We start from the raw sequence: 56,178 nt of genomic DNA, 5'->3' as shown, positions 1-56,178 counted from the left end.
CCACAACCTTTGTTGGCCTGATGGCGGAGCACTCCGGGCTGAACGGCTTCCTGGTTGCCCTGCGCAACGTGGTGGCTTCTACGCACGTAGAGCTGGCGGTGCATCTGTTTGCGGATCTGGCGCTGGCTACCTCCTTCCTCGGGGTGGCGCTCGGCCTGTTTGACTACATGGCGGACCTGCTCCAGCGCCGCAATACTGCTGCCGGCCGTTTACAGACGGGAGCAATGACCTTCCTGCCGCCGCTGGCCTTCGCGCTTTTTTACCCGCGCGGCTTTGTGATGGCGCTGGGATATGCCGGCGTGGCGTTATCGGTTCTGGCCCTGCTCCTGCCTTCCCTGCTGGCCTGGAAAAGCCGCCAGCAGCATCCGCAGCAAGGGTATCGCGTGGCGGGAGGTAAGCCGCTGCTGTGCCTGGTGTTTAGCTGCGGAGTAGCGATTATTCTGGTGCAGATATTGATTGCAGCGGGGATGCTGCCGGAAGTGGGATAAGAATAAGGGGCTATTATTAGCCCCTTTTTATCAGTGCAGACAGCAGCTTTTGAACTTCTTCCCGCTGCCGCACGGGCACGGATCGTTACGACCCACCTTTGCCCCGTTCACGATCGGTTGCTTCGCTTCCGGCTGCTGCGGGTTAGCCACCCAGTAGTTATACAAACGCAGCGCCGCAGGCTGGATACTCTCAATGCTGGCCATGTACTCCTCTTCGGTCAGCGCATCCAGCTTCTCGCTGTTCTCTTCCGTACCGTGCAGCGCAATCACGGCCAGATCGGCCTGTAGCGATTCCGGCAGGGATGACCAGTCCGTCAGCGCCACGCCGCGCATATAGCCATAGCACCACTCTTCCACCACGGTATAACTCTGGCCGTCAACGTCGTTATAGCCAAACAGCGGCTCAAACTGGTCCGGGTATTCGCTCAGACGCTCGGCAATATCGTTCATATGCTTAAAGCAAAGATCGATAAAGCGGTTCATCTCACGGTCGTTTTTCCAGCGCGGAATAAACTTCTCACCGCCCCAGACCGCCACCAGCCAGGTGTCGGGCTCCACCACAACGGGACCGGAAAGTACTGCGGTAAGCATGCCGTCCAGTTCGGACACGTCAATCACGGATGCATCGTCGTGACCGTAAGACATTAATGTCTCTTCCAGCCACGCCATCTCGCTTTCATTTAATGGGCCTTCAGCCATTGCTGATACTCCTGATAAAAAAAACGATCCTGACATATATCGCCGCGCGTGCCTATCTGAAGTTTAGGTCTTTATTGCTGCATAAACGTGCAATTCGTGACCCTTGCACAACTTATGGGCTTTGTTGTTAAGGAGATGTGATCTCCGCTGTAATTTCACGTCATCCCGCAAAGGCGCATAAAACGGCACTCTATACTCAACATGCTGTGACCCGGTCAAGGGATTAACCATTCTGGCAACCTTTTTGCTTAATGTTCTGCGCGCTTCGCGGTGCGTAGGATCCTCGCCGTATTAAGCAGGAGATTGCTTCTAACGTGCATTTTGTTCTCGCTCTTGTTTTTGGATTAACGATGCCATCAGGCGTTCGGGTTTATACCTGGTGCAAAAACCTCTTTGCTAAGGAACATAATAATGTCGCTGAAATTTACCAAAACGTCCCTTTCCCTTCTGCTGGCTGGCTGCCTGGTGACGGCCTTTTCCGCGCGGGCTGATATTGTGATTGGCGTGGCCGGGCCATTCACCGGCCCGAACGCAACCTATGGCGATCAGTACTGGCACGGCGCCACGCAGGCGGCGGAAGACATTAACGCCGCAGGCGGGATCAACGGTGAGAAAATCAGGCTGGTTCAGGGCGATGACGCCTGCGAGCCTAAACAGGCGGTCGCCGTTGCCAACCGCCTGGTCGATCAGGACAAGGTCAACGCGGTGGTCGGCCACTTCTGCTCCTCGTCGACCATGCCCGCCTCCGAGGTGTATAGCGATGCAGGAATATTATCCATCACCCCCGGCTCGACTAACCCTCTGATTACCGAGCGCGGCATGAGCGATATGTTCCGCATGTGCGGCCGCGACGATCAGCAGGGCCAGGTCGCCAGCGATTTTATTATTGATAAGCTGAACGCTAAACGGGTGGTCATTATCCACGATAAAGACACCTATGGTCAGGGGCTGGCGGACGCAACCAAAGCGGCGCTGGCGAAACGCGGCGTCAAGGATGTGATGTACGAAGGGCTATCGCGCGGGGAAAAAGACTTTAACGCGCTGGTGACCAAAATTGGCGCGCAGAAACCGGACGTGGTGTTCTTCGGCGGCTGCCACCCGGAAGCGGGCCCGCTGGTTCGCCAGATGCGTGAACAGGGCGTACAGGCGAAGTTCTTCTCCGGTGACTGCATCGTCAACGAGGAGATGGTGACCGCCGCCGGCGGTGCGCAATATACCAACGGCATCTATATGACCTTCGGCAAAGATCCCCGCCAGATCCCGGACGGGAAGGCCGTTATCGAGAAATTCCGCGCCGGTAAATTTGAACCTGAAGGCTATACGCTCTACGCCTACGCTTCGGTGCAGGCTATCGCGGCGGCGTTTAAGGCCACCAAAGGTACGGATTCTGCGAAAGCCAGCGAGTGGCTGAAGGCCAATTCCGTCGACACGGTTATGGGTAAAAAAGCCTGGGACAGCAAAGGCGATCTCAGGGTGTCTAACTATGTGGTGTACCAGTGGGACGACAAAGGCAAATATAAAGAAGTGCCGTAACGGGACGGAATCTGCTCGACGCCGGCGGGGTTGCCCGCCGGCGTAACCCCTCATTCAGGTGCGCAACGATGAGTACTTTCTTCCTTCAGCAGTTAATTAACGGCCTGACGCTGGGTTCGGTCTATGGCCTTATCGCTATCGGCTACACCATGGTGTACGGCATTATCGGCATGATCAATTTCGCCCACGGCGAAGTGTATATGATTTCCGCCTATCTCTCGGCCATTGGCCTTGCCCTGCTGGCGTTTTTTGGACTTCAGTCATTTCCGCTGCTGATCCTCGGGACGCTGGTATTCACCATCGTGGTCACCGGGGTTTACGGCTGGACTATTGAGCGCATCGCCTATAGGCCCCTGCGCAACTCGACCCGCCTGGCTCCGCTGATCTCGGCCATCGGGATGTCGCTGATACTGCAAAACTACGTCCAGCTCAGCCAGGGTCCGCGGCAGCAGGGCGTACCTACCATGCTGGACGGCGTGCTGCGCTTCCACCTGGGCGAAGGGTTTGTCCAGATAACCTATACCAAGGTCTTTATCCTCATTGCCTCTTTCGCGGGCATGCTGGTCCTGACCTGGATTATCAGCCGTACCCGCCTGGGGCGGATGTGCCGCGCGGTGCAGCAGGATCGCAAAATGGCCTCTATCCTGGGCATCAACACCGACAGGATTATTTCGCTGGTGTTTGTTATTGGCGCCGCCATGGCCGGGCTGGCGGGCGTGCTGATCACCATGAATTACGGCACCTTCGATTTTTACGTCGGGTTCGTCATCGGCATTAAGGCATTCACGGCGGCGGTGCTTGGCGGCATCGGCTCGTTGCCTGGCGCGATGCTCGGCGGGCTGATCCTGGGGATCGCCGAAGCACAATTCTCCGGGCTGGTGAACTCGGACTACAAGGACGTGTTCTCGTTTGGCCTGCTGGTCCTGATTCTGATCTTCCGTCCTCAGGGGCTGCTGGGCCGCCCCGTCGTGGCTAAAGTGTAAGGAACAACGCGATGACCTCTGACGGATTTTCCCTGAAGCGCTGCCTTCTGGACGCGATTTTTTCCGGAACGATCGCGCTGATTATTTTCGGCCCGATTGCGGGCGTGATACTGGATGGCTATAGCTTTACCTTTGACGGCCAACGTCTGGCGTGGATGACGGGCACCGTGATGCTGGGACGCTTTTTGCTCAGCGCTTTTTCCGGTACGGCTGCCGGAAGACGACTACAGGCACGGTTTGAATCTGACAGCGCGGGGGTGTACGTCCGGCCGCCGGGGTACAAGAGCCGCATGCGCTGGATCCTGCCGCTGATCGTCACGCTGGCGATTTGCTTCCCGTTTGTTGCCACCAAGTACGTCCTGACGGTCGCCATTCTCGGGCTGATCTACGTCCTGCTCGGCCTTGGGCTGAACATTGTTGTCGGGCTGGCGGGGCTGCTGGATCTGGGCTACGTCGCCTTTTACGCCATTGGGGCCTACGGCCTGGCGCTTGGGTATCAGTATCTTGGCTTAGGGTTCTGGAGCATGCTGCCGCTGGCGGCGCTGATGGCCGCGGGCGCGGGCGCCCTGCTCGGCTTTCCGGTGCTGCGCATGCACGGGGATTACCTGGCCATCGTCACGCTCGGGTTTGGCGAGATTATCCGCCTGGTGCTGAACAACTGGCTGACCTTCACCGGCGGGCCTAACGGCGTTTCAGCCCCCGCCCCGACCTTTTTGGGCCTGGAGTTTGGTCGACGCGCTAAGGAAGGCGGCGTGCCCTTCCACGAGTTCTTCGGCCTGACCTATAACCCCAACATGAAGTTTATCTTCATCTATGCGGTGCTGTTTCTGGTGGTCGTGCTGGTGCTGTACATTAAGCACCGGCTGACGCGTATGCCGGTTGGCCGGGCGTGGGAGGCGCTCCGTGAAGATGAAATTGCCTGCCGCTCAATGGGGCTTAATCACGTCCTGGTGAAGCTTTCGGCGTTTACCCTCGGCGCATCGACGGCGGGTATCGCCGGCGTATTTTTTGCCACCTACCAGGGTTTTGTGAACCCCACCTCCTTCACCTTTTTCGAATCGGCTCTGATTCTCGCAATCGTGGTTCTGGGCGGAATGGGCTCTACCGTGGGCGTCGTTCTGGCAGCCTTCGTGCTTACCGTCACGCCGGAGCTGCTGCGCAGCTTTGCGGAATACCGCGTGCTGCTGTTCGGCATGCTGATGGTGGTCATGATGATCTGGCGTCCTCGCGGCCTGATCCGCATCAACCGCAGCGGATTTGCCGTGCGTAAAGGAGTCGCACCATGAACGCAACAATTTTGCGCGTAGAGCATCTGATGATGCATTTCGGTGGCATCAGGGCCCTAAACGACGTCAACCTTGAGGTGCAGCGCGGGTCGATTACCGCCCTGATTGGACCTAACGGCGCGGGAAAAACGACCGTCTTTAACTGCCTGACCGGTTTCTACCGCGCTTCCGGTGGCAACATAATATTCAATGCGCGTGATAAAACCACCAACGTCATCCAGGTGCTTGGCCAGAAGTTCCAGCCCGGCGACTGGCTCAACCCGACGCAGCTCGGCCAGCGACTGTTCTATAAAATGTTCGGCGGCACGCATCTGGTGAACCGCGCGGGTCTTGCCCGCACCTTTCAGAACATCCGCCTGTTTCGCGAGATGTCGGTAGTGGAAAACCTGCTGGTGGCGCAGCATATGCGCGTCAACCGCAGCCTGCTTGCGGGGGTGCTGAATACTCCGGCATATCGTCGGGCGGAAAGCGATGCGCTGGACCGGGCGTTTTACTGGCTGGAGGCGGTGGATCTGGTGGACTGCGCGAACCGGCTTGCCGGTGAAATGTCCTACGGCCAGCAGCGGCGCCTCGAAATCGCCCGCGCCATGTGTACCGGCCCGGAGATGATTTGTCTCGATGAACCCGCCGCCGGGCTGAACCCGGTTGAGACGCACAAGCTGAGCGAAATCGTTCGCTTCCTGCGCGACCACCACGGCATTACGGTGCTGCTGATTGAGCATGACATGGGGATGGTGATGGAGATTTCGGATGACATCATCGTGCTCGATCACGGCGACGTTATTGCCAGAGGTACGCCAGACGCGATCCAGCACAATGACAGCGTCATTGCCGCCTATTTGGGTACCGACGAAAGCGAGGTCAGCCCGTGAGCGAACCGATGCTTCAGTTTCACAGTGTGGACGTTTTTTATGGCGCGATCCAGGCGCTCAGGCAGGTCTCGCTTGAGGTTAACGAAGGAGAGACCGTGGCCTTGATTGGCGCTAACGGTGCGGGTAAATCGACCCTGCTGATGTCTGTCTTTGGCCAGCCCCGCATTCGCAGCGGGCAGATCGTCTTCTGCGGCGAGGATATCAGCCACAAATCCACCCACTACGTCGCTACCGGCGGCATTGCTCAGGCGCCTGAGGGGCGACGCGTTTTCCCCGATATGTCTGTGGAAGAGAATTTGCTGATGGGGACGATTCCCATCGGCAGCCAGCACGCAGCGGCAGATATGCAGAGCATGTTTGACCTGTTTCCCCGCCTCAAAGAGCGGCGCAACCAGCGGGCGATGACGCTCTCCGGGGGAGAACAGCAGATGCTGGCTATCGCCCGCGCGCTGATGAGCCGCCCCAAACTTCTGCTGCTGGATGAACCCAGCCTCGGCCTCGCGCCCATCGTGGTTAAACAGATTTTCCAGACGCTGCGCGAGCTGGCCCGTAACGGGATGACGATTTTTCTCGTGGAGCAGAACGCGCACCATGCCCTGAAGTTGTCCGACCGCGGCTATGTGATGGTTAACGGGCAGATCCGCTTAAGCGGCAGCGGCGAGGCGCTGCTGAACGACCCGGAGGTAAGGAAAGCCTATCTTGGAGGGGCGTGAAGCGCAGCGGCCAGCGTGAGTAAAACTCACAGTGATTTCCATTATTAATCGTTTTTCTGAAGCGACCGCATTCAAATATCATCATCACGACCCGCCGTTGCGCGGGTCGATAAACGTTCAGCCGCACGCTGAATAATAATGATAAGAGGATCCGGGGCAAACATGACACTTGATGCGTTATATCAGTTAATGAAGTTCGACTTACCGCCTGACGCCCGTTCAGCCGGTGATTTACAGGATTTTATGGCCATGCTTATGGCGACGAAACCTCACTCAGAGGCCCTGTCACCGTTTTCGCAGCGCGTGTATATGCTTTGTGCCGCCCATCGTGACCCTAAACAGGCGGCTGCGCTGCTTTCGGCCTCTCTGCCTGAAGCGGGAAAGCCTCTTCCCCTGCTCGACTTCTCTGGCTGGCCACAGGTGCGTTACGCCGCTTCCGGCGAACTACAGACGCCCGAGTCCGAAGACTATTTTCACAGGGTTTCGTCTGCCGCCACGATTTTACGCGCGGCAATCCTCGACGCCGGGCAGCAGGAAAACACCCCTGCTTTTGATATTCTGGATAAGGTGCTCAGCCTGAACGGCGCTTTGCCGGAACGTTATAAAAAGATGGTGAACATTACTTACTCATAACGGCCTTATTAAACCCGGCCTTCATCGTATTCCAGACAAACGATATCCAGAGCCGGGACGACCGGGGCGTGGTTTTGCAGCCAGGCCAGAAGATGCTGGATGCTGTCTCTTTTGAGCGAATTTTTTGGCCAGACGAGGTAGTAGCCATCTCCCGTCGCGATAGCTTCCCTGAAGGGCAGGCCGAGCAGGCCGCTTTTCAGGGCGTCGAGCGTAAGGCGCAGGTCGGCAATCGCGATACCGTGACCGTTCATGGCGGCAATACTTCCCTGTTCAAGGGTATCAAACACCATGCCGCTGCTCATATCGAGCCCCGGGTATAGCCCCGTTCTTCGCAGCCAGCGCCTCCAGTCCCTTCTGTCCGGTGAGGGATGGATCAAATCGCATTGCGCAAGCCGCTGCCGGGCCGGTTCGATAAGCGAGGGGGTGCAAACCGGGATAAGCCATTCACTAAAAAGCAGCTGGCTTTCCGCCGTCTCACCGAAATGGCCGTTACCGAGCAGGATGGCGCAGTCGTATGGCTCAAGGTTGAAATCAACGGTATCAATGTCCATCCAGACGCTGGCAATCTCAACCTGTGGCTTTGCATGGCTGTTCCGAAAGGATCGCAACACGTCGAGAAGCCATCTCATGGTCAGGGTGCTGGGCGCTTTTAGCCGCAGCAGATGATTTTCACTGCGAAATGCCCGGCAGGCCCACTCAATGCTCGTGAAGCTCTCGTTCAGCTGCCCGGCCAGCACTCGCCCGGCCTCGGTGACCTCCACCCGGGGGCCCTGTCTTTTAAAAAGCTCGCAGTCGAACCACAGTTCAAGGGTGCGGACGTGTCTGCTGACCGCGCCCGGCGTAATATTGAGCGTTTCAGCGGCTTTGCTGAAGGAGTTCAGTCGCGCAGCAACTTCAAACGCACGCAGCGCATACAGTGGCGGTAAAGACATAGCGGCCCTTAAAATGAGGTGATGGCATCGGGAATCGGGTCGCAGGCCTGAACATCTACAGACCGTAAAAGGCGCCCGTCTTAAGATAGCATAATGCGTATCTGTTTAATTACGCTGCAAAAGGATCGCTAAAGCCAGAGAGGGAGGATGCTGAGAAGCGGAATGACAGGCACAAAAAAACCACCTTTCGGTGGTTTCACGACACTGCTTATTGCTTTGATTATTCTTTGTTTCCCATGGTAGCCGGAGTGGGACTTGAACCCACACAGCGCGAACGCCGAGGGATTTTAAATCCCTTGTGTCTACCGATTCCACCATCCGGCCAGGGAAGAAAGTGGAGGCGCGTTCCGGAGTCGAACCGGACTAGACGGATTTGCAATCCGCTACATAACCGCTTTGCTAACGCGCCTTAAATCTGCTGTCTTTCGACCTACACCCGCAAATGCCGATGTATTTAAACTGGAGCGGGAAACGAGACTCGAACTCGCGACCCCGACCTTGGCAAGGTCGTGCTCTACCAACTGAGCTATTCCCGCATGTCATCAAGCGTTATCTAACTTCTTGATTTCATTATCGTCCGGCTGACTGTGCCGCCGTTCGATGCGTTGCATTCTACTGATATGTCGTTTTGAGTCAACGATATTTTTTGCATCTCAGGATCGTTTGCTGAAAATTAAGGCGAAACGATCACTGTTCAAGCAAATCTCCGCGCGCGGCGTTCAAATATTGCAGCATTGACCACAGCGTCAGCACCGCCGCGACCCACAGCAGGCCGATACCTGCCCACTCAACCCAGGCATTCGGACGCCACAGCATCCACACCAGCGCCGCCATCTGTGCGGTGGTTTTGACTTTGCCGATCCAGGACACCGCCACGCTGCTGCGTTTACCCAGCTCCGCCATCCACTCGCGCAGGGCAGAGATAATAATCTCACGGCCAATCATGGTCGCCGCAGGCAGCGTAACCCACCAGGTATGATAATGTTCCGCCACCAGCACCATCGCGATTGCCACCATCACCTTATCCGCAACCGGATCGAGGAACGCGCCGAATCGGGTACTCTGATTCCAGCGACGCGCCAGATAGCCGTCGAACCAGTCCGTCACGGCGGCGATCAGGAAAATCAGCGCACAGGCAAACGGTGCCCACACCACCGGCAGATAAAATGCCAGTACAAAGAACGGAATGAGCACAACGCGAAAAAGAGTGAGCAACGTAGGGATATTAAATCGCATGATGACGGTAACTGTCTGTTGTCAGTAAAATTTAGCTCTATGTTGCTACAGAGCCCTCAATGTTTCAACGAGTAGTAGATCTTTTCTGCCAGCCCTTGCGAAATACCCGGCACTTTTGCAATTTCCTCCATGCTGGCATTGAGTAATCCTTGCAATCCGCCCATGTACTTCAACAGCATCTGGCGACGTTTTGGCCCGACGCCTTCGATAGTCTCAAGGGTACTGGTATTTTTCACTTTCGCCCGTTTTTTCCGGTGCCCGCTGATGGCGTGATCGTGCGACTCATCGCGGATATGCTGGATCACGTGCAGCGCAGGAGAATCAGGCGGCAGGCTGAAGCCCTCCCCTTCCGGCTCGAAGAACAACGTCTCCAGACCCGCTTTACGATCCGCCCCTTTCGCCACCCCTAACAGCAGCGGATGGTTTTTATCCCACTCCACGTCGAGCGATTCAAATACCGCCTTCGCCTGTCCAAGCTGCCCTTTCCCGCCGTCGATAAGAATAACGTCAGGAATTTTGCTCGCTTCGATCGCTTTACCATAGCGGCGGCGCAGCACCTGGTTCATGGCGGCGTAATCGTCGCCCGGGGTAATGCCGGTGATGTTATACCGACGATACTCTGCCCGCAGCGGTCCGTTGGCATCAAAGACCACGCACGACGCCACGGTCTGCTCGCCCATGGTATGGCTGATGTCGAAGCATTCCATACGCTTCACTTCAGGCAGCTTGAGCAGCGTAGCGAGCGCGGTTAAGCGCTGGCTGACGGTGGACTGCTGAGAAAGTTTGGTGGTCAGCGCCGTGGCGGCATTGGTTCGCGCCAGCTTCAGATAGCGGGCGCGATCGCCGCGCGGTTTCGTCTGCACGTTCACCCGGCGGCCGGCCAGCTCCGAAAGCGAATCCGCCAGCAGCGTTTTGTCGTCGAGGGTGAAGTCGAGCAGGATCTCAGACGGCAGCGTACGCATCTGGCTGCCCTGCAAATAGAACTGGCCGACGAAGGTTTCCACCACTTCCCCCAGTTCGGTGCCGCCCGGCACCTTCGGGAAGTAGCTGCGGCTGCCGAGCACCTTGCCCTGACGAATAAACAGCACGTGAACACAGGCCAGACCGGCGTCAAAGGCAACGCCGATAACGTCGAGGTCGTCGCCCGTGTTGGAAACAAACTGCTTCTCGGTAACTCTGCGCACCGCCTGGATCTGATCGCGGATGCGCGCGGCTTCCTCAAACTCCAGCCCCGCGCTGGCTTTCTCCATGCGGGCAATCAGCTGCGTCAGCACCTGATCGTCTTTACCGGCTAAAAACAGGCGCACGTACTCAACCTGCTGCGCATACTCTTCTTCACTTACCAGCCCTTCGACGCACGGCCCCAGGCAGCGGCCAATCTGATATTGCAGGCACGGCCGGGAACGGTTGCGGTAGACGCTGTTTTCACACTGGCGAACGGGGAAGATTTTTTGCAACAGCGCCAGCGTTTCGCGTACGGCATAACCGTTCGGGAAAGGGCCAAAGTATTCACCCTTCGCATGCTTAGCGCCACGATGCATCGCCAGGCGAGGATGGGTATCACCGCTCAGGAAGATAAACGGGTAGGACTTATCATCGCGCAGCAGAACGTTGTAGCGCGGCTGATACAGCTTGATATAGTTGTGCTCAAGCAGCAGCGCTTCCGTTTCCGTATGCGTCACGGTGACATCAATGTTGTTGATGAGTGCGACCAGTGCTTCGGTTTTACGAGAGGCAAGATTGCTGCGGAAATAGCTGGAAAGGCGTTTTTTCAGATCTTTTGCCTTACCGACATAGATAACCGTACCGCCAGCGTCGTACATTCGGTAGACGCCCGGCTGGCTGGTGACGGTTTTCAGAAATGCTTTTGAATCGAACGCTTCACTCACTGACTTATTAATGACTCCGCATTGCACAAACCATGGCGAATGGCCAGATGAGTCAGTTCGACATCACCGTGTATGTTCAGTTTACTGAACATCCGATAGCGATAGCTGTTGACCGTTTTCGGGCTGAGATTCAGCTGCTCTGAAATCTCATTCACCTTCTGACCTTTAGTGATCATCAGCATAATCTGCAATTCACGCTCAGACAAACTGGCGAACGGAGATTCCGTTTTTTCCGGTTCAATCTGACTCAGCGCCATCTGTTGAGCAATGTCTGAAGCAATGTACCGCTGACCTGCATAGACGGAACGGATCGCATTAACGACTTCCTGCGGCGCGGCACCTTTGCTGAGATATCCGGCAGCCCCTGCCTGCATAACCCTGGCCGGGAGCGGATTTTCGGTATGGACGGTCAGCATGATGACTTTTGTGTCAACGAACATGCGGGCGATTTTACGCGTGGCTTCAAGCCCGCCGATTCCGGGCATGTTCATATCCATCAGCACCACGTCTGCTGAGTTAGCGCGACACCATTTTACGGCATCTTCGCCACAGCATGCCTCGCCGGCAACTTTAATACCCTTTATATCTTCAAGAATGCGACGTATCCCTGCGCGCACCAGTTCGTGGTCATCAACAAGAAGGACGTTGATCAAAGGAAATGTCTCCAGAATAGGGATAACGCTACTGACTGCTAATTCCGCTTATATTAGCGGTTTTCCATCCAAGTTTAAAACGCTAAAAAATCGGCTATACGATTGTGGTCTCGTTTTTGGAAATTAGGCTGTACAGCAACTGGAAAGAAAACCCGCGCACGCTGGGCTTTTGCCGCTATTTTTAAGCACCAGCATTCAAAAAGTTACCAAAACATTTGTTAACGCAAACTAAAAAATGCTCTCATTTTTTTGTAACAACAATTAACGAATGGCGAACCGGTGATAAACATTTAATTGTCGCTAACATATTGGACAGATTACCTTCATAATCCGCGTGAACCAATAATCAATACCTGGAAAAGTATAAAAAACAACCACTGCATTTTTTGCCGCGGCTTGTGGTATACTCCGCCGCCTTAACTTTCATCGTCGCGCTCAAGCGCTGTTTTATAATGAGGAAAATAAATGAGCACACCTGAATTTGCCACTGCCGAGAATAACCAGGAACTGGCACAGGAAGTAAACTGCCTTAAGTCGCTGCTGACGCTTATGTTACAGGCGATGGGCCAGGCTGATGCTGGACGTGTGATCATTAAAATGGAAAAACAGATCGCGCAGATGGAAGATCGGGCGGAATCCGCTGTTTTTGCCAATACGGTTAAGCAAATTAAACAAGCCTACCGCCAGTAACAAAAACGGCTGGATGCAGAGCATTCAGCCGTTTTCTCGTCTGACACGCAGAACGTGATATCAGTCAGATAAGCCCCGTCGCTGCGGCATAACACGCTATCTGGGTTTTATTCGGCGCGTTGAATTTCTTCTGCATATTCTTCTGATGGAAATTCACCGTATTTTCCGAGATAGAGAGAATAATAGCGATCTCTGCCGACGTTTTCCCTTCCGCTGTCCACTTCAGAATTTCCCGCTCACGCTTGCTGAATTTCATTTCCGGCGGCATCACCATCTCATCCTCAAAACGAAGCAGTGAGGTTAACGCCATCTGAACCAGCATTTGCAGACGCAGCTCCACTTCTTCGCTGGATATTGCGCTTGCCTGCAGGCTGGTACGCGACACGGAGAGGAACCCAAGCGCATGATTTGGCAACATCATGCACTGCGTTATTCCTTTACGTAAACCGTGATCCCGCGCCCCGTCCCATAATTTCTGGGCATCCGTGAATAATTCATCCGTCCAGGGCAAATGGCCCTGTATGAAATTCTCGGGCTTAAGCACCGGATCGATGGAGAAATAATTCTCGGACTGATATTGCGCCATCCACTGCTGCGGATAAGTGGAGTGGACGGACGTACGCGGGCGGGTAAATGGCACAGGGTGTCGAACGCAAAGCGCATAATAATCGAAGTCTAGCGCCTGCGTTTGTCGCTGAAGTTCCTGATATACCTCGTCGGCACAGGTCATTTCCTGAAACCGGAGAAAGCATTCCCGTCGCCAGGTGAAAAAGTCTATATCCCTCATACCTTCTGAATGAAGCCTCTGATAAAAGATAATCATAATTATGGTGAATATAACCTAACACATAAATCACGATTATTTATATAAAATGTCGGCGCCGAGCAGATTATCTTTAATTTGGCGAGGGCTTATCCAAATTCGGTGGAATAAAAAAGCACCGGAACAGGCTTTAAGGGAAGATAATTTGCTCCAGAAGGAGCATCTGGAGCAAATTGCGTGTGAAAATGCTACTGCATTAAGAATTTTTCAAGGAACTGGCGCGTGCGCGGCTGCTGCGGATTGGCGAACAGATCCTTAGCGGGCCCCTGCTCTACAATTCGCCCCTGATCCATGAAGATAGCCCGATCGGCAACGTCGCGGGCAAAGCTCATTTCATGGGTCACAATCACCATCGTGCGTTTTTCCTGCGCCAGCTGTCGGATGGTGTTCAGCACTTCCCCCACCAGCTCGGGATCGAGCGCCGATGTAGGTTCATCGAAGAGGATTACGTCCGGGCGCATCGCCAGCGCGCGGGCTATGGCGACACGCTGCTGCTGACCACCGGAAAGACGACGCGGATAGCTTGTCTCTTTACCGGCCAGCCCAACTTTCGCCAGCAGTTCACGGGCGCGGGCGGTCGCTTCTTCCCGGGGTTCACCCTTAACGATGACCGGGCCTTCAATGATGTTTTCCAGCACCGTGCGGTGAGGGAAAAGATTAAAGCTCTGGAATACGAAGCCAACGTGCTGACGCAGGCGACGAATCAACCCTTTTTGCTGACTGATGGATTTGCCGGTATCAATGGTGATATCGCCCACGCGGATCGTCCCGCCCTCCGGCTGCTCCAGAAGATTGATGCTGCGCAGCAGCGTGGTTTTCCCTGACCCGCTTGGGCCGATAATCGCCACCACTTCGCCCTGCGCGACCTCAAGGTCGATTCCATGCAGCACCGTTTGCCCGTGGAACTTTTTCACCAGGTTTTTAACGTCAATTGCACTCATTTTGGATCACGCTCCTGGCGGTTAAGCTGGTTTTCAAAATAGTTTTGCAGGGCGGAGAGCACCGTCGCCATCACCCAGTAAATCAGCGAGGCCGCCAGATACATGGTAAACACTTCAAGAGTACGCGAGGTGATCAGCTGCGCCTGACGGAACAGTTCCGGCACCTGGATGGTGGCCGCAAGCGAGGTGTCTTTCACCAGGCTAATAAAGCTGTTGCTCAGCGGAGGAAGCGCCACGCGCGCCGCCTGCGGCAGGATCGCCCGGCGCAACGTCTGCCACGGGGTCATCCCGATGCTGGCCGCCGCTTCCCACTGCCCCTTATCTATAGAGGAGATTGCCGCACGCAGCGTTTCAGACGTATACGCCGCCGTATTCAGCGACAAACCTATCATCGCCGCCGGAACAGGATCCAGCTCGATGCCGAACTGCGGCAGCCCGTAGTAAATCATGAACAGCTGGGCGATAAGCGGCGTTCCGCGGAATACGGAGATGTAAAACCGCGCCAGCCACCGCACCGGCAAGATGTTCGACATGCGCATCAGCGCCAGAATAAACCCGAGTACCAGCCCGAAGAACATTCCGCCGATACTCAGCTGCAGGGTAAACACGGCCCCTTTAAGCAGAAACGGCAGGGAATCAATAACCAGTTGAATACTTTCTTGCATTATTATTTTTCTACCTGATTTTTAGACGTGAGGATGATAGGCAAACAGCGCAGGCGCCCCGCCAGTATGAACAAACAAAATCGGTCCTTCATCCTTAAAGCGCTTGCGGGCAATGCCGTCAATCAGGCCAGCCATTGCCTTACCGGTATAGACCGGATCCAGCAGAATACCCTCAAGGCGAGCCAGCAGCTTAACGGCCTCCATCCCTTCATCGTTTGGGGTGCCATAGCCAGGGGCAAAATAGTCATCCCACAGCGTAACTTCCGCCTTCGCCTCCAGTTCAAGCTGTTCTGCCACCGCCTGCTGCAGGGTGACGACTTTTGGCTTTTGATCCGCCACGCTTCTGGAAACCGTGACGCCAATCAGCTCAACGTCCGGCATCAGCTGCTCAAGCCCGACCGCTAATCCCGCATGGGTTCCTGCACTGCCGGAGGCCACCACCACCGAGGATAGGCTCACCGCGCCTTCACACTGCTGAGCGATCTCCAGCGCGCTCTCGACATAGCCGAGGGCGCCCAGCGCGTTCGAGCCGCCCACGGGAATAACGTAGGGGCGGAATCCCTGCGCTTCCAGCCGCGTTGCGAGCTCGTCAAGCTGCGCGGACGGGTCGGTCAACGCGTCGACCATTTCGACCTGCACATTAAACAGATCCAGAAGCAGCCGGTTACCGTTAGTCAGGTAATTCTCTGCCCGCGTGCCGATCGGGTTCTCCAGCAGGGCGACGCAGTGCAGGCCCAGCTTTGCCGCCACGGCGGCGGTCTGGCGAACGTGGTTGGACTGGATGGCCCCTGCGGTGACCAGCGTGTCCGCGCCCTCGCGCAGGGCATCGGCGGCGAGAAACTCCAGCTTGCGCAGCTTATTTCCGCCCATCGCCACTGGCGTCACATCGTCACGCTTAATGAAAATATCGCGCCCAAGATAGTCAGAAAATCGCGGCAGGTACTCCAGCGGCGTGGGGGCGCCAATAAATTCCAGACGGGGAAAGCGCGTTAAATTCTGTAGTGACATGGTTCCTCCGGTCACGCAAACAATTGTTATTTCATTATGCACGCAGACGCGCGAGAAATAAAAAAGGCGCTTTTAAAAGCGCCTTTTTTTATCGGTCAGGGACTTATTTGGTCACGTCTGCGCCGAACCACTTCTCGGAAAGCGCCTTCAGGCTGCCGTCTTTCTGCATTTCAGCAAGCGCGCCGTCGATGGCCTTCAGCAGGTCGTCGTTGCCTTTACGCACCGCCACGCCGGACTCCTGACGGGAGAACGGCTCGCCCGCAACGGCCAGGGTGTTATTGGTTTTCTTCACCAGGTCCAGCGCGGCCAGGCGGTCGACCAGAATGGCGTCAATACGGCCTACGCGCAGATCCTGGTATTTAGTCGGGTCATCATCATACGTGCGGATGTCCACGCCCTGCACGTTCTGGCGCAGCCACTCTTCATAGTTAGTGCCCAGACCCACGCCGACTTTCTTACCTTTCAGATCCGCCGCGGTTTTAATGCTGCCTTCGTTACCTTTCTTCACCAGCGCCTGGATACCGGACACGGTGTACGGCGTGGAGAAGTCGTACTTCTTCTTGCGCTCGTCAGAAATGGTCACCTGGTTAATCACTACGTCAATGCGTTTGGAGTCCAGCGACGCCAGCATACCGTCCCATTTGGTCGGTTTCAGGGAGGCTTTCACGCCGAGATGTTTTGCCAGCTCCTGCGCAAACTCCACTTCAAAACCGGTCAGCTTGCCGTCGTCACCCTGGAAGCTAAACGGAGGATAGGTTCCTTCCAGCCCCACCAGCAGCGTGCCGCGCTCTTTGACTTTGTTGAGCAGATTTTCTGCTGCGAACGTTTTCACGCTCATACCCGCGACCAGCGCAACGGCCATCATCCCCATCAGCGCCTGACGACCCAGAAGTGCTAATTTCATAAGTACCCCGATACAGTGGAATTTTTGAGTAGTGTAGAGAAATCGCCTGCAACGTCAAAGGCGGCTGCGCTACATCTTATTCTTTTTTAATATATATCAGAAGTTGTTCCGGCGCGGACTTTCTGCTTCATGACGCCCGGCATCTGGACTTTATACTGGGCGTACTTGCGCAGCGCGATGCGGTAGTTGTTGGTGCTGGTGGCAGGCAGCCACGGCTCGAGATTTTCATCCAGATAGCCGGTTGTCAGCAGATCCCTGGAGATATTTTGCAGGGTCAGGTGCTGACCAAGGCGACGCAGGCGAACGACGTATTCCCGCACGGTGCCGTGGCTCATCTCGGTTTGTTCAAACAGGAATTGCTTAAAGCCGATAATATCAAAGAAGTCGCTTTGCTCTTTGCAGTGGAGATCGCCACAGAAACGGCAAAGCGCCACCCACTCTTTTTGCTCTTCAAGCCAGGCGGCTTCATCCATCAGCGTGTCGAGGCGGGAAATCGCTATCTTATTCACAATTTCGCCGCGACGAACCAGCGTGATGCGGTCGAGTAGTTTTTTACAGTGGGCGCAATGCGTCTGGCTGTGTTTAAAGTCTTTCAGGTAGCGGCTTAAAGGCCGTCTTTTTGATTGCTGCACCGTCATGATAACTCCTGGTTGTCAATACGTTGTGCGGCATTTTTCAGGTGAATCAATCACCTATAACTTACCCAGTTTTGTGCGCAGACGTTTAATGGCCTGGCTGTGCAGCTGGCTCACCCGTGACTCACCCACCTCCAGCACGGCGCCAATCTCTTTGAGATTGAGCTCCTCCTGGTAATAGAGCGTCAACACCAGTTGTTCACGTTCCGGTAACGCTTCAATCGCTTCCATCACGCGCTGGCGTAAATTACCTTCCAGTAAATGGTGTAACGGGTTTTCTTGCTGATGCTCATCCGTCACCAGCTCGATGCTATCGCCATGCTCTTCGCGCCACTCGTCGTAAGAAAAGAGTTGGCTGTTGTTGGTATCGAGCAACATCTGGCGATACTCTTCAACAGGTATGCCCAGGCGTTCCGCCACTTCCGTTTCCGTCGCGTTGCGCCCAAGCTCCTGTTCCAGCTGCCCCATTGCATGCGCTACTTCACGGGCGTTGCGGCGAACGCTGCGCGGCACCCAGTCGCGGCTGCGCAGCTCGTCCAGCATCGCACCACGAATACGCTGCACTGCGTAAGTCGTAAATGCCGTTCCTTGCAGAGCGTCGTACCGGTCAACTGCATTCAATAACCCGATACCGCCCGCCTGCAGCAGATCGTCCAGTTCCACGCTCGCCGGCAAACGCACCTGGAGGCGCAATGCTTCGTGACGCACCAGCGGAACATAACGCTGCCACAGCGAGTGTTTATCCATTACACCTTCAGCGGTATAGAGTGAATTCACGATAAACAGCCCTGCGTTAGTTGAGTTATCGGCATGATTATCCGATTCTGGAGGGTAATCAATTGGATGAATAATGGGTGAAATGGGGGGTTATTTGCCTATTACTTTATAATCCTCGACGCTGGCACAGCATATAAAACCAGTTCAAAAGCCAGTTCCGGATGATGGCCGCGAAGATAAAAGGCGTAATCTGCGCTGAGTGACTGAATATATTGCGGAATAGTCAGCAAATCTTCCGGTTTATGATAAAGGCTGATTGCCAGCAGCGGCTGCCAGGTCCGAATAGTCTCAGCGGCGCCCTCCAGTGCTTTAAGCTCCGCCCCTTCGACATCCATTTTTATAAATGTGGCTTTACCGCCCTGGAGGATATTATCGATGCTGTCCAGCTCAATGGTGACGGTATTGCTGCTTTGCTCCACAAGGCGTGAAGAGAGGGCATTTCCCGACTGAAAAGAGAGAACGGTTTTATTATCCCATACCCCTTTTTGCACCGGCTGGCAGAATGGCCACCGACGCGTATTGTCACAAAGCTGAGCATAATTACCGGCATCCGGTTCGAAACCGACAATTTTTTCCGGCATCGCGACCTGCTGGCGCTCCACTTCCTGCATAAACGCGCCGATGCTGTCGCCATTGTAGGCACCGCAATCGATGAAGACTTCGTTATCCTGTAGACGGAGAACATCGGCAGGGAAATAGTGCGCTGGCTCGTAGACCGTCTGGTAATAGCCACGCGTTGCGCTCAGACGTTGCTTCAGGAATGCGACCAGCGTTTCTCTTGAGCGTTCGTCTGCCAGGCCTGCATAGACCTTTTCGAGGACGTCGCTATGCCCGGCGCAAAACGACGGGGTATACCATAGACGGGTGCTTACGCCGATAAACGCGGGATCGTATACCAGCACGTTGGCACCACCGCGACGTAATTCGTCCTGCAACGCTTCGCTTACGTACTGTAGCGCCACGATACAGTTAAATTCACCGGGCTGTTCAATGAGATCTTCAATCGCCACCACCGGCAGGCCGTGGAAGGTCATGCCCTCGGTCAGGTACTGTCGGTTTAATGCCACCTTATCGAGAGGCATATTTTCCCGGAACATAAATTCCGCGGTCATCTGCCCGAGGCAGCCTGCGCCGTACAGCACCAGCGGAAGACCGCTGGCATGCATAGCGCGGATGCTTTCAACGAAGTGATTATCGTAGCCCTGTATTTGTTCCAGTAATGTCATGTGGTCCTCAGCTAAACCTTTGTTAACGATGCAAATCGACTTTCGCAGACGTCACCGCGCTCTGCTGCGCTTTTTCGAGAAACTCCAGGCCGCGAACGGCGGTATCGCAGCTGAGGCTGTATCCTGTAGGCTCACCGCGTAAGCTGGCGGCGATGTCGGCGTAATAGTTAGCAAACGCCTCAATAAAGCCGGCGGGATGCCCTGCCTTAAAACGACAATAGCGCGGCTGATTAGCCACCCAGTTATCTCCCGCCGTGCGGTCGATAAGCCGCACGTTGCCGTGTTCATCGGCAAGACGGAGATATTCGGGTTCCATCTGCAGCCACTCTGCGCTGCCCAGCGCTCCATAGATGCGGATGCGCAGGCCGTTGCGGTAACCGAGCGCCGCTTTGCCATACCAGTAGTTGCAAACCATATCGTCGCCATAGCGGGACACCAGGTTCACCGTATCGACAACGTCCGATACGCGCGCAAAGGTGCTGTTGATCGCATAGACATCTTCGGCTTGCCTGTCCGTCAGAAACTCCACCAGCTGGTGGACATGGACACCAAGGTCGAGCGAAACGGTGGGAATGTCCCCGTCAACGCGTCGCCATTCCTGAGGCTGCGGCACGCTGCCATCCTCACGACTGCGAATAAACCCTTCCTGCGGCATTTCAACCATGACGTGCTGAATTTTGCCCAGCTCGCCGTTGAGCAGGCGCTCGCGCAGTTCGCGAACCATGGGATAACCGGTGTAGTTATAGGTGACGTACAGTTGCCCTTTCATGTCCGCCACGCGCCGGGCGATATCCCGCGCGTCGCCCGCGCTGGCAACCAACGCTTTTTCACTGATAACCGGCAGCCCGTACTCCAGAGCGGCCATGATAATTTCACGGTGGGCCGGCGTAGGCGTCAGGATAACCACGGCATCCAGCCGCGCGTGCTGTTCTTCCAGCAGGGTAACCGCGCTGGTGTAGATGGACTCGTCGTTAAGCCCCCAGGCCCGTCCCGTCTGCTGGTTCAGGGACGCATCGCGGCTAAAGCAGCCCGCCGTGAGCTGGAAATGTCCATCCATTTGGCTGGCGATTTTGTGGGTCAAGCCGATGGCGGAATTGATCCCACCGCCGATAAATCCGAGTGACAGCGGCCTGTTCATAATCCGGTCCTTACAACGTAGTAAAAGAGAAATAGTTTTTTAGCTGCGGCGTGTGGCGCGCCATGGCAGTAAGTTCGGTAAACTCCGCAAATACCAGCCCGGCGCGATCCCCGGGGGCAGGCCCGAGTTCATCGCCCGGCTGTTTAAGCGGGACAGCCTGCATGACCGTGGCCGGCAGCGAGGCGTAGCTAAAGCCGAAGAAACGGCTTTGCCGTTCGCTGGAGACCGTATGGCGCGCAATGTAGCGCTGGCGCGCCGGTCGCCGGTGCGCGAACGCGCTCTGCTCACCGATAAAGGGGGCGACAAATTCGCGGCAATAATCTATGCCCGTTGAGAACTCAATCAGCTTCGAGTAGAGATCGCCGGGGCAGCGGCGGGTAACCTCAATCAGCCAAAACGCCTCTTCGTCAGCGATAAGCTGGGTATGCAACAAACCGTCTACCAGATTCAAATCACTGACGATGGCCTGCATGCACTCGCTGATGCGATCGCGCATCGGCTCGCTGAGGTTGACGCTCAGGCAGCTGCTATTCACCTGCCACGGGTAGACCGTGCAGTACTCATCGACAAAAAATTCGCAGACGATTTGCCCACCCCGGATAAAGGCGGAGTGGCTGTACAGGGCACCCTGGCAGAACGTCTCAATGACGCACTCCCCTCCTGCCGATGCCGCACGGGCGATATTTACCGCCTCATCAAGCTCTGACGGCTGATGAATCAGTGAAATCCCCTTTCCGCTGTAGGCATCAACGGGTTTAACCAGCAGCGGAAACGCCATAGCGCGCGCCTCCTGAAGGCTGCTGGCGGCCTGCGGGATAGGGTATCCCCGGGCGCTGGCCCATTTCCTGAAACGGTCCTTAAGAAAGAGAAGATCGCTGACGTCGGGCTCGTCGAAGCCTGGAAGGCCCAGCGCCTGCGCGACCCGACAGCCAGACAGGTAAGAGACGTCGGTTACGCCCGGGGAAAGCGCGGTAATGTTTTCAGCACGGGCAATCGCCAGCACGGCGTCGCTGTCGGCATAATTTTGCACGCAGGTCGCGTCGGCATATTTCATCCCCGCATCCTGCGCTTTTCCGCTACAGGCGAGCGTGCGAAAACCCGCCGCCTTAATGGCCTGCTGCAAGGGCAGTGAGGCAAAGCCCGCGTCAAGGATCATGGCAGTACGCGTCATCGTCATACCGCCAGCGCCGTGAGTATTGTTGACTCGTCAGACGGTAACCGCCCGGGCAGCGCGGCGCGCTTCAGGGCATTCACCACCCGATCCTGATCCTGTGACGTTAATCCCGGATAAACAGGCAGGCACAGCACCTTGTCGGCGATAGCGTTCGCCACAGGCAGATGCTCTTCCGCGGACGTTGGGAAACCTCTGTACATGGCAAAGGAGCTGATCAGCGGATAGAAATAGCGGCGCGTCAGAATGTTATCTGCCTTGAATAGCGCATAGACTTCATCGCGGCTTCTGCCAAATTCCGGCTCAATGAGCACCGGAAAATAGGCGTGATTCCAGCTCACATCGTCTGGCACGTCGACGAACGTTAATCCTTCCAGCCCCTCCAGGAGGTCGCAATAGCGTTGATGGAGCGCCTTGCGCTCCTCCAGGGCTTTATCGATATGCTTAAGCTGAAGCAGGCCAAACGCGGCTTCCACTTCATTCATTTTGGCGTTAATGCCCGGGGCCACGATGCGGGTTTCACCAGCGAAGCCAAAATTCTTGAGATAGTCGATGCGCTGCTTGGTTTTTAGATCCTGGGATATAATCGCCCCGCCCTCAAAGGTATTAAAGACTTTGGTGGCATGGAAGCTGAGTATCGATAAATCGCCGTGGTTTAAAATACTGACATCATTTTTACGCACGTTAAAGGCGTGTGCGGCATCATAAATAACCCGCAAACCGTAAACGTCCGCAATTTTCTGGATTTTATCGATGTCGCAAGGAATACCGTAACAGTGGACAGGTAAAATTGCCGTGGTATGCGGCGTAATTAATTCTTCGATACGATCCGGATTAATATTATAGGTTCGCGGATCGATATCAGCGAAGACGGGCGTTAAGCCATTCCACAGCAGGCTATGCGAGGTTGCTACAAAGGAATAAGGCGTGGTGATCACCTCGCCGCTCAGACGCAGTGCCTGAAACGCCGTCAGCAAGGCCAGCGTACCGTTAGCAAACAGCGACAGGTGCTTTACGCCAAGATATTCCGCCAGCGCTTCTTCAAGCTGCTGGTGAAAAGGCCCGCCGTTCGTCAGGGTCTTGTTTTGCCATATTTGCTCCAGATAGGGGATAAACTCTTCCAGAGGAGGCAAAAAAGGACTGGTTACGTAAATTTCACTCATAGCGTACCTCGGTATTGATACCGGCAAATTTTTTCCAGACGGCCTGCGTTATTAGCGATGTTCATTTATGCGCGCTCTTCAGCAATGAGGAAGGCATGCGGTTTTTCTCCACGGCAATAGATCCCCCACGCTTCGCGCAGCGCCCGTTCAAAGTTTTCAGCAACGTTAAAATCGGGTACATGGTCGACCGGGATCCGCTCCCGCATCCCCTGACGTATTTCAGCCAGCTCGGGAATACGTTTACTCCAGCCGGTGGCCCTGGAAATATAATCGGCTTCATCTGCCGCAATAAACTGCTCCAGCCCGTAAGAACGCATAATATCGACGCCCTGCTGGCAGGGTATGGTTGGGCCATTCATCGTCAATGTCGGCACGCCCATCCACGCCCCGTGATGCGTGGTCGTTCCGCCGCTGTAGGGGAATGCATCGAGCAAAATATCGATTTCATGATGCAGAGCCAGGTACTCGTCCAGTTCGACCAGTCCTCTGAAAAGCAGCCGGTCCTGAGAAATACCACGCTGCCTGAGACGTTTTGTCATGGCCGCGATCATTTCGGCGTCGGTCATGTTACCGATTAACAAGCGACCCTCAGGATAGCCCTGTAAAATAGCGGCCCACGCGTCCAGAACCTGGTCGTTTATTTTTTTAGAACGGTTAAAGCTGGCAAACGTAATATAGCCGTTGCGAAGCGCGGGCAATGGGTTAATGTCCGGGCTTCGCGGATGGGGCTGGAAGCTCTTACGCGTTGCGACGAACATCGCGTTTTCCACCAGCTGTTCTTCAAGCGCCGGCGACTGCGCCAGGCTCGATGAAAGCAGAATATAATCCATCTCTTTCATACCGGTCGTACCGGGATAACCTATCCAGGTTATCTGGATCGGGGCCGGACGCAGGGCGAATACCGGTAGCCGGTTGTAGGCGGTATGGCCCGATAAATCGAACAGAATATCGATTTTGTCTTCCGCTATCAGCTTCGCCAGCTCGATATCGCTGATGGCATCCACCTGGCGCCACAGGGTAGCGCTCTCGCGAAGGTGGCAGTAAACGTCATCCTCCTCGAGGAAAAGGGTGTTATAGGCAATCAAATCATATTGTTCACGATTGATGGCGTCCCAGTAAGGCAGCAGGAAATTGGCCACGGGGTGCTTGCGCAAATCACCGGAAACAAAGCCGAGCCGGAGCCTGCGCTGAGGCTCCCGGGAATTGCCGAGCGCAAGCTTAACCCCGCTCTCCTTAGCCCAGGCTGAAGCGCGACGACCAAATTCCAGATGCCTTTCCAGCAGTTCATCCGCCTTCACGCTGGCGTCGTGACTCATCACGAAGAGTAAATTGCTGAAGTAACCAAAATTGTAGTTACTGAGCTCGACGGCCTTTTCCATGAAATAGCGCGCCTCGGCCATTTTATGATTGTCACTCAGGACGATGCCGGTAAGACCAAGCGAGCTGGGGCCAGGGTGCTGGAAGCGCATAATTTCCCTGCAGCATTTTTCTGCCAGCGACATATCGCCATACGCATGATGCAGCGACGCCAGGCTGAGCCAGTAGTCAATATTCTTATTGTTGAGGCGAAGTAAGGTACGGACGATCTGCCGGGATCCGTAAAATTCACGCTTACGCTGGAGCACCGTGGCAAGATCGTAATAGATATCAAGGCTGGAGAAATAATATCCCATCAGCCTGCAGAGCGAGGCCAGAGCCTCGTCCCAGGCCGAGGTCAATACGCACGTTTTTGAGTAGCAGCGAAGCACGTGAATATTGTCGGGGTTTTTCTCCATTAATTCGCGGGCGTATTCCCGCGCCTCTTTAGAGCGTCCTTTTTGAATAAGGCCGTTCGCCCGCTCGTAAATCGCATCGACGGCCGGATCGGCTAATTCGGGTTCGGCATTGCCTTTCAGCAGCACTCCGCCCTGCGCCCTCTCGACGCTCAATAACAACAGCAGAGAAAGTTGCGATTTCAGCACGTCGAGCATGCCCGCTCGCAGGAAACGCTGGAGCTGTTTTTTCCAGGCCTCCGGCGAGCCCGTAAGCAACCCTTTAATCTTCAGCGCCGAGTAGTGTTCCCAGTTCGCCTGCCCTGCCCTGTTCATATCAAACCGCAGGTAATGCCACTCGTCGGGAGTCAATGAGACCCACTCTCCCCACAGGTTCATGAGGGGGATATTCTCTGCAGGACGCCCGGAGGGGAGTCGCCCTACCGGCACCAGCTCATCATGCGGCGCGGCGTTATATGCGCCAGGAGCGGCGCTCCAGAAGAAGCCATCAGCGCAGGTCATGAACAGCGTTTTCAGGGCTTCCCATACCGTCTGCTGGTAATCCTCCTGAGTTTCAGGGGCACGGCAGTTGAGCACCAGCTGTTCGAAGCTTAAGGACATTGGCCAGGCGTTACCCAGCAGTTCCATGATGCGGATAATAATGGCGTTGTCGGTACGAATGATTCGGCCGTTATTATTTCTGAATTCGTGCGGCGCTTTTGCGGGATCCACGTCCACCGGCACAAAGCTGCCGGCCCAGTGCAGGTTTTTGAGCTGGTCAAGATCCGGTTCGGCAGGAGGCGAGAGCGCGTTCAGATGACACAGCAGGGTGAAGCGTTCTTCTCGCTGCACGGCGTAGTCAAGATACTGCTGTGCCATCGTTCTGCTGGCACCGTCGCTGACGGCCTCCAGCAGCCGTGCCGTTTTCGGGTTATAGTAGCCTCCCAGCTCCGACTGCGGCAGTACGTCACCCAGATACTGCAAGCCCATCTGTTCGGCCTGCGCGCTGAAGTCAGCAAGCGTACAGGCTCCGTCGGTCGGGCTTAAGTAGGCCAGAACCAGCGCGTTGTCGTCCATTTTTTCAGCAAGCCGGACTTCATTCCTGAGCGGGCCCTCCTCCAGCGTTAACAGCATAAAGCTGAGCATGGCGCGGGCGGAGGCCAGCAGGTCGCTTCCCTCTTCCGCTCGTTCAAGATGAAACCGTAACGCTTCTCCCAGCGTCAGGCGCGCAGAACTGCCGGGCAGTACGGACCATTTTATGGCGATAACGCCGCTGGGCGATAAATGCGCGTGACACCACTTCAGCAAGGCTTCCCGCTCGCTTTTCCCCAGAAAGGCAAAGGTCTGGTGAATAATGATGTAATCAAATTCGCCGGGATCGGCAGCCAGTAAATCCCCTAACCCCGCGGCAAAGAGCTCAACGTTCTGACATCCTAATTCTGCGGCATGCTGCTGCCCTTTCTGGATAGCCTCTTCATCAATATCCACGCCAATGGCGATACTCTCGGGGTACGCCCAGGCATGCATAATCAGGCGCGTTGCCGATCCGCAGCCCATCTCCAGGACGCGGGCAAACGCGGGCAGCGGCGCAGCCAGGTGATTAAGCAGCGCAGAGGCATGGAGGGTCTCAGGGCTAACCCGATAGTAGGGATACAGTGTCGTCACGTTTATTCCAGATTCTCGTTATTACAGGCCAGGTTCAGCGCTGGTACTGGCGGATGAGCGCCGATTTATAGGCCTGACATGGCCCTTCTTCCTTTATCGTCACCCAGCTGAACGCCTCTTCACCCGCCTCGCTGTCCAGCATTACGCGACGCTCGGCTCGCATGATGGCGCGATGGTCTTCTGGCGACATGCAGTCCAGACAGGAAAAGAGTGCGACCTGCTCCAGGCCCGGCGCGTAGTTGCCGCTGGCGAGGTTATCGTCGATAAAGTGCGCCACCCGGTCGAGATAGCGCTGCGCGACGCCGCCGGGTCTGGCGTAGATGAAACCGGCAAAGACCTCCTCCCAGAAAGGAGCCGCTTCGGTCTGCAACAGCAGCAGCGGCGCGTCGGGCTCCGTCCAGGGCTTGCGCACCAGCACATTCGTGTTTATGGCAATAACGGGCGTATTGAAGGTCGCCAGGGCATGGCGCAGGAAAACGATACGACGGGCAGCGCTGACTACCGACGCGTCCGCGTTACTGGCTATTTTTTCATGGCTGGCAGAGAGGTTAAGTTCCGGAAGCTGTTCCCGAAGCGCCGTCAGGCTTGCTTTAACCGCGTCGCTACCGTTAAAAAGATGCAGGTGAACATCCAGCACGTCGCGGTTGGTGTCATACAGGGAGTACAGCATCGGTACGGCGTGTTCGAAATACTCCTCGCTATCGCAGGTTAACAACACCGTCGTTTTACCGGCTGAGGTTTTTTCAATCCAGTTTTCAAAGGCTCCCGCCTTCACCACGCCTTCACTCGCGTTCAGCGATCGGAAATCGATGTAAGAATCCGGAATGCCCCCGAGCCTGTAGATCCCACAGGCGATCATCAGCAGGGCCATGGGATCTTCGCCAATCAACGACGCATCCGCGGTCAGCGCCTGGATCACCACCATCGCCTGGTTGAAGTCGTTTTCCATTAAGCAGATCAGCAGCAGGATTTTCAGTACCGGGGCCGAGCTGCTTACCAGCGAAAGGTTATTGTTTATCAAAAATAGCGCTGAACTGATTTCATTCACCCGGAATAACAGCTGAATGGCGGCGACAAGATAATTAATATTGCTGTCGGCTTTTAGGGCCGAGACGATATATTCGGTAAGCCGGGCGCGCTGGTCTGCGGATAATGCCTCTCCTTCGCCAGTGCGGGCGTCATTCAGCGCGCCGTTGGCCAGCACGATCGCGCACAGCATATTTTTTAAGGCCGCATCTTTTTCCGCCTCCAGCCCCGTTTCTGCCGCACGGATCGTCGGCTCGAGGGCGGTAATATTGGCGCTCTTAAAACTGAAGATTTCCGCCGCGATGTTTGCGGGCATAACGTCGGCTTCCGGGAGATCGATAAACCGGGTAAAGACATCCCGATAAAACTGACGCATAGCCCGGCTACGTGCGAATTCACTCATCTTATAACTCATCGGTAAACTGTCGTCAGACGACCGGAAAAAGAGATTTTAGGCAGAGTACCACTGCGCTACGGGGGGTGATGGCGGGAAAACGCTGCTAAATGCAGCCTTATTTTGCAGATTACGTGCGGGTATTTTTAAGGATAAAGAGTGAAAAAAAAGGCTGCTGTTTCCAGCAACCTTTTTTACATATTTTGCGGCTATTAACGCAGCAGGGACAGCATCGCCTGTGGAACCTGGTTTGCCTGAGACAGCACGGAAGTACCAGCCTGCTGCAGGATCTGCGCGCGAGACATGTTAGAAACTTCAGTTGCGTAGTCAGCGTCCTGGATACGGGACTGAGCAGCAGACAGGTTAGTGATAGAGTTGTTCAGGTTGTTGATGGTAGATTCGAAACGGTTCTGAATCGCACCCATGTTAGAACGAGCGGTATCAATTTTAGAGATAGCGTTGTCTGCAGCGGTGATGAACGCTTTAGCAGTGCTGTTGTCGGTGATAGTACCGGTCAGGCCAGTGTCGAGGCTGGTTGCTTTAGCATTGATCAGTGCGCCAGTGGTGATAGCGATGCTATCAGTAGCGCCAGTACCCGCGCCAACCTGGATGTTCAGGGAAGCAGTCTGGCTACCGTCCAGCAGTTTTTTGCCGTTGAAGTTAGCAGCGCCAGCGATACGGTCGATTTCACCCAGACGCTGAGTGATTTCAGTGCTGATTGAGGTGTAGTCAGTGGTGCCGTTAGTATCGTTCGCAGCCTGAACAGCCAGCTCACGGATACGCTGTAAGTTGGAGTTGATCTCGTTCAGGTTACCTTCAGCGGTCTGAACCAGAGAGATACCGTCGTTAGCGTTACGTGCAGCCTGAGTCATCCCTTTGATCTGAGAATTCATACGGTTTGCAATCGCCTGACCAGCAGCGTCATCTTTAGAGCTGTTGATACGCAGACCGGAAGACAGACGCTCGATAGCGGTGCCCAAAGAAGACTGAGATTTGTTCAGGTTGTTCTGAGTGGTCAGGGACAACAGGTTAGTATTGATAACTGCCATAATTTTAATTCCTTCAAAAATGGTTTCTAGGGTCGGTGCCTAACACTCACGGCGTCTCTCACCGTCAACAAGGTTATCGACGCCCTGGCAGCAGACTTTAGAAAATATCGAAGAAAATATTTAATTTATTGTTTTATAAAGTTTTATTTACATTAAACCGGCGCCAGCACTAATTTAAGCATGCAAAATGACGACGCCTGACGCTGCCTGTATGCACGCTTATTACGCGATAAATTTTTTTGGCTCGCCGTAAACTTTTTGCCAGCCTGGCCGATAAACGACTGAAACATCCATTGAGAAGGAATATTACATGGCGACAATCAGTAATCTCGGGGTGGGCATGCCCGGCCTGCAGGATCTGTACGATAAGCTCCAGGCTGCAGAAGAGACAAAATTAACGGCCATTGCCAAACAGAAAACGACTTACGACGCGCAAATTACCGGTTACGGCAAACTGCAAAGCGCCCTGACGACCCTGCAAACCGCAGCTGCCAAGCTGGCAAAAACGGATACCTGGAACTCCACGTCAATTAGCAGCACCAACACCGCGTTCTCGGCGGTCAGTACCTCCAGCGCCAACGTTGGCGATGTCACCGTAAACGTCAGCAAGATTGCGAAAGGCCAGGTTCTGACGACCGCGCCCGGCACCATTGACAGCAATACAAAGCAGTTAGGCGGCACAACCGGTTCCAACAGCCGAACCATTACCATCACCCAGGCAGGAGCCGACAGCAAGCCGCTGACGGTTACGCTTGCCGATGTCGACACGTCGCTGAACGGGATTGCGAAAGCCATTAACGCGGCCAACGGCGGCGTATCGGCAAGCGTGGTGAAGGCCGACGACGGCGACTACCGCCTGATGCTGACCTCTAAAACCACGGGTACCGATTCCGATATGACCGTAACGGTAACCGGGGACGATACGCTGAATGCCGTCATCGGCAGCGGCGCGCTTAACGAGCAGGTGAAGTCGCAGAATGCCGTCGTTAACGTGAACGGTATCCAAATTGTTCGCCAGAGCAATACCATCACTGACGCCCTGCCCGGGGTTACGTTAACCCTGAAAACGCCGAGCACGGCAGATGAAACCCTGACGGTAGCGCGCTCGACAGACGACAACAAAAAAGCCATTACGGAATGGGTGAATGCCTACAACGCGCTGCAGTCCACCATTGCCTCGCTGACCAAGTATGAGCCGCCTGCTGTGGGTGCAACCGCCCAGTCGTCGAACAACGGCGTACTCATGGGTGACAGTACTATCCGCGGAGTACAATCCGATCTGCGTGCTTTATTGACCAATGTGCAGAGCGGTTCTTATGCCATCATGGCTCAGCTTGGTATCACGCAGGACCCGGTTAAAGGTGCAGATGGCGCAATTGGCAACCTGAAGATCGATGATAAAAAATTAACCAAAATCCTCACGGAAGATCCTGCTGGCGTGCAGGCCTATTTTGTGGGTGACGGCAAAACGACCGGTTTCGCCACGCAGATGAATAACAAGCTGACCGATATGCTGAGCACCTCTGTCGGTAAAGAGGGCGTTATTCAGAATGCGAAGGACGGTATCAACGCCACGCTTAAGTCCATCGGCAAACGTTACGACGCGATGGAGCTGTCCATCGAAGCCACGATGGCGCGCTATAAAAAGCAGTTTAACGATTTGGATAAGCTGGTCACCAAATTCAACAGTACGGCCACTTATTTGAACCAACAGTTCAGCAGTAAGTAAGAAAGGAACCGATATGTATAGCAAATCTGGTGTACAAGCCTATCAGCAGGTAGGTCTTGAATCTGCTGTCTTGAGTGCCAGCCCGCACCAGTTGGTTGTCATGTTATTCGACGGTATCCATAGCGCGCTTATACGGGCGCGCCTTTTCCTTGAGCAAGGGGATATTCCCGCTAAGGGCGAGGCCCTGTCTAAGGCCATTAATATTATCGAAAATGGCCTGAAGGCTGGGTTAAATATGGATGTGGGGGGAGAACTTCCCCACAACCTTTCTGCGCTTTATGACTATATGGTACGCCGTCTGTTACATGCAAACCTGCGCAATGACATTGAGGCTATTACCGAGGTCGAGGCTCTTCTGCTCAATATTTCCGACGCCTGGAAGCAAATCGGCCCGGGTTATTCTCCCAAGCAGGATTAACTGTAATGAACGACTCCAGCTTATCCCTAAAAAAGTGGCATGCTCTTTATGCGCTTAGCAATACCATGCTAAGCCTTGCTCAATCCGGGAAATGGGATGAGCTAATCGATCGGGAGGTTGCGTACGTTTCGCTGGTTGAAGAGATCAGCACGACCCCTTTTCCGCCTGACAGCAAGTCCATTCAGGACCAGGCGATGGTCATCCTGAATCAGGTGCTTCAGAATGAACTCATTCTTAAAGAGTTGCTGCAGGAAAGAATGAGCGAGCTGAGCGGTCTTATTGCCCAAACCAATAAGCAAAAAAACGTCAACGTCACCTACGGCAGGCTTTCGGGCAACATATTATTTCCCGGAGAGATGAATCACTAATACACGTTAGCGATTCTTGATCCATACTCCAGAAGTCAGCCAAACGGCTTCTGGAGCACGGACGATGAAAAACCCCACCCTGTTACAATGTTTTCACTGGTACTACCCTGCTGGCGGTGAATTGTGGCGAGAGGTCACGGCATTAGCCCCCAATCTTAACGAAATCGGCATTAATATGGTCTGGTTGCCGCCTGCATATAAAGGCGCATCCGGAGGCTATTCCGTCGGGTATGACTCCTACGACCTCTTTGACCTCGGTGAGTTTGACCAGAAGGGCAGCATCGCAACGAAATACGGCGATAAAGCGCAGCTGCTGGAGGCCATCGACGCCTTAAAAAGCAACCAGATTGCGGTCCTGCTGGACGTCGTGGTTAACCACAAAATGGGCGCCGATGAAAAAGAACCCGTGCGCGTCCAGCGCGTGGATGCCCAGGATCGCACGCAGATTGGCGATGAGATAATCGAATGTGAAGCCTGGACGCGCTACACCTTTCCGGTGCGGGCGGGCCAGTATTCGCAGTTTATCTGGGATTACAAATGCTTCAGCGGTATCGACCACATCGAGAACCCCAACGAAGACGGCATCTTCAAAATCGTAAACGACTACACCGGCGAGGGCTGGAACGACCAGGTCGACGACGAGATGGGCAATTTCGATTACCTGATGGGCGAGAACATCGATTTTCGTAACCATGCGGTGACGGAGGAGATCAAGTACTGGGCGCGCTGGGTAATGGAACAGACCCGCTGCGACGGCTTCCGCCTGGATGCGGTAAAGCACATTCCGGCGTGGTTCTACAAAGAGTGGATTGAACATGTCCAGGAGGTAGCCGCGCAGCCGCTGTTTATCGTGGCGGAATACTGGTCTCATGAGGTGGATAAGTTGCAGCACTACATCAACCAGGTGGACGGTAAAACCATGCTGTTTGATGCGCCGCTGCAGATGAAGTTTCACGAAGCGTCACGCCAGGGCCGCGACTATGACATGAGCCAGATTTTTACCGGCACGCTGGTGGAAGCCGATCCGTTCCATGCCGTCACGCTGGTGGCCAACCATGACACCCAGCCGTTACAGGCGCTGGAGGCACCGGTTGAAGCGTGGTTTAAACCGCTGGCCTATGCCCTTATCCTGCTGCGTGAAAACGGCGTGCCGAGCGTGTTCTATCCGGATCTCTTTGGTGCCAGCTATGACGACACGGGGGGTGATGGCGAAACGTACCACATTGATATGCCGGTGATCGAGCAGCTCCACGAGCTGATCCTCGCCCGACAGCGCTTCGCCCACGGCGTGCAGACGCTCTTTTTCGACCATCCAAACTGCATTGCCTTCAGCCGCAGCGGAACGGAGGATAACCCTGGCTGCGTGGTGGTGCTGTCGAACGGTGATGACGGCGAGAAAACGATCTGTCTCGGTGAAAATTACGGCAATAAAAACTGGCGTGATTTTTTGGGCAATCGCGAGGAAACCGTGACCACGGCGGCGGATGGTGAAGGAACGTTCTACTGTAACGGCGGAAGCGTCAGCGTCTGGGTCATTGAGGACGCGCTTTAGTACTGGAAAAGTGCGGCCTGATGCCCTCACCCCGACCCTCTCCCACGGGGAGAGGGAGCAAACCCTAAAAACGGCAATATAATTGCCGTTTTGCTTTTACCGTTAGGGAAGCTTGCTCTCCAGCGGATTTTTGCTCAGATAATCTGCGCACTCCACCGTTGGGCGATCGACCTTTTGCAGCTCCATACCGTCATATTCAAGCGTTGTTCCGTCACGTTCGAGCGGATAGACGTCAAGCTTACTCGTCACGTTATAGTAGCTGTCCGAACGGAGCATGACCTTGCCCGGCACGGCTATTACCCGCTGCCACTGGCGGCAGTCAAGCGTATCCCCCTCTTGCGTCACCACCAGCGTGGCAATCGCTTCCGGGCTGACCATCGCGCTCTGCGGCCCTTTCGACTGCCAGTAACCCGCCAGTTGAGAAGGTACCGGATGCTTAATTACTTCCTGGTAGTTATCGACCTGAACACATCCCGCCAGCGCCAGCATCGCAGCCACAATTGCTACTTTTTTCATCATCTTTCCTGCATGCGAAGAAAAAAATATTGTGGCATTAAAGCCATCAGGCTGCCAGCGTAAGATTGGCACTGATTACACCTGCATGCCCATCACTTCCTGATACGCCGACACCAGTTTGTTACGCACCTGCAGTCCCATCTGCAGTGATACCGACGCTTTTTGCAGATCGGCCATCACATCGTTGAGCGCCACGCCGGGTTCACCGAGGGTAAATTTTTCAGCCTGGGTACGGGCCGCGTTCTGCTTATCGCTGATCCGGTCCAGCGCCGCATGCAGCTGGCCGGCAAAGCTGATGCCCGGCTGCTGGTCAGCCACGTTCTGATTACGGGCCGTCATCGCCGCTGCCTGCAGCTGACTGATCACCCCTTCAATACCCTGTATAGCCATGACTCTCCCCTGGATGGTTTTTTACGAGGTCAAGACTAACAGCTTGTCAATAAGATAATGGCGGTAAATAGCGTTAAAAAACCAGGTTATTTGACGCATAGAAAATCCCGAATCATCAAATAATGGCAGGGCCATCAGTATGGAACTTTTGTCGTGTTTGCCGACCCGGGAGTCAGTTTTGTTTCTCTACACGAATAACGTAAACCACCAGGATTTAAGAGGTGCGCAATGAGTGCGACAGCAGCATCGACAGCGCCACAGAATAAATCACTCGAGTGGATGAACCGCCTTCGCGCGAACCCTAAAATCCCGTTGATTGTGGCAGGCGCTGCCGCCATCGCGATCGTTGTTGCGATGGTCTTATGGGCAAAAAGCCCGGATTACCGCACGCTCTACAGCAATCTTTCCGACCAGGATGGCGGAGCCATCGTTACCCAGCTGACCCAGATGAACATCCCGTATCGCTTTGCCGATAACGGCGGTGCGCTCGAAGTACCGGCGGATAAAGTGCACGAGCTTCGCCTGCGTCTTGCCCAGCAGGGGCTGCCCAAAGGCGGCGCGGTTGGGTTTGAGCTGCTGGATCAGGAAAAATTCGGCATCAGTCAGTTCAGCGAGCAGGTTAACTACCAGCGCGCGCTGGAAGGCGAGCTGGCCCGCACCATTGAGACCTTAGGCCCGGTGAAGAGTGCACGCGTGCACCTGGCAATGCCCAAGCCGTCCCTGTTTGTCCGCGAACAAAAATCCCCTTCCGCCTCTGTGACCGTTAACCTCGAACCGGGCCGCGCGCTGGATGAAGGGCAGATCAGCGCCGTCACGCATCTGGTCTCCAGTGCGGTAGCCGGTTTGCCGCCGGGTAACGTCACGCTGGTGGATCAAAGCGGTCACCTGCTGACGCAGTCCAACAGCGCGGGGCGCGATCTCAACGACGCGCAGCTGAAGTATGCCGCCGATGTGGAAGGCCGCCTCCAGCGCCGCATCGAAGCGATCCTCGGTCCGGTTGTGGGCAACAGCAACGTGCACGCGCAGGTCACCGCGCAGATTGATTTCTCAAATAAAGAACAGACCGAAGAACAGTACAGCCCGAACGGGGATGCCTCCCGCGCCGTGCTGCGCTCGCGTCAAATCAACGAAACCGAACAGGTGGGCGGCCAGTATCCTGGCGGCGTGCCGGGCGCGCTCTCTAACCAGCCCGCGCCTGCTAACGCCGCGCCAATCTCCACGCCGCCGGCAAACCAGCAGAACGGTCAGCAAAACGCCCAGCAGACCACCTCTACGGCAAACAGCGCAGGCCCGCGCAACAGCAGCCGTAACGAAACGACCAACTACGAAGTCGACCGTACGATCCGCCATACCAAAATGAACACCGGCGATATTCAGCGCCTCTCCGTTGCCGTGGTGGTGAACTACAAAACGCTGCCGGATGGAAAACCGCTGCCGCTCACCGCGGAGCAGATGAAGCAGATCGAAAACCTGACCCGCGAAGCGATGGGCTTCTCTGAAAAACGCGGCGATACCCTGAACGTCGTCAATTCCCCGTTCAGCGCGGTGGATGAAAGCGGCGGTGAGCTGCCGTTCTGGCAACAGCAGGCGTTTATCGACCAGCTGATGTCCGCAGGCCGCTGGCTGCTGGTGCTGATTGTCGCGTGGCTGCTGTGGCGTAAAGGCGTTCGTCCTCAGCTGCAGCGTCGTGCTGAAGCCGAGAAAGCCGCTAAGGAACAGATGAACACGCGTCAGGACGTGGAGGAAGCGGTTGAAGTTCGCCTCAGCAAAGATGAACAGCTTCAGCAGCGCCGGGCGAATCAGCGCATGGGCGCTGAGGTGATGAGCCAGCGTATTCGCGAAATGTCAGATAACGATCCGCGCGTTGTGGCGCTGGTCATCCGCCAGTGGATGGGTAACGAACATGAGTAACACGCTTACAGGCACCGATAAGAGCGTCATCCTGCTGATGACCATTGGCGAGGATCGTGCGGCAGAGGTGTTTAAACACCTCTCCCAGCGCGAAGTGCAAATTCTCAGCGCGGCGATGGCGAACGTGCGCCAGATCTCCAACAAGCAGCTGACCGAGGTGTTGTCCGAGTTCGAGCAGGAAGCAGAACAGTTCGCGGCGCTCAACATCAACGCCAACGACTACCTGCGCTCCGTGCTGGTCAAGGCGCTGGGCGAAGAGCGCGCCGCCAGCCTGCTGGAAGATATTCTCGAAACGCGCGACACCGCCAGCGGAATCGAAACGCTCAACTTTATGGAGCCGCAGAGCGCCGCGGATCTTATTCGCGACGAGCATCCGCAGATTATCGCCACCATTCTGGTCCACCTCAAACGGGGCCAGGCGGCCGATATTCTGGCGCTGTTCGACGAGCGTCTGCGCCACGACGTGATGCTGCGTATCGCCACCTTCGGCGGCGTCCAGCCAGCCGCGCTGGCGGAGCTGACCGAAGTGCTAAACAACCTGCTCGACGGCCAAAACCTCAAGCGCAGCAAAATGGGCGGCGTGAGAACGGCGGCAGAAATTATCAACCTGATGAAAACCCAGCAGGAAGAAGCCGTTATTACGGCGGTACGCGAGTTCGACGGCGAACTGGCGCAGAAAATTATCGACGAGATGTTCCTGTTCGAAAACCTGGTCGAAGTGGACGATCGCAGCATCCAGCGCCTGCTCCAGGAAGTGGATTCGGAATCCCTGCTTATCGCCCTCAAGGGTGCCGAGCAGCCGCTGCGCGAGAAGTTCCTGCGCAACATGTCCCAGCGTGCGGCAGATATTCTGCGCGACGACCTGGCCAACCGTGGTCCGGTGCGTCTGTCTCAGGTAGAGAACGAGCAGAAAGCGATCCTGCTTATCGTTCGTCGTCTGGCGGAAACCGGCGAGATGGTGATTGGCAGCGGAGACGACACCTATGTCTGATGAACTGTCGTGGAAGCGCTGGACGCCTGACGACCTCTCCCCTCCTGCCGCGGCGTTTACGCCCGCCGTCCTGTCGTCCGACGAGGACGACACCGGTGCAGAGGAGGTGCCGGAGCTGAGCGAGGAGGAACAGCGCGCCCAGATGCTGGCCCAGCTGCAAATGCAGGCTCACGAGCAGGGCTTTAACGCCGGGATGAGCGAAGGTCGTCAGACTGGCCACGCGCAGGGCTATCAGGAAGGGATGGCAAAAGGCTTAGAGCAGGGTATTGAGCAGGCGCGCCAGCAGCAGGCGCCGCTTCATGCCCGCATGCAGCAGCTGGTGAGCGAGTTTCAGCACACGCTGGACGCGCTGGACAGCGTCATCGCCTCGCGCCTGATGCAGATGGCGCTCGAGGCGGCCCGCCAGGTAATTGGCCAGACGCCGGTAGTGGATAACGCGGCGCTGATTAAGCAGATCCAGGCCCTGCTCCAGCAGGAGCCGCTGTTCAGCGGTAAGCCGCAGCTGCGCGTTCACCCGGATGACCTACAGCGCGTGGAGGAGAGCCTCGGCGCAACCCTGAGCCTGCACGGCTGGCGGCTGCGGGGCGACCCGTCGCTCCATCACGGGGGCTGTAAAGTCTCCGCCGATGAGGGCGACCTGGATGCCAGCGTCGCGACCCGCTGGCAGGAACTGTGTCGCCTGGCGGCACCGGGAGTCGTCTGATGACCGCACGCCTGACGCGCTGGCTCAACACGCTCGATAATTTTGAAACGAAGATGGCGCAGCTGCCGTCCGTTCGTCGTTATGGACGCCTGACGCGTGCCACCGGCCTGGTGCTGGAGGCCACGGGCCTGCAGCTTCCGCTCGGCGCCACCTGCGTGATTGAGCGTCAGGACGGCCTGGAGATGCGCGAAGTGGAGAGCGAAGTGGTCGGATTTAACGGCCAGCGGCTTTTCCTGATGCCCCTTGAGGAAGTGGAGGGCATTTTGCCCGGCGCGCGCGTCTACGCGAAAAACATCACCGGCGATGGGCTGCAAAGCGGCAAACAGCTGCCGCTCGGCCCGGCGCTGCTGGGGCGCGTGCTGGACGGAAGCGGTAAGCCGCTTGACGGCCTCCCCTCCCCCGACACCACCGAAACCGGGGCGCTGATCACGCAGCCGTTTAACCCGCTGCAGCGCACGGCCATTGAGCATGTGCTGGATACCGGCGTTCGCCCCATCAACGCCCTGCTTACCGTAGGCCGCGGGCAGCGTATGGGCCTGTTCGCCGGATCCGGCGTCGGTAAATCCGTTCTGCTCGGCATGATGGCGCGCTATACCCAGGCGGACGTCATCGTCGTTGGCCTGATCGGCGAGCGCGGTCGCGAAGTAAAAGACTTCATCGAAAATATTCTGGGTGCGGAAGGCCGCGCCCGTTCGGTAGTGATCGCCGCACCGGCTGACGTGTCGCCGCTGCTGCGTATGCAGGGAGCCGCCTATGCCACCCGCATAGCGGAAGATTTCCGCGATCGGGGCCAGCACGTGCTGCTGATCATGGACTCCCTGACCCGTTACGCGATGGCGCAGCGTGAAATCGCGCTGGCCATTGGTGAGCCACCGGCCACCAAAGGCTATCCGCCGTCAGTCTTTGCCAAACTCCCGGCGCTGGTTGAACGCGCGGGGAACGGCATCAGCGGCGGAGGGTCGATTACCGCGTTCTACACGGTGCTGACCGAAGGCGATGACCAGCAGGATCCGATTGCCGATTCCGCGCGCGCCATCCTCGACGGCCATATTGTGCTGTCGCGCCGTCTGGCCGAAGCCGGGCACTACCCGGCTATCGATATTGAAGCCTCGATCAGCCGCGCGATGACGGCGCTGATTACCGAGAAGCACTACGCCCGCGTGCGTAACTTCAAACAACTGCTCTCCAGCTTCCAGCGCAACCGCGATCTGGTCAGCGTTGGGGCGTACGCCAAAGGCAGCGACCCGATGCTCGATAAGGCGATTGCCCTGTGGCCGCAGCTGGAGGCGTTTCTGCAACAGGGTATTTTTGAACGCGCCGACTGGGACGATTCCATCCAGGCTCTGGAGCTGATTTTCCCGCAGGCGTAACACAGGTGGAGGGCGAAGGTCATGGCGCAAAACAGCGCGTTATCAACGCTAAAAGATCTGGCTGAAAAAGAAGTTGACGATGCCGCACTGCAGCTTGGCGCAATGCGGCGCGGGTGCCAGCAGGCTGAAGAGCAGTTGAAGATGTTAATCGACTATCAGCATGAATATCGCACCAACCTTAACACCGACATGACGCAGGGCATTGGCAGCCAGCGCTGGATTAACTACCAGCAGTTTATCCAGACGCTGGAAAAGGCAATTGAGCAGCATCGCCAGCAGCTTAACCAGTGGACCCAAAAAGTGGATACCGCGCTCAATTTCTGGCGCGAGAAAAAACAGCGGCTGCAGGCCTGGCAAACGTTACAGGACCGGCAGATTGCCGCCTCGACCCTGGCGGAAAACCGTCTGGATCAGAAAAAAATGGATGAGTTTGCCCAGCGCGCATCAATGAGGAAACCAGAATGATCACACTGCAACAACTGCTGATGACCGACAGCGACCTGACCGGCGGCACGCTGGCCGGAAAAGGCGCTGAGGGTGCGCAGGATTTTCTCTCTCTGTTGGCGGGCGCGCTGACGGAGACCACCGGTAAAGGCAAAGATGCGCCGCTGACGCTGGCCGACCTGAAGGCGGCTGGCAGCAAGCTGTCGAAAGCGGCGCAGGAAAAGAGCGGTGATACCGCGCTCCAGGCCAAAATCGCCGAGCTGATTACCCGCCAGGAGACGCTATCCGGGGATGACACCACCCTGCAAAGCCTCGTCTCCGGGCTCAAGCCTGCGACGGGCACCGATGCGCTGAAGGTGCTGGCCCATGCGGATGCGAAAGCAGACCCCGACGCCGCCACCGACGAAGACGAGCTGGCCGGGTTAAGCGCGCTGATGGCGATGCTGCCGCACCAGCAGATCGCCGCGCCGATAGCGCCGCAGCCTGCGGGTACCGGGGGAGCCGCGCCGCGTGCCGCCCTCACTTCTGCCCTGGCCCAGACGGGTAACGGCCCGCAATCGACGCCTGGCCGCACGTTAACCGGTCAGGAAAACGTATCGGTTCAGGATAGCGATAAGACGCTGCCCGCCACGGCAACCCTTACGCCTGTTGTCGCCGCCGCTGAGAAACAGGACGTGCTGAGCACCCCGTCGTCCACCGCGGGCCCAACCGCAACGCTGGCACCGATACTCAGCGGCCTGACGCCGTCTCAGCCAGCCGCGACCGTTGCCACTGCGCCGGTGCTAAGCCAGCCGCTGGGCACGCCAGAATGGCAGCAGAACCTGAGCCAGCACATCACGCTGTTCACAAAGCAGGGACAGCAGACCGCGGAGCTGCGTCTGCACCCGGAGGATCTGGGTCAGGTGCACATTTCGCTTAAGCTCGATGACAACCAGGCACAGCTGCAGATGGTTTCCCCGCACGGCCACGTCCGCGCGGCGCTGGAAGCGGCCCTGCCTGTCCTGCGCACGCAGCTTGCGGAAAACGGCATTCAGCTTTCACAAAGCAGCGTCAGCGGTGAGAGCTTTGCCGGACAGCAGCAGTCCTCATCCGGACAACAGCAGCACGCGTCGCGTTCCGGCCAGCACGGCGGCTTTAACGATGAGGGCGAGGAGCTATTGCCGGTCCCTGCCGCCCTGCAATCCGCCGCTCGCGGCACCAGTGCCGTTGACATCTTTGCCTAAACGCCAGAGGTAACGTGATTATCCCCGTCTTTTCCACGCTTTGACCTACGCCGGACACGGGATAATCACCGTATTAAGCTGTACCGAAACAGGAAGCTCGTATCAGATGACAGACTCCGCTATCACCAAAAAAAGCAAGCGTTCCATCTGGATCCCGCTGCTGGTGTTGATTACCCTCGCGGCCTGCGCCACCGCAGGCTACAGTTACTGGCGTATGCAGCAGGAACCGTCCAGCGCTGCCGCCAAGGCTGAAGTGCCGCCACCTCCGGCGCCGGTCTTCTTCCCGCTGGATACGTTCACCGTTAACCTGGGCGATGCGGATCGCGTGCTTTACGTGGGCATTACGCTGCGTCTGAAGGATGAAGCGACCCGTGCGCGTCTGAACGATTACCTGCCGGAAGTGCGCAGCCGTCTGCTGCTGCTGTTCTCCCGTCAGGATGCCTCCGCGCTCGCCACCGATGTGGGTAAGCAAAAGCTGGTCGACGCGATTAAACAGACGCTGTCGACCCCGCTGGTCAACGGCCAACCTAAGCAGGAAGTCACTGACGTTCTGTATACAGCCTTCATTCTGCGGTAACGACATGGGCGACAGTATTCTTTCTCAGGCAGAAATCGACGCGCTGCTCAACGGCGACAGCGATAAGAGTGACGATCCGAAACCGGGTCTCACCGGCGACGACAATATTCGTCCCTACGATCCCAACACCCAGCGCCGCGTGGTGCGCGAGCGTCTCCAGGCGCTGGAGATCATCAACGAACGTTTTGCACGTCAGTTCCGCATGGGGCTGTTTAACCTGCTGCGACGTAGCCCGGACATCACCGTGGGTGCGATCCGCATTCAGCCGTATCATGAGTTTGCCCGCAACCTGCCGGTGCCAACCAACCTTAACCTGATCCATCTGAAGCCGCTGCGCGGTACCGGCCTTGTGGTGTTCTCGCCTAGCCTGGTCTTTATTGCAGTGGATAACCTGTTCGGTGGCGACGGCCGTTTCCCGACCAAAGTGGAAGGGCGCGAATTTACCCATACCGAACAGCGCGTGATTAACCGCATGCTGAAGCTGGCGCTGGAGTCTTACAGCGACGCGTGGAAGGCGATTAACCCGCTGGAAGTGGAGTACGTCCGTTCCGAGATGCAGGTGAAGTTTACCAACATCACGACTTCGCCGAACGACATCGTGGTCAACACCCCGTTCCACGTTGAGATCGGCAACCTGACGGGCGAGTTCAACATCTGCCTGCCGTTCAGCATGATTGAACCGCTGCGCGAGCTGCTGGTGAACCCGCCGCTGGAAAACTCACGCCATGAAGATCAGAACTGGCGTGAAAACCTGGTGCGTCAGGTACAGCATTCGCAGCTGGAGCTGGTGGCTAACTTTGCCGATATCTCCATGCGCCTGTCCCAGATCCTGAAATTACAACCCGGCGACGTTTTGCCGATAGACAAACCCGACCGCATTATTGCCCACGTGGATGGCGTACCCGTGCTGACAAGCCAGTACGGCACGATTAATGGTCAGTATGCGTTACGCGTTGAGCACCTGATCAACCCGATTTTGAATTCGCTGAATGAGGAACAGCCCAAATGAGTGACATGAACAATCCGTCCGATGAAAACAGCGGAGCACTGGACGATCTGTGGGCTGACGCGTTAAACGAGCAAAAAACCACGCCGACGAAAAGCGCGGCGGACGCGGTATTCCAGCAGCTGGGCGGCGGCGACGTCAGCGGCACGCTGCAGGATATCGACCTGATTATGGATATTCCGGTCAAGCTGACCGTTGAGCTGGGCCGCACCCGCATGACCATCAAAGAGCTGCTGCGCCTGACCCAGGGCTCCGTGGTGGCGCTTGACGGTCTGGCCGGCGAGCCGCTGGATATTCTGATCAACGGCTACCTGATTGCCCAGGGCGAAGTGGTGGTGGTGGCCGATAAATACGGCGTGCGCATCACCGACATCATTACGCCATCCGAACGTATGCGTCGTCTGAGCCGTTAAGCATGAAAACCCAGGCAACAATTTCCGCGCCCTCCGCCGTGCCAGGCTCCCCGCTGCTTCAGGTGAGCGGTGCGCTGTTCGGTATTATTGCCTTTATCCTTATCGCCGCCTGGCTGGCAAAGCGTTTTGGCCTGGCGGGGAAAACGGCCGGCACGCGCGGGCTGAAGGTCAGCGCCAGCACGACGCTCGGGCCGCGCGAGCGCGTGGTCATTGTTGAAGTTGACGATGCGCGACTGGTGCTGGGCGTTACCGCCTCCAGCATCAACGTCCTTCACACGCTGCCGCCTGCGCCCGCCGCGGTGGAGGCTAACGCACAAGCCCCTGCGGATTTTCAGTCCGTCATGAAGAGTTTGCTCAAGCGTTCCGGGAGATCCTGATGCGCCGTTTGTTACCCCTTACGCTGGCAGGCCTGGGCCTGTTCGCCCCCTCCGTGTATGCGCAACTGCCGGGGCTGGTTTCAACGCCGCTGGCGAACGGCGGACAAAGCTGGTCCCTGTCCGTGCAGACGCTGGTGTTCATCACCTCGCTGACCTTTATTCCGGCGATCCTGCTGATGATGACCAGCTTCACCCGCATCATCATCGTATTCGGCCTGCTGCGCAACGCGCTCGGTACGCCCTCCGCGCCGCCGAATCAGGTGCTGCTGGGGCTAGCCCTGTTCCTGACCTTTTTCATTATGTCGCCGGTTATCGATAAGATTTACACCGAGGCGTACCAGCCGTTCAGCGAAGATAAGATTTCGATGCAGGTCGCGCTGGAGAAAGGGGCGCAGCCGTTACGGGAATTCATGCTTCGCCAGACGCGCGAAGCGGATTTGGCCCTGTTCGCCCGCCTCGCCAATACGGGCGAGCTTCAGGGGCCGGAAGCGGTGCCGATGCGTATCCTGCTGCCGGCTTACGTCACCAGCGAGCTGAAAACCGCGTTCCAGATTGGCTTCACCATTTTCATTCCGTTCCTGATCATTGACCTGGTGATCGCCAGCGTCCTGATGGCGCTCGGGATGATGATGGTTCCGCCTGCCACCATTGCCCTGCCCTTTAAGATCATGCTGTTCGTGCTGGTGGACGGCTGGCAGTTGCTGGTCAGCTCGCTGGCGCAGAGTTTCTACAGTTGAGGAGCGCGCAATGACGCCTGAGTCGGTCATGATGATGGGCACGGAGGCGATGAAGGTCGCGATTGCCGTTGCCGCGCCCCTGCTGCTGGTCGCGCTGGTGACCGGTCTGATTATCAGTATTCTTCAGGCCGCCACGCAGATTAACGAGATGACCCTGTCGTTTATCCCGAAGATCATCGCCGTCTTCGTTGCGATTATCGTTGCCGGGCCGTGGATGCTCAACTTGCTGCTGGACTATATGCGCAACCTGTTCACCAACCTGCCGTACATCATCGGCTGACGGACGATGCTTCAATTCACCAGCGATCAGTTTGTTCAGTGGCTCGGCATCTATTTCTGGCCGATGCTGCGCATCATGGCGCTGATCTCAACCGCCCCTATTCTCAGTGAGAAAACGATACCCAAGCGCGTCAAGGTTGGGCTGGGCATCGTTATCACCATTATCGTTGCCCCTGCCCTGCCGCCGGTGGATATTCCGATTTTTTCCCCGAACGCCGTCTGGATTGCCCTACAGCAGGTGATGATCGGCGTGGCGGTTGGGTTTACGATGCAGCTTGCCTTCGCCGCGGTGCGTACCGCGGGGGAACTGATCGGCTTGCAGATGGGCTTATCCTTCGCGACCTTCGTTGACCCGGGCAGCCATCTGAATATGCCGGTGCTGGCGCGGATTATCGACCTGCTGGCGATGCTGCTGTTTCTCACGTTCAACGGCCATCTGTGGCTGATCTCCATGCTGGTGGATACCTTCCACACGTTGCCGATTGGTGATGACCCGGTGAACAGCAACGCCTTTCTGGCGCTGGTGCGCGCTGCCGGGCTTATCTTCCTGAACGGGCTGATGCTGGCGCTGCCGATCATCACCCTGCTGCTGACCGTCAACCTCGCGTTAGGGTTACTCAACCGCATGGCGCCGCAGCTGTCGGTATTTGTCATCGGCTTTCCGGTGACGCTGACGGTAGGGCTTTTATTAATGTCATTGCTGATGCCACTTATCGCCCCCTTCTGCGAGCATTTATTCAGTGAGATATTCAATCTGTTAGCGGATATTGTCAGCGAACTTCCACGCAAATAATAACCCCCAGCGTTTGCAATGTCTTTCTGAGGATATTCCTAAAATAAAACTCAAAAAACATCTACCAGGATATATCTGACGCGGTTTAAATGTTTCTAACCACCTCACAATACTTAATATTTACTTTACTTTAAGATGATTCCTGGCAAATTATACGTAACTTTACGGGATAGTGAGTCCGCCTGAAAGTCTTTGTCATGCTCACAGGTTTATTAGGTTTTATCCATCCCGTATGGCTGTTTATGAGCTCTCAGGCAGATGGTGAATTATCGTTACGCATTGAGTGAGGGTATGCCATGTCAACGATCATTATGGATTTATGCAGCTACACCCGGCTAGGGTTAACCGGGTACTTAGCAAGCAGAGGGGTAAAAAAGAGAGATATCAACGATGCGCACACCGTTGAAGAACTCGCAGCCGCTTGTGACGTTCACAAGCCAGGCGTGGTGTTTATTAATGAGGACTGTTTCATTCACGATCCCGCTAACAGTCAGCACATTAAGCAAATCATTAATCAGCATCCTAAGACCTTGTTTATTGTCTTTATGGCGATCGCTAATATTCATTTCGATGAATATTTGTTGGTCCGTAAAAACTTATTAATCAGTTCTAAATCGATTAAACCAGAGTCACTTGATGATATTCTGGGCGATTACCTGAATAAAGAAGTTAAGAATGTAGGTGCGGTTAACTTACCCACCCTATCATTAAGCAGAACTGAATCAAGTATGCTAAGAATGTGGATGGCTGGACAAGGGACAATTCAGATCTCAGACCAGATGAATATTAAAGCAAAAACAGTATCGTCACACAAAGGAAATATTAAAAGGAAAATTAAAACGCATAATAAGCAAGTGATATACCACGTCGTACGCCTGACAGATAATGTGACGAACGGGATTTTCGTTAATATGCGCTAAGCTGCACGGCCATGTTGTACCCTACCTCTATCTCTGGCCTGGCCAGAGATTTTGCTTTTTAGCCGCAGAAGCCGGGGTGACAAGCCCCCGACGCCGCGCTATTCCGCCGTTTCCACAAAGATCCCATCCGGATGCCCCAGTTCGTTAAAGAACCAGATGCCGAGCGGGTAGTCTTCCAGCGACACGAGGTACATCGTGCCTTCATTGAACTCTTCTATTGCCAGCACCACGCCCGGGCGGCGCGGCCCACCGTCCGTTTTCACGGTTACCCGATCGTTGACCTTCATACTTTCCTCCTGTGGTTTTGAGCCAGTGTAGAACAAAATGGATTGCCTGGCATCGGCGCCGGGCGCGAATGGCGTTTTTGTGTGCGGTCTATACTTAGCTGTGGAGATGGTTAAATGAGGAGCCCGCAATGAAGACCGACAAAGAGTACAGCGACACCATCAAGCGTGAGGTAGAAGTGGATGTCGACGCCCTGCTTGCCGCCATTAACGAAATTAGCGAGTCCGAAGTGCATCGCGCCGAGGATAATTCAGACCATGTCGTGGTTAACGGGCGTGACTACCACACCTACCGTGAACTCGCCGAGGCGTTCGAGCTCGACATTCATGATTTTAGCGTCTCGGAGACGAACCGCTAGGATGAAAAAAATCCCGGTCATGGGGATGACCGGGATCAAACTTGCTTATGCAAGAAGCACTTGTAAATTCGTTACACCAGGAAATCTGATGCAGGTAAGACATTAGCCCCATCGGTTTTGTCTTACAAGCATATATTCTCTGAGCGAATATAATATTTTATACATGTGAATTTTTGTTATGAGTATAAACCTGCGTGGGGTGTGGGTTTGTCGGGATCGTTACCGGTTCAACGGGGTGACAACGCTTCTCTTTTTTAAGAATTTTCTCATAAAAACCGCCATCATCCGGGAGAGTTTATGCCTTCGCTTCAGGAGACGCTGCTCGTCTTTACCGACCTCGACGGCACGCTGTTGGATTTTCATACCTTCGACTGGCAGCCCGCCGCCGCGTGGCTGGAGAGGCTGCAGGATGAGCAGGTTCCGGTCATACTGTGCAGCAGCAAAACGGCGCCGGAGATGAACGATATCCAGCAGGAGCTGGGGCTTGTCGGTCTTCCGTACGTTGCGGAAAACGGTGCGGTGATCCAGCCTGACGTCCGGTGGGAAAACGCCGCGCGTTTCATTTCAGAAAAGCAGCACGGCGGTATTCGGGAATTCGTCGAGCGGGTTCGCCTGGAGCTGCACCTGAAGTTCACCACCTTCGATGATGTGGATGAGCGGGTCGTGGCCGAATGGACGGGGCTGAGCCGCCCGCGCTCCGTGCTGGCACGCCAGCACGAGGCTTCCGTGACGCTTATCTGGCGCGACAGCGATGGGCAAATGCAGCGCTTTGCACGGCTGCTGGCCGGACAGGGGCTGAAGATCGTGCAGGGCGCGCGCTTCTGGCACATTCTGGACGCGCGCTGTGGAAAAGACGTGGCGGTTAACTGGCTGGTTGAGCGCTATCGCCAGCGCGACGGCTCAGACTTCACGACGCTGGGTCTGGGAGACGGCCCCAACGATGCGCCGCTGCTGGACAGCGTAGACTATGCGGTGGTCGTCAAAGGCTTCAACCGGGCAGGCATCAGCCTGAAGAACGACAGCCCCGCACGGGTTTATCATACCCGGCTCAGCGGACCGGCTGGCTGGCGCGAAGGGCTTGATTACTTTTTATCCTGATCCTGCCAGATTACCCGGTTACGTCCCCTCTGTTTCGCCTCGTACAGCCGTGCATCGGCGGCGGATTGCAGTTGTTCAAAGTGATAGTTGCCCTTCTCCTGCGCCCCGGAGACGCCAAACGACGCGCTCACGCGCAGGGTCGTGCTCTTTTTAATCAGAATTTCTTTGCTGTCGATTCGCTCGCGGATACGTTCGGCCACCTCAGCCGCCTCCTCCAGCGTCAGCCCGGGCAGCACCACGCAGAACTCCTCGCCGCCGACGCGCCCGGCAATATCGCCGGCGCGGACGGTGCTGGCAATCAGCCCCGCCGCATGGGACAACACCTTATCACCCGCCTGGTGACCGAAACGATCGTTGATGCTCTTGAAGCAGTCCAGATCGATCTGAATGATGGAGAACGGCAGCGACTGCTGTTCACACTGCTTCGCCAGAACTTTCGCCCGCTCGAACAGCGCCCCGCGATTATTCAGCCGGGTAAGCGGATCGTGCCAGGCCTGCCACTGAAGCGAGTTCTGCAACGAATACATATTGCTGACCATGCGCCGGATCACCAGCCATGAAATGAGCAGCATCGCGGTGAACAGCGCCCAGAGCAGGGCCAGCACGATGCTGATACTGCCGAAATCACCGCGAACCCCCTCATCCAGGGTGTGTACCCGCAGGACGAGGCCGTCGAAATGATCGAGGCGCGCCCAGCTGATAAAGCGGCTTCCCAGGCGAATGCCGCCCTCGGTGTCCAGCTCTATAGCGTGCGCGATTTGCGCCAATTCCCGCTCGTCGAAGTGATTAACCTCCTCTGCCGGGGTCTCAGTCGTCGCGAGCATGTTGAGGCGGCTGTCATACAGCTGGTACTCCCCTTCCGTATGGTCGTCCATCGCCTCCACCAGCAGCTGGCGCATGGTGGCAAAGGTGAAATCCATCGCCACTACGCCATACCAGACGTGATGGTAATAGACCGGCACGCTGGCGGTAATGAGCGGCTGTTTACCGGCAAAAGCCGAGGGAGGCGAGATAAACCACCGAACCGCCCGCGCCCGGTTTTCACGATCTGTCTGCTGCGTAAACCAGGGCTGCGTGACCAGATGGTAATAGCGCTGGGCAATATCGCCGTGATGCGCAGGCGTATCCGTTTCCAGAAAAAACCCAGCGCGAGAAACGTATATTACCCGCTCCTCGTGGCGCGAATTTGTGGAGGCCAGGCGCAGCAAATAGCCCACTTCGAGCGCGGCGGAGAGCTCGTTATCCAGGTAATCGTCATCGCGAGTGAGCAGCGTTGTTTTTTCAACAAACGCATCCGAAACGCCGTTGATCGGCAGCGTGCGCTTTTTATCGACCGCGATTTGCCAGACGGGGGAACGCCGCACGCGTTCAAAACGCTTTACCGCATCCTGCAGGACCCCAAACGCCAGCGGCGTCTCCAGCGCGTCCAGCATGCTGTGGCGAAAGTAGAGCATTTTATTGACGCTAAACTGGAGCTGTCTGTCCAGCGAGCTGGCAACGGTTTCCAGATGGTTACGCTGGCTGGAGATGTAGGCCTCCTCCAGCACCACGACTTCGCGCCAGGTCAGGAGGGTGGAGAAGATCAGCACAACAATAAAACAGAGGTTAACAACCAAAAGGGGATTGCTACGCTTGTGCAGCCATTGCAAAAAAGATTGTTTAACAACGTACGTATCGTGCTGCACACACACTCCCTGATTGCCGTTCACCCTGCGGCATGGTAAGCCATCAGTCAGTAAAAACGCCCGGCAGAGCCGGGCGTTACGTGATTAAGCCTTATCGCGACTTTGCCTTTCATCACCGGGCTGAAGCTCGTCTTCACGAAAAGCCTCGCGCTTAATGCCGTATCCATCATGCCACCGGCATTCCACCATTCCGCTGGAATAACCGGTGACGATCATGCTCGGACCGCCACCCTTAGGCTTAACTTCATCACTGACCAAAAAGACCATACCTGCCTCCTGTATCAGGGTGAAACGTTATCAATTTAGACGAGGAACGCGCTTTTTGCACCCGCAGCCAGTCAATAATTAATGCGATGTGCCGCGTACTTTTCCAACCAGCTTAACCACTGCCACCACAATGAGGCCGACGATAAAGCCCAGCACGAGGTTAAGCAGCGTCGGCAGAATGGCGGCGACCACCGTACCATGTCCTGACGCCAGATGTTCAATCGTATGATGCAGCGCGGCAACGCCGTGTACAATAATTCCGCCGCCGACCAGGAACATCGCCAGGGTACCCACGATCGACAAACTTTTCATCAGCCACGGAGCCAGCACCAGCAGGCTTTTACCGATCCCGCGCGCAATGGCGCTGGATTTTTTTTCCAGCCAGAAGCCGATATCGTCCAGCTTGACGATAAGACCGACCAGGCCATACACCCCAACCGTCACAAGAATGGCGATCAGCGACAGCACCATGACCTGGTTCATCAGCGGTGCTTCGGAGACGATCCCAAGCGTAATCGCCACAATCTCAGCCGAGAGAATGAAGTCGGTACGAACCGCGCCTTTGATTTTATCGCGCTCGAACGTTTTAGGATCCTGCGCGGCCAGCGCTTCCAGACGCTGCTGGCGCATCTCCGGGGTATCTTTCTCCTTGCGCGCCGCAAGCATGTGCAGCACTTTTTCGGCACCTTCAAAGCACAGGAACGCGCCGCCAATCATCAGCAATGGCGTAATGGCCCAGGGAATAAAGGCGCTGATCAGCAGCGCCAGCGGAACGAGGATCACCTTGTTAATAAAGGAGCCTTTCGCCACGCCCCACACCACCGGCAGCTCACGGTTCGCCCGCACGCCGCTAACCTGCTGCGCGTTCAGCGACAGATCGTCTCCCAGCACCCCGGCGGTTTTCTTCGCCGCCAGTTTTCCCATCACCGAAATGTCATCAAGCAGCGTGGCGATATCGTCCAGTAATGTTAATAAGCTACTTCCTGCCAAAATCTCTATCCTTCTTTTTTTGCTAATTAAGTGAATAGTATGGAACAAAACTCGCGGCCCGGAAACAGGCACCTCGCGTCAACAAAAATTTCACATAACCAGCACAATTAAAGCGCTCGCCAGCGAGATAGTTTTGGCGTTAACTATGAGCGAACTTTTTATTTCGTCGTGAGGGACTATGCGTTTCCGGCATCTATTACCGCTCATTGGAGCACTTTTTTCCCTGTATATCATCTGGGGATCCACCTATTTTGTTATCCGTATTGGCGTGGAAAGCTGGCCCCCGCTGATGATGGCCGGCATTCGCTTTCTTGCAGCCGGCGTGCTGCTGCTGGCGTTTTTACTGCTGCGCGGCCATAGGCTTCCGCCGCTGCGCCCGATGCTTAACGCCGCCCTGATCGGCCTGCTGCTGCTGGCTATGGGCAACGGTGCGGTTACCGTCGCCGAACATCAGAACGTGCCGTCGGGGATCGCCGCGGTGGTCGTCGCGACCGTGCCGCTGTTCACGCTCTGCTTTAGCCGTCTGTTCGGGATCCGCACCCGCAAGCTCGAATGGCTGGGCATCGCGATTGGGCTTGCGGGTATCATCATGCTCAACAGCGGCGGTAACCTGAGCGGCAATCCGTGGGCGGCGGTGATGATCATGATTGGCTCCATGAGCTGGGCCTTCGGCTCGGTCTACGGCTCTCGCATTGAACTGCCTGCCGGGATGATGGCGGGTGCCATTGAGATGCTCGCGGCGGGCATCGTGCTGCTGATTGCCTCCACGATAGCGGGCGAAAAGCTGACGGCGATGCCGGGTCTGTCCGGTTTCCTGGCCGTCGGGTATCTGGCGCTGTTTGGCTCCATTATCGCCATCAACGCCTATATGTATCTTATCCGTAACGTATCGCCGGCGATCGCCACCAGCTACGCCTACGTTAACCCGGTGGTTGCCGTACTGCTGGGCACCGGTTTTGCCGGCGAAGTCCTGTCGACGATTGAATGGCTGGCGCTGGGGGTCATTGTCTTTGCGGTAGTTCTGGTCACGCTGGGTAAATATTTGCTGCCCGCCAAGCCGATCGTCACGGCGTGTGGGGCGGAGAAACCGTGATCGGGTGAATGCCCTGCGTGTCGATCTGCGCGGCCTGACCGCCGCCGCAGATCCACTCTTCCAGCCGCTCGGTCAGGGCGTCGTCACCGAGCTTCAGTTTGCCGCGCAGCGCGCACTCCCAGACGATCAGCACGCGCCAGCCCTGAGCGAAAAGCGCCGAAACGTCGCGCTTGTCGCGCTCGACGTTCTTGCCAATCTTCTCCAGCCAGAAATCGGTGCGCGTCGCCGGGACTTTAAACAGATAGCAGTCGTGGTGATGCCAGAAACAGCCGTGGGTAAAGATGATGCACCGGTAAGCGTCGATCACGAAATCAGGACGCCCGGCAAGCGCGGCATCCTGAACCCGGAACGTAAACCCGACGGCGCTCAGGAGGCCCGCAATCCGCTTTTCGATCGCGGTATCACGCGTGCCGATCGCGCGCATGTTCTTGCTGCGCGTGGCCTTATTGTGAACGTCCGCCATTGACGGCCTCACTCTTGCGAATTTCAACCGCCTTACCGATGCGCGACACCAGCAGTTTTGCTACGGCGGCAAAGGCAGGCACCACAACCGAGTTGCCAAACTGGCGATAGGCCTGGGTATCCGACACCGGAATGCGGAAGCGGTAGCCCTGAGGCGTCTCGAAGCCCATCAGACGCGCGCATTCGCGAGGCGTTAAGCGACGCGGTCGGTGCTGCTGGTTGTGCGGATCGTCAAAATCCTTTTCGCCCAGCGCCCTATCCCATCCCCGGTCAATAAGGATCTCCGCGCCGTCCTTGTAGTAGCGCGCCGACAGCGTGCGCGTCACGCTGTCGGGATTAAGCGGGTTGACCATGCCAAAACCAAAGCCGTTGCCCTTAGCTTGATGCTTTTTGGCATAGCGATAGAGATATTTCCACAGCACCGGCGTCAGGATGAATTTGGCGTCAACGGCGGGCTCCAGCAGATCCGCAACCGTCGGGCGGCGCGCCGGATACAGCGAGGGCAGATCACGCAGCGTAAAGTCGCCTTTCAGATCCAGATCGCGACGGAAGCCCACCAGCACGATGCGTTCACGATGCTGCGGCAGGAAGTGTTTGCCGTCGATAATTTTCGGATCGTCCGGCCCCATATCGTCCGCGTCCGCCACGTCGTAACCCAGCTCATCCAGGGTTTGCATGATAATGCGGAAGGTTTTCCCGCCGTCATGGCTCTTTAAATTCTTGACGTTTTCCAGCACAAAAATCGCCGGGCGGCGGGCGTCGATGATGCGGGCAACGTCAAAGAACAGCGTTCCCTGCGTATCGCAGGCAAAGCCGTGCGCGCGGCCCAGCGCGTTCTTCTTCGAGACGCCTGCCAGCGAGAACGGCTGGCACGGAAAGCCGGCCAGCAGCACATCGTGCGCCGGGATGGTGTTGCGAATGTGCTCAGCGGCTTCTTCGTCGCTGACGCCGCTTTTGTGGCTCAGGGTGACGTCGCGGATGTCGGCATTGAACTGGTGCTCGTCGGGGTCGCAGTACCAGTTCGCCTTATAGGTGCGCACGGCATGCTTATTCCATTCGCTGGTGAACACGCACTGCCCACCAATGGCTTCAAAGCCGTGGCGAATGCCGCCGATGCCGGCAAAGAGATCGATAAAACGAAAGGCATAATTCGGATGCGCAGCGGGTGGTCGCGGCAGCAAATTTTGCAGGTAGCGGAACTCGCCGTCGCTGAGGCGGTGCCCTGCCCTGTCGCTAATCAGCAGCCGCTTGAGTATCGCCGGGCTCCAGTGGCTTTCGCCATGGGCCTCCAACTGGTTTGCCAGCGTTTTAGCATCGTACATTTCCAGCAGCTGACGCAGCAGTGCCTGCACAGATGCCGTTGATTTCTCAACCCGCTCGGGCGCGGGTACAGTCACTGATAGATTTTCCAGCATTCTCTTAACCGGGCAATAAAGACAGAAAACAGATTACCACAGTTCAGGATCGCAAACTGCGACGGAAATGGTTCAGCACCCGGCTATCCGTTCCGAGATAATCGCCCTGTAGTTCAGCGCTGAGCTTCGCCATAAACTGGATCAGGAAGTCGGCATTGTGGCGCGCAAGCTCGCGTCCTCGCGGGGTTTGCATGGTGTCCGGCAGGCGCAGGAGTTTGGTCTGGAAGTGGTCGAGCGCGAAGGTTTTATCATCCAGCGGTCGGGCACCGGCAAACGGGTCGTCGGCATCGAACAGCGCGACGCCCAGCGCACCGGACACGGCAAAAACGCGCGCCAGGCCGATAGCGCCTAAGGCCTCAAGCCGGTCGGCATCCTGCACGATTTTCGCCTCAAGGCTTTGCGGCGCAATCCCGGCGCTGAAGCTATGCGCCTCAATGGCATGCTCAACGGCCGCATAGCGCTCTGGCGGGAAGTCAGGAAAATCGCGGCGCAGGATCTCACGCGTTTTGCGCGCCGCCAGCAGCGAGGACTGGCTCCGATCGGGATGGTTTTTCGGCAGGCTGACAACGTCATGGAAGTAGCATGCGGTCAGCACGACCAGCGGATCGACGCGAAGCTCCGCCATGATGTTCTGCGCGGTCACCCAGACGCGGCGAAAATGGGCGATATCGTGGGCCGCATCATCGGTGAAATGGTTTTCATCCAGCCAGCGTTCAAACCGGTGCTGCCACTGCGCAAGTTCCATACTCTCATCCTGTTGCTCAAAAGAGGGTTAATTATAATACACCCGAATCAAACCCACTTAAAAATAGAAGCGCGAAATACTTAATAATAATTACAACTCATATTTTCAATGGATTAATTCATCTGAAAAATAAAGAGATAAAAAGAAATATTTTGTAATCTTTTCACCCATTTAATTACATTTATTTTTGAAACTAAATAACTCTTCATAGAATAGTATCGGCCATGTAGTTACGGAGGGTAATTACATATATTCAGACAAATTATATTTAAAGGGAATATATAATGAAAAGAAAAGTTCTGGCAATTCTTGTACCCGCATTATTAATGGCTGGCGCAGCAAATGCGGCTGAGATGTACAACAAAAACGGCAACAAGGTCGACCTGTACGGTAAAGTCGATGCGCGTCATACCTTCTCTGACCATGCAGGCGACGACGGTGACGAAACCTATGTACAGGTTGGTTTCAAAGGCGAAACGCAGATCGCTAACGACCTGGTGGGCTATGGTCAGTGGGAATATAAAACCTACGCTAACGATACCGAAGGTGCGGGCGACAAGTCTTTTAACCGTCTGGCCTACGCTGGCCTGAAATACGGTGAATATGGCTCATTTGATTACGGTCGTAATTATGGCGTCGTGTACGACGTTGAAGCCTGGACCGATATGCTGCCGGTATTTGGTGGTGATTCCTACACCTGGACTGACAACTATATGGTTGGCCGTACTAATGGCGTAGCGACCTACCGTAATAATGATTTCTTTGGTCTGGTCGACGGCCTTAATTTTGCGCTGCAATACCAGGGTGCTAACGAAGGCGCGAATGCAAACGAAGATCAGGAAGGCACCAAAAACGGACATGACGATGTGCGTTTCCAGAACGGCGACGGCTTCGGTATGTCGAGCACCTATAGCTTCGATTTCGGTCTGTCGCTGGGTGCGGCGTATTCTTCCTCCGACCGCTCTAATAAGCAGGAAGCCTATGGCAAGCATTCCAGCGCACATTTCGCTGGTGGCGAAACAGCCGAAGCTTGGACCATTGGCGCAAAATACGATGCCAATAACGTCTATCTGGCGATGATGTATGCAGAAACCCGCAACATGACCCCATACGGTGATTATGGTATCGCGGATCAGACTCAGAACTTCGAAGCCGTTGCACAGTACCAGTTCGACTTCGGCCTGCGTCCATCTCTGGCATGGGTTTACTCGAAAGGCAAAGATATGACCTATCCAGGCACCGCCGGTAACCCGCAGGGTCAAAAAGGCGACATGGATCTGGTTAACTACATCGACGTAGGCATGACCTACACCTTTAATAAGAACTTCTCAACCTATGTTGATTACAAGATCAACATGCTGGACAACGATGAGCGCTTCTATGAAGCCAACGGTATTTCTACCGACGACATCGTTGGCGTAGGCATGACCTACCAGTTCTAATCCCCAAAAAAGTAAAGCCCGCTACGCGGGCTTTTTATTTTATGGCGCTTCCTGCAAGGCCAGACGGATAAACCCGTTATTCTGCGCCAGCAGCTCATGCGCTTTCCACGCATCTAGCCCCGTCAGCACCATCAGCACCGCCGTTTTGCAGTGGTGGTTACAGCTCTCCAGCGCGGCCTTCGCCTGCGCCCGGGTGCATCCTCCCGCCTCCATTACAATGGCGATTTGCCGTTCGGCCCACCGGGTGCTGGTGGCCTCAATATCAACGCGCAGGTTGCTGTATACTCGTCCGGTTCTTACCGCCAGACCGGTGGTGACCATATTCAGGATCATTTTTTGCGCGATGCCCGCTTTGGTATTCGCGTACCCGGCCACCACGTCGGCACCAGGGTCGGGCGCAATCACCATGCTCGCCAGCTGCGCCGCCTCGCTTTGCGTATCCCCCGTGACCAGAGCAACCGTTGAGCCCAAAGACCAGGCATGGCGCATCGCGCCCCACACCCACGGCGTTTTGCCGCTAACGGACAGCGCCAGCATCATGTCGTGCTCGCCAAAATTGATCGTCTGGAGATCGGCAACGCCGCGCTCGTAGCTTCCGGCGTTATCGCCTGCCGTAATCGCAATGACGGGATGTTTACCTGGCGCAAACTCCGCCGCCGCCTGCTCCGCCACGCGTCC

Annotated in this window: 58 protein-coding genes, 3 tRNA genes and 1 pseudogene (2 of these 62 only partly in view); 30 read left to right on the top strand and 32 right to left on the bottom strand. The window is 56.0% G+C overall.

Annotated elements, in window-relative coordinates; translation table 11 throughout:
• On the top strand, positions 1–488 hold the 3' portion of the coding sequence (gene tyrP, locus IM304_RS08510) for a tyrosine transporter TyrP (RefSeq protein WP_148418116.1). Its footprint begins 724 nt before the window's first position; 488 of the gene's 1,212 nt are visible here — the last part of the coding sequence; its start codon lies off the left edge, out of view; the stop codon is at positions 486–488.
• A gap of 30 nt (positions 489–518) precedes the next feature.
• Here tyrP and IM304_RS08505 read toward each other — a convergent pair whose 3' ends face one another.
• A complete protein-coding gene (locus IM304_RS08505; protein WP_148418117.1) occupies positions 519–1,187 on the bottom strand; it encodes a YecA family protein in 669 nt (222 codons plus the stop codon).
• A 411-nt stretch (positions 1,188–1,598) separates the two neighbouring features.
• Here IM304_RS08505 and IM304_RS08500 point away from each other — a divergent pair, with 411 nt between their 5' ends.
• From IM304_RS08500 to IM304_RS08475, 6 genes are all read left to right on the top strand, one after another.
• Positions 1,599–2,720 (top strand): branched-chain amino acid ABC transporter substrate-binding protein, encoded by a 1,122-nt coding sequence (locus IM304_RS08500; protein ID WP_193354668.1) that lies wholly within the window; start codon positions 1,599–1,601, stop codon positions 2,718–2,720.
• Between the two features lie 68 nt (positions 2,721–2,788).
• Positions 2,789–3,703 carry a branched-chain amino acid ABC transporter permease LivH gene (locus IM304_RS08495; RefSeq protein WP_148418119.1) on the top strand — a complete coding sequence of 305 codons (915 nt, stop codon included), beginning with the start codon at positions 2,789–2,791 and terminating at the stop codon, positions 3,701–3,703.
• 11 nt (positions 3,704–3,714) lie between these two features.
• Positions 3,715–4,989, top strand: a complete 1,275-nt coding sequence (gene livM / locus IM304_RS08490) for a high-affinity branched-chain amino acid ABC transporter permease LivM (RefSeq protein ID WP_193354669.1) — start codon at positions 3,715–3,717, stop codon at positions 4,987–4,989.
• Positions 4,986–5,861, top strand: coding sequence for an ABC transporter ATP-binding protein (locus tag IM304_RS08485; protein ID WP_148418121.1), 876 nt, complete (start codon positions 4,986–4,988; stop codon positions 5,859–5,861). The genes livM and IM304_RS08485 overlap by 4 nt, the downstream gene beginning before the upstream one ends.
• On the top strand, positions 5,858–6,574 hold the full coding sequence (locus IM304_RS08480; protein WP_148418122.1) for an ABC transporter ATP-binding protein: 717 nt from the start codon (positions 5,858–5,860) through the stop codon (positions 6,572–6,574). Before IM304_RS08485 ends, IM304_RS08480 begins: the two co-directional genes overlap by 4 nt.
• A gap of 162 nt (positions 6,575–6,736) precedes the next feature.
• The gene (locus tag IM304_RS08475; RefSeq protein ID WP_193354670.1) at positions 6,737–7,207 is read left to right on the top strand and encodes a hypothetical protein; all 471 of its coding nucleotides are present in this window, start codon (positions 6,737–6,739) and stop codon (positions 7,205–7,207) included.
• An 8-nt stretch (positions 7,208–7,215) separates the two neighbouring features.
• Here IM304_RS08475 and IM304_RS08470 read toward each other — a convergent pair whose 3' ends face one another.
• From IM304_RS08470 to uvrY, 7 genes are all read right to left on the bottom strand, one after another.
• The gene (locus IM304_RS08470) at positions 7,216–8,139 is read right to left on the bottom strand and encodes a LysR substrate-binding domain-containing protein (protein ID WP_193354671.1); all 924 of its coding nucleotides are present in this window, start codon (positions 8,137–8,139) and stop codon (positions 7,216–7,218) included.
• A gap of 237 nt (positions 8,140–8,376) precedes the next feature.
• Positions 8,377–8,463: transfer RNA gene (locus tag IM304_RS08465), tRNA-Leu, on the bottom strand.
• An 11-nt stretch (positions 8,464–8,474) separates the two neighbouring features.
• Positions 8,475–8,548 (bottom strand) — tRNA-Cys (locus IM304_RS08460).
• Positions 8,549–8,599: 51 nt separating this feature from the next.
• Positions 8,600–8,675 (bottom strand) — tRNA-Gly (locus IM304_RS08455).
• Between the two features lie 151 nt (positions 8,676–8,826).
• A complete protein-coding gene (pgsA, locus tag IM304_RS08450; protein ID WP_003859652.1) occupies positions 8,827–9,375 on the bottom strand; it encodes a CDP-diacylglycerol--glycerol-3-phosphate 3-phosphatidyltransferase in 549 nt (182 codons plus the stop codon).
• A gap of 56 nt (positions 9,376–9,431) precedes the next feature.
• On the bottom strand, positions 9,432–11,264 hold the full coding sequence (uvrC, locus tag IM304_RS08445; RefSeq protein ID WP_193354672.1) for an excinuclease ABC subunit UvrC: 1,833 nt from the start codon (positions 11,262–11,264) through the stop codon (positions 9,432–9,434).
• A complete protein-coding gene (gene uvrY / locus IM304_RS08440) occupies positions 11,261–11,917 on the bottom strand; it encodes a UvrY/SirA/GacA family response regulator transcription factor (protein ID WP_148418129.1) in 657 nt (218 codons plus the stop codon). Before uvrY ends, uvrC begins: the two co-directional genes overlap by 4 nt.
• Before the next feature lie 465 nt (positions 11,918–12,382).
• On the opposite strand from uvrY, the gene IM304_RS08435 reads away from it, so the two are divergent.
• Positions 12,383–12,607: a DUF2594 family protein gene (locus IM304_RS08435; RefSeq protein ID WP_148418130.1), complete on the top strand. Its 225-nt coding sequence runs from the start codon at positions 12,383–12,385 to the stop codon at positions 12,605–12,607.
• A gap of 64 nt (positions 12,608–12,671) precedes the next feature.
• On the opposite strand, the gene sdiA is transcribed toward IM304_RS08435, so the two are convergent.
• The 14 genes from sdiA to IM304_RS08365 all read right to left on the bottom strand — a co-directional run bounded on the left by sdiA (position 12,672) and on the right by IM304_RS08365 (position 28,943).
• Positions 12,672–13,394, bottom strand: coding sequence for a transcriptional regulator SdiA (sdiA, locus tag IM304_RS08430; protein ID WP_193354723.1), 723 nt, complete (start codon positions 13,392–13,394; stop codon positions 12,672–12,674).
• A gap of 224 nt (positions 13,395–13,618) precedes the next feature.
• Positions 13,619–14,371, bottom strand: a complete 753-nt coding sequence (tcyN, locus tag IM304_RS08425) for an L-cystine ABC transporter ATP-binding protein TcyN (RefSeq protein WP_193354673.1) — start codon at positions 14,369–14,371, stop codon at positions 13,619–13,621.
• Positions 14,368–15,036: a cystine ABC transporter permease gene (tcyL, locus tag IM304_RS08420; RefSeq protein WP_176610004.1), complete on the bottom strand. Its 669-nt coding sequence runs from the start codon at positions 15,034–15,036 to the stop codon at positions 14,368–14,370. Before tcyL ends, tcyN begins: the two co-directional genes overlap by 4 nt.
• A gap of 21 nt (positions 15,037–15,057) precedes the next feature.
• Positions 15,058–16,044: a D-cysteine desulfhydrase gene (dcyD, locus tag IM304_RS08415; protein ID WP_193354674.1), complete on the bottom strand. Its 987-nt coding sequence runs from the start codon at positions 16,042–16,044 to the stop codon at positions 15,058–15,060.
• Positions 16,045–16,147: 103 nt separating this feature from the next.
• Complete coding sequence (gene tcyJ / locus IM304_RS08410) at positions 16,148–16,948, bottom strand: cystine ABC transporter substrate-binding protein (RefSeq protein ID WP_176610003.1); 801 nt, start codon at positions 16,946–16,948, stop codon at positions 16,148–16,150.
• Positions 16,949–17,034: 86 nt separating this feature from the next.
• Positions 17,035–17,586 carry a flagella biosynthesis regulatory protein FliZ gene (gene fliZ / locus IM304_RS08405; RefSeq protein WP_176610002.1) on the bottom strand — a complete coding sequence of 184 codons (552 nt, stop codon included), beginning with the start codon at positions 17,584–17,586 and terminating at the stop codon, positions 17,035–17,037.
• Between the two features lie 54 nt (positions 17,587–17,640).
• Positions 17,641–18,360, bottom strand: a complete 720-nt coding sequence (locus IM304_RS08400; protein ID WP_003859623.1) for an RNA polymerase sigma factor FliA — start codon at positions 18,358–18,360, stop codon at positions 17,641–17,643.
• Positions 18,361–18,461: 101 nt separating this feature from the next.
• Positions 18,462–19,586: an FkbM family methyltransferase gene (locus IM304_RS08395; protein WP_193354675.1), complete on the bottom strand. Its 1,125-nt coding sequence runs from the start codon at positions 19,584–19,586 to the stop codon at positions 18,462–18,464.
• Between the two features lie 22 nt (positions 19,587–19,608).
• Entirely contained in the window at positions 19,609–20,724 is a 1,116-nt protein-coding gene (locus IM304_RS08390) for a Gfo/Idh/MocA family protein (RefSeq protein WP_193354676.1), read from the bottom strand.
• 10 nt (positions 20,725–20,734) lie between these two features.
• Positions 20,735–21,895: an ATP-grasp domain-containing protein gene (locus IM304_RS08385; protein WP_322091056.1), complete on the bottom strand. Its 1,161-nt coding sequence runs from the start codon at positions 21,893–21,895 to the stop codon at positions 20,735–20,737.
• 2 nt (positions 21,896–21,897) lie between these two features.
• Complete coding sequence (locus IM304_RS08380; RefSeq protein WP_148418139.1) at positions 21,898–23,058, bottom strand: DegT/DnrJ/EryC1/StrS aminotransferase family protein; 1,161 nt, start codon at positions 23,056–23,058, stop codon at positions 21,898–21,900.
• Positions 23,059–23,123: 65 nt separating this feature from the next.
• Positions 23,124–26,474, bottom strand: a complete 3,351-nt coding sequence (locus IM304_RS08375; RefSeq protein WP_322091057.1) for a methyltransferase domain-containing protein — start codon at positions 26,472–26,474, stop codon at positions 23,124–23,126.
• Positions 26,475–26,508: 34 nt separating this feature from the next.
• The gene (locus IM304_RS08370) at positions 26,509–27,903 is read right to left on the bottom strand and encodes a hypothetical protein (RefSeq protein ID WP_193354678.1); all 1,395 of its coding nucleotides are present in this window, start codon (positions 27,901–27,903) and stop codon (positions 26,509–26,511) included.
• Positions 27,904–28,106: 203 nt separating this feature from the next.
• The gene (locus tag IM304_RS08365; RefSeq protein ID WP_047652381.1) at positions 28,107–28,943 is read right to left on the bottom strand and encodes a flagellin; all 837 of its coding nucleotides are present in this window, start codon (positions 28,941–28,943) and stop codon (positions 28,107–28,109) included.
• Positions 28,944–29,253: 310 nt separating this feature from the next.
• Between IM304_RS08365 and fliD the strand changes: the two genes are divergently transcribed.
• From fliD to amyA, 4 genes are all read left to right on the top strand, one after another.
• A complete protein-coding gene (gene fliD / locus IM304_RS08360; RefSeq protein WP_193354679.1) occupies positions 29,254–30,672 on the top strand; it encodes a flagellar filament capping protein FliD in 1,419 nt (472 codons plus the stop codon).
• Between the two features lie 13 nt (positions 30,673–30,685).
• Positions 30,686–31,090, top strand: coding sequence for a flagellar export chaperone FliS (fliS, locus tag IM304_RS08355; RefSeq protein ID WP_148418143.1), 405 nt, complete (start codon positions 30,686–30,688; stop codon positions 31,088–31,090).
• Positions 31,091–31,095: 5 nt separating this feature from the next.
• Positions 31,096–31,458 (top strand): flagella biosynthesis regulatory protein FliT, encoded by a 363-nt coding sequence (gene fliT, locus IM304_RS08350; RefSeq protein WP_148418144.1) that lies wholly within the window; start codon positions 31,096–31,098, stop codon positions 31,456–31,458.
• Positions 31,459–31,522: 64 nt separating this feature from the next.
• The gene (gene amyA / locus IM304_RS08345) at positions 31,523–33,010 is read left to right on the top strand and encodes an alpha-amylase (protein WP_148418145.1); all 1,488 of its coding nucleotides are present in this window, start codon (positions 31,523–31,525) and stop codon (positions 33,008–33,010) included.
• A gap of 102 nt (positions 33,011–33,112) precedes the next feature.
• Here amyA and yedD read toward each other — a convergent pair whose 3' ends face one another.
• Together yedD and fliE are read right to left on the bottom strand one after the other, a co-directional pair.
• Positions 33,113–33,526: a lipoprotein YedD gene (gene yedD / locus IM304_RS08340; protein WP_193354680.1), complete on the bottom strand. Its 414-nt coding sequence runs from the start codon at positions 33,524–33,526 to the stop codon at positions 33,113–33,115.
• 75 nt (positions 33,527–33,601) lie between these two features.
• Complete coding sequence (gene fliE, locus IM304_RS08335) at positions 33,602–33,916, bottom strand: flagellar hook-basal body complex protein FliE (protein ID WP_148418149.1); 315 nt, start codon at positions 33,914–33,916, stop codon at positions 33,602–33,604.
• Positions 33,917–34,144: 228 nt separating this feature from the next.
• On the opposite strand from fliE, the gene fliF reads away from it, so the two are divergent.
• The 14 genes and pseudogenes from fliF (at position 34,145) to rcsA (ending at position 45,660) form a co-directional block, all read left to right on the top strand.
• The gene (gene fliF, locus IM304_RS08330; RefSeq protein WP_148418150.1) at positions 34,145–35,827 is read left to right on the top strand and encodes a flagellar basal-body MS-ring/collar protein FliF; all 1,683 of its coding nucleotides are present in this window, start codon (positions 34,145–34,147) and stop codon (positions 35,825–35,827) included.
• Positions 35,820–36,818, top strand: coding sequence for a flagellar motor switch protein FliG (fliG, locus tag IM304_RS08325; protein ID WP_148418151.1), 999 nt, complete (start codon positions 35,820–35,822; stop codon positions 36,816–36,818). Before fliF ends, fliG begins: the two co-directional genes overlap by 8 nt.
• Positions 36,811–37,521 carry a flagellar assembly protein FliH gene (gene fliH / locus IM304_RS08320; protein WP_148418152.1) on the top strand — a complete coding sequence of 237 codons (711 nt, stop codon included), beginning with the start codon at positions 36,811–36,813 and terminating at the stop codon, positions 37,519–37,521. Before fliG ends, fliH begins: the two co-directional genes overlap by 8 nt.
• Positions 37,521–38,891 carry a flagellar protein export ATPase FliI gene (gene fliI / locus IM304_RS08315; RefSeq protein ID WP_148418153.1) on the top strand — a complete coding sequence of 457 codons (1,371 nt, stop codon included), beginning with the start codon at positions 37,521–37,523 and terminating at the stop codon, positions 38,889–38,891. Before fliH ends, fliI begins: the two co-directional genes overlap by 1 nt.
• 21 nt (positions 38,892–38,912) lie before the next feature.
• Complete coding sequence (gene fliJ / locus IM304_RS08310; RefSeq protein ID WP_006811155.1) at positions 38,913–39,356, top strand: flagellar export protein FliJ; 444 nt, start codon at positions 38,913–38,915, stop codon at positions 39,354–39,356.
• On the top strand, positions 39,353–40,558 hold the full coding sequence (fliK, locus tag IM304_RS08305; protein WP_193354681.1) for a flagellar hook length control protein FliK: 1,206 nt from the start codon (positions 39,353–39,355) through the stop codon (positions 40,556–40,558). Before fliJ ends, fliK begins: the two co-directional genes overlap by 4 nt.
• Before the next feature lie 106 nt (positions 40,559–40,664).
• The gene (fliL, locus tag IM304_RS08300; RefSeq protein WP_193354682.1) at positions 40,665–41,135 is read left to right on the top strand and encodes a flagellar basal body-associated protein FliL; all 471 of its coding nucleotides are present in this window, start codon (positions 40,665–40,667) and stop codon (positions 41,133–41,135) included.
• Between the two features lie 4 nt (positions 41,136–41,139).
• Positions 41,140–42,144 (top strand): flagellar motor switch protein FliM, encoded by a 1,005-nt coding sequence (gene fliM / locus IM304_RS08295; protein WP_006811158.1) that lies wholly within the window; start codon positions 41,140–41,142, stop codon positions 42,142–42,144.
• The gene (fliN, locus tag IM304_RS08290; RefSeq protein ID WP_003859592.1) at positions 42,141–42,554 is read left to right on the top strand and encodes a flagellar motor switch protein FliN; all 414 of its coding nucleotides are present in this window, start codon (positions 42,141–42,143) and stop codon (positions 42,552–42,554) included. The genes fliM and fliN overlap by 4 nt, the downstream gene beginning before the upstream one ends.
• A 2-nt stretch (positions 42,555–42,556) precedes the next feature.
• Complete coding sequence (gene fliO / locus IM304_RS08285; protein ID WP_176609993.1) at positions 42,557–42,931, top strand: flagellar biosynthetic protein FliO; 375 nt, start codon at positions 42,557–42,559, stop codon at positions 42,929–42,931.
• Entirely contained in the window at positions 42,931–43,668 is a 738-nt protein-coding gene (fliP, locus tag IM304_RS08280) for a flagellar type III secretion system pore protein FliP (RefSeq protein ID WP_193354683.1), read from the top strand. The genes fliO and fliP overlap by 1 nt, the downstream gene beginning before the upstream one ends.
• 10 nt (positions 43,669–43,678) lie before the next feature.
• The gene (fliQ, locus tag IM304_RS08275; RefSeq protein ID WP_003859587.1) at positions 43,679–43,948 is read left to right on the top strand and encodes a flagellar biosynthesis protein FliQ; all 270 of its coding nucleotides are present in this window, start codon (positions 43,679–43,681) and stop codon (positions 43,946–43,948) included.
• A 6-nt stretch (positions 43,949–43,954) separates the two neighbouring features.
• A pseudogene (gene fliR / locus IM304_RS08270) lies at positions 43,955–44,747 on the top strand (flagellar biosynthetic protein FliR); the annotation flags it as partial.
• Positions 44,748–45,036: 289 nt separating this feature from the next.
• Positions 45,037–45,660: a transcriptional regulator RcsA gene (gene rcsA, locus IM304_RS08265; protein ID WP_148418159.1), complete on the top strand. Its 624-nt coding sequence runs from the start codon at positions 45,037–45,039 to the stop codon at positions 45,658–45,660.
• Positions 45,661–45,758: 98 nt separating this feature from the next.
• Here rcsA and dsrB read toward each other — a convergent pair whose 3' ends face one another.
• On the bottom strand, positions 45,759–45,947 hold the full coding sequence (dsrB, locus tag IM304_RS08260) for a protein DsrB (protein WP_003859583.1): 189 nt from the start codon (positions 45,945–45,947) through the stop codon (positions 45,759–45,761).
• A 128-nt stretch (positions 45,948–46,075) separates the two neighbouring features.
• Between dsrB and yodD the strand changes: the two genes are divergently transcribed.
• Positions 46,076–46,303 (top strand): YodD family peroxide/acid resistance protein, encoded by a 228-nt coding sequence (gene yodD, locus IM304_RS08255; protein WP_063151635.1) that lies wholly within the window; start codon positions 46,076–46,078, stop codon positions 46,301–46,303.
• A 297-nt stretch (positions 46,304–46,600) separates the two neighbouring features.
• A complete protein-coding gene (locus IM304_RS08250) occupies positions 46,601–47,401 on the top strand; it encodes a mannosyl-3-phosphoglycerate phosphatase-related protein (RefSeq protein ID WP_193354685.1) in 801 nt (266 codons plus the stop codon).
• On the opposite strand, the gene dgcQ is transcribed toward IM304_RS08250, so the two are convergent.
• The 3 genes from dgcQ to IM304_RS08235 all read right to left on the bottom strand — a co-directional run bounded on the left by dgcQ (position 47,386) and on the right by IM304_RS08235 (position 50,346).
• A complete protein-coding gene (gene dgcQ / locus IM304_RS08245) occupies positions 47,386–49,086 on the bottom strand; it encodes a cellulose biosynthesis regulator diguanylate cyclase DgcQ (RefSeq protein WP_148418161.1) in 1,701 nt (566 codons plus the stop codon). The two genes, IM304_RS08250 and dgcQ, sit on opposite strands and share 16 nt — an antisense overlap.
• An 84-nt stretch (positions 49,087–49,170) precedes the next feature.
• Positions 49,171–49,353, bottom strand: a complete 183-nt coding sequence (locus IM304_RS08240; protein ID WP_148418162.1) for a YodC family protein — start codon at positions 49,351–49,353, stop codon at positions 49,171–49,173.
• Positions 49,354–49,431: 78 nt separating this feature from the next.
• The gene (locus IM304_RS08235; RefSeq protein WP_370627066.1) at positions 49,432–50,346 is read right to left on the bottom strand and encodes a DUF808 domain-containing protein; all 915 of its coding nucleotides are present in this window, start codon (positions 50,344–50,346) and stop codon (positions 49,432–49,434) included.
• Positions 50,347–50,521: 175 nt separating this feature from the next.
• On the opposite strand from IM304_RS08235, the gene yedA reads away from it, so the two are divergent.
• A complete protein-coding gene (gene yedA, locus IM304_RS08230; protein WP_193354687.1) occupies positions 50,522–51,436 on the top strand; it encodes a drug/metabolite exporter YedA in 915 nt (304 codons plus the stop codon).
• Here the strand turns inward: yedA and IM304_RS08225 are convergent.
• The 3 genes from IM304_RS08225 to IM304_RS08215 are packed head-to-tail and all read right to left on the bottom strand — an operon-like array spanning position 51,408 to position 54,058.
• On the bottom strand, positions 51,408–51,899 hold the full coding sequence (locus IM304_RS08225; protein WP_148418165.1) for a very short patch repair endonuclease: 492 nt from the start codon (positions 51,897–51,899) through the stop codon (positions 51,408–51,410). The two genes, yedA and IM304_RS08225, sit on opposite strands and share 29 nt — an antisense overlap.
• Entirely contained in the window at positions 51,880–53,313 is a 1,434-nt protein-coding gene (locus IM304_RS08220) for a DNA cytosine methyltransferase (protein ID WP_176609987.1), read from the bottom strand. Before IM304_RS08220 ends, IM304_RS08225 begins: the two co-directional genes overlap by 20 nt.
• Positions 53,314–53,356: 43 nt before the next feature.
• Positions 53,357–54,058, bottom strand: coding sequence for a phosphohydrolase (locus IM304_RS08215; RefSeq protein WP_193354688.1), 702 nt, complete (start codon positions 54,056–54,058; stop codon positions 53,357–53,359).
• A gap of 284 nt (positions 54,059–54,342) precedes the next feature.
• Between IM304_RS08215 and ompC the strand changes: the two genes are divergently transcribed.
• A complete protein-coding gene (gene ompC / locus IM304_RS08210) occupies positions 54,343–55,500 on the top strand; it encodes a porin OmpC (RefSeq protein ID WP_193354689.1) in 1,158 nt (385 codons plus the stop codon).
• 39 nt (positions 55,501–55,539) lie between these two features.
• On the opposite strand, the gene IM304_RS08205 is transcribed toward ompC, so the two are convergent.
• Positions 55,540–56,178: the 3' portion of an N-acetylmuramic acid 6-phosphate etherase gene (locus tag IM304_RS08205; RefSeq protein WP_193354690.1), read on the bottom strand. The gene runs 225 nt beyond the window's last position; the window shows 639 of its 864 coding nt (coding positions 226–864); its start codon lies off the right edge, out of view — the gene reads right to left on this strand; the stop codon is at positions 55,540–55,542.

This window comes from Enterobacter cloacae complex sp. P40C2, from assembly GCF_014930695.1.
In the GTDB taxonomy this organism is placed as follows: Bacteria; Pseudomonadota; Gammaproteobacteria; order Enterobacterales; family Enterobacteriaceae; genus Enterobacter; species Enterobacter pasteurii.
This window is presented reverse-complemented; position numbering and strand designations above follow the sequence as displayed.

Excerpts from the sequence above, each read along its gene's own strand:
- tcyN (WP_193354673.1), bottom strand. The coding sequence starts at position 14,371 with ATGAGTGCAATTGACGTTAAAAACCTGGTGAAAAAGTTCCACGGGCAA.
- fliL (WP_193354682.1), top strand. The coding sequence starts at position 40,665 with ATGACAGACTCCGCTATCACCAAAAAAAGCAAGCGTTCCATCTGGATC.
- fliJ (WP_006811155.1), top strand. The coding sequence starts at position 38,913 with ATGGCGCAAAACAGCGCGTTATCAACGCTAAAAGATCTGGCTGAAAAA.
- sdiA (WP_193354723.1), bottom strand. The coding sequence starts at position 13,394 with ATGAGGGATATAGACTTTTTCACCTGGCGACGGGAATGCTTTCTCCGG.
- IM304_RS08250 (WP_193354685.1), top strand. The coding sequence starts at position 46,601 with ATGCCTTCGCTTCAGGAGACGCTGCTCGTCTTTACCGACCTCGACGGC.
- IM304_RS08435 (WP_148418130.1), top strand. The coding sequence starts at position 12,383 with ATGAGCACACCTGAATTTGCCACTGCCGAGAATAACCAGGAACTGGCA.
- IM304_RS08390 (WP_193354676.1), bottom strand. The coding sequence starts at position 20,724 with ATGAACAGGCCGCTGTCACTCGGATTTATCGGCGGTGGGATCAATTCC.
- IM304_RS08470 (WP_193354671.1), bottom strand. The coding sequence starts at position 8,139 with ATGTCTTTACCGCCACTGTATGCGCTGCGTGCGTTTGAAGTTGCTGCG.
- IM304_RS08365 (WP_047652381.1), bottom strand. The coding sequence starts at position 28,943 with ATGGCAGTTATCAATACTAACCTGTTGTCCCTGACCACTCAGAACAAC.
- IM304_RS08385 (WP_322091056.1), bottom strand. The coding sequence starts at position 21,895 with ATGACGCGTACTGCCATGATCCTTGACGCGGGCTTTGCCTCACTGCCC.
- IM304_RS08240 (WP_148418162.1), bottom strand. The coding sequence starts at position 49,353 with ATGGTCTTTTTGGTCAGTGATGAAGTTAAGCCTAAGGGTGGCGGTCCG.
- fliH (WP_148418152.1), top strand. The coding sequence starts at position 36,811 with ATGTCTGATGAACTGTCGTGGAAGCGCTGGACGCCTGACGACCTCTCC.
- pgsA (WP_003859652.1), bottom strand. The coding sequence starts at position 9,375 with ATGCGATTTAATATCCCTACGTTGCTCACTCTTTTTCGCGTTGTGCTC.
- fliE (WP_148418149.1), bottom strand. The coding sequence starts at position 33,916 with ATGGCTATACAGGGTATTGAAGGGGTGATCAGTCAGCTGCAGGCAGCG.
- fliT (WP_148418144.1), top strand. The coding sequence starts at position 31,096 with ATGAACGACTCCAGCTTATCCCTAAAAAAGTGGCATGCTCTTTATGCG.
- IM304_RS08395 (WP_193354675.1), bottom strand. The coding sequence starts at position 19,586 with ATGACATTACTGGAACAAATACAGGGCTACGATAATCACTTCGTTGAA.
- IM304_RS08220 (WP_176609987.1), bottom strand. The coding sequence starts at position 53,313 with ATGCTGGAAAATCTATCAGTGACTGTACCCGCGCCCGAGCGGGTTGAG.
- fliK (WP_193354681.1), top strand. The coding sequence starts at position 39,353 with ATGATCACACTGCAACAACTGCTGATGACCGACAGCGACCTGACCGGC.
- fliG (WP_148418151.1), top strand. The coding sequence starts at position 35,820 with ATGAGTAACACGCTTACAGGCACCGATAAGAGCGTCATCCTGCTGATG.
- tcyJ (WP_176610003.1), bottom strand. The coding sequence starts at position 16,948 with ATGAAATTAGCACTTCTGGGTCGTCAGGCGCTGATGGGGATGATGGCC.
- amyA (WP_148418145.1), top strand. The coding sequence starts at position 31,523 with ATGAAAAACCCCACCCTGTTACAATGTTTTCACTGGTACTACCCTGCT.
- fliM (WP_006811158.1), top strand. The coding sequence starts at position 41,140 with ATGGGCGACAGTATTCTTTCTCAGGCAGAAATCGACGCGCTGCTCAAC.
- rcsA (WP_148418159.1), top strand. The coding sequence starts at position 45,037 with ATGTCAACGATCATTATGGATTTATGCAGCTACACCCGGCTAGGGTTA.
- IM304_RS08370 (WP_193354678.1), bottom strand. The coding sequence starts at position 27,903 with ATGAGTGAATTCGCACGTAGCCGGGCTATGCGTCAGTTTTATCGGGAT.
- IM304_RS08215 (WP_193354688.1), bottom strand. The coding sequence starts at position 54,058 with ATGGAACTTGCGCAGTGGCAGCACCGGTTTGAACGCTGGCTGGATGAA.
- yedD (WP_193354680.1), bottom strand. The coding sequence starts at position 33,526 with ATGAAAAAAGTAGCAATTGTGGCTGCGATGCTGGCGCTGGCGGGATGT.
- yedA (WP_193354687.1), top strand. The coding sequence starts at position 50,522 with ATGCGTTTCCGGCATCTATTACCGCTCATTGGAGCACTTTTTTCCCTG.
- fliP (WP_193354683.1), top strand. The coding sequence starts at position 42,931 with ATGCGCCGTTTGTTACCCCTTACGCTGGCAGGCCTGGGCCTGTTCGCC.
- dsrB (WP_003859583.1), bottom strand. The coding sequence starts at position 45,947 with ATGAAGGTCAACGATCGGGTAACCGTGAAAACGGACGGTGGGCCGCGC.
- IM304_RS08475 (WP_193354670.1), top strand. The coding sequence starts at position 6,737 with ATGACACTTGATGCGTTATATCAGTTAATGAAGTTCGACTTACCGCCT.
- ompC (WP_193354689.1), top strand. The coding sequence starts at position 54,343 with ATGAAAAGAAAAGTTCTGGCAATTCTTGTACCCGCATTATTAATGGCT.
- fliD (WP_193354679.1), top strand. The coding sequence starts at position 29,254 with ATGGCGACAATCAGTAATCTCGGGGTGGGCATGCCCGGCCTGCAGGAT.
- fliQ (WP_003859587.1), top strand. The coding sequence starts at position 43,679 with ATGACGCCTGAGTCGGTCATGATGATGGGCACGGAGGCGATGAAGGTC.
- IM304_RS08380 (WP_148418139.1), bottom strand. The coding sequence starts at position 23,058 with ATGAGTGAAATTTACGTAACCAGTCCTTTTTTGCCTCCTCTGGAAGAG.
- livM (WP_193354669.1), top strand. The coding sequence starts at position 3,715 with ATGACCTCTGACGGATTTTCCCTGAAGCGCTGCCTTCTGGACGCGATT.
- fliN (WP_003859592.1), top strand. The coding sequence starts at position 42,141 with ATGAGTGACATGAACAATCCGTCCGATGAAAACAGCGGAGCACTGGAC.
- dcyD (WP_193354674.1), bottom strand. The coding sequence starts at position 16,044 with ATGTCACTACAGAATTTAACGCGCTTTCCCCGTCTGGAATTTATTGGC.
- fliO (WP_176609993.1), top strand. The coding sequence starts at position 42,557 with ATGAAAACCCAGGCAACAATTTCCGCGCCCTCCGCCGTGCCAGGCTCC.
- fliI (WP_148418153.1), top strand. The coding sequence starts at position 37,521 with ATGACCGCACGCCTGACGCGCTGGCTCAACACGCTCGATAATTTTGAA.
- IM304_RS08500 (WP_193354668.1), top strand. The coding sequence starts at position 1,599 with ATGTCGCTGAAATTTACCAAAACGTCCCTTTCCCTTCTGCTGGCTGGC.
- yodD (WP_063151635.1), top strand. The coding sequence starts at position 46,076 with ATGAAGACCGACAAAGAGTACAGCGACACCATCAAGCGTGAGGTAGAA.
- fliF (WP_148418150.1), top strand. The coding sequence starts at position 34,145 with ATGAGTGCGACAGCAGCATCGACAGCGCCACAGAATAAATCACTCGAG.
- IM304_RS08485 (WP_148418121.1), top strand. The coding sequence starts at position 4,986 with ATGAACGCAACAATTTTGCGCGTAGAGCATCTGATGATGCATTTCGGT.
- fliZ (WP_176610002.1), bottom strand. The coding sequence starts at position 17,586 with ATGACGGTGCAGCAATCAAAAAGACGGCCTTTAAGCCGCTACCTGAAA.
- fliS (WP_148418143.1), top strand. The coding sequence starts at position 30,686 with ATGTATAGCAAATCTGGTGTACAAGCCTATCAGCAGGTAGGTCTTGAA.
- tcyL (WP_176610004.1), bottom strand. The coding sequence starts at position 15,036 with ATGCAAGAAAGTATTCAACTGGTTATTGATTCCCTGCCGTTTCTGCTT.
- IM304_RS08495 (WP_148418119.1), top strand. The coding sequence starts at position 2,789 with ATGAGTACTTTCTTCCTTCAGCAGTTAATTAACGGCCTGACGCTGGGT.
- IM304_RS08505 (WP_148418117.1), bottom strand. The coding sequence starts at position 1,187 with ATGGCTGAAGGCCCATTAAATGAAAGCGAGATGGCGTGGCTGGAAGAG.
- IM304_RS08225 (WP_148418165.1), bottom strand. The coding sequence starts at position 51,899 with ATGGCGGACGTTCACAATAAGGCCACGCGCAGCAAGAACATGCGCGCG.